The 54,828-nt window shown below is 64.7% G+C and carries 58 protein-coding genes and 1 tRNA gene (2 of these 59 running past the window's edge); 28 read left to right on the forward strand and 31 right to left on the reverse strand.

Going from position 1 to position 54,828, the window contains the following annotated elements; all coding sequences use genetic code 11:
• The 10 genes from WFP39_RS08920 to WFP39_RS08965 all read left to right on the forward strand — a co-directional run.
• Positions 1-406, forward strand: partial view of a CmcJ/NvfI family oxidoreductase gene (locus tag WFP39_RS08920; RefSeq protein ID WP_336919107.1) — the 3' portion only. Its footprint begins 404 nt before the window's first position; the window shows 406 of its 810 coding nt (coding positions 405-810); its start codon lies off the left edge, out of view; the stop codon is at positions 404-406.
• A gap of 86 nt (positions 407-492) precedes the next feature.
• Positions 493-1,722, forward strand: coding sequence for a serine hydrolase domain-containing protein (locus WFP39_RS08925; RefSeq protein ID WP_336919108.1), 1,230 nt, complete (start codon positions 493-495; stop codon positions 1,720-1,722).
• Between the two features lie 10 nt (positions 1,723-1,732).
• Positions 1,733-2,152, forward strand: a complete 420-nt coding sequence (locus WFP39_RS08930; protein WP_377923353.1) for a carboxymuconolactone decarboxylase family protein — start codon at positions 1,733-1,735, stop codon at positions 2,150-2,152.
• On the forward strand, positions 2,149-2,625 hold the full coding sequence (locus tag WFP39_RS08935) for a nuclear transport factor 2 family protein (protein ID WP_336919109.1): 477 nt from the start codon (positions 2,149-2,151) through the stop codon (positions 2,623-2,625). Before WFP39_RS08930 ends, WFP39_RS08935 begins: the two co-directional genes overlap by 4 nt.
• A gap of 23 nt (positions 2,626-2,648) precedes the next feature.
• Positions 2,649-3,074, forward strand: a complete 426-nt coding sequence (locus WFP39_RS08940) for a nuclear transport factor 2 family protein (RefSeq protein ID WP_336919111.1) — start codon at positions 2,649-2,651, stop codon at positions 3,072-3,074.
• Positions 3,074-3,829, forward strand: coding sequence for an SDR family NAD(P)-dependent oxidoreductase (locus WFP39_RS08945; RefSeq protein ID WP_336919112.1), 756 nt, complete (start codon positions 3,074-3,076; stop codon positions 3,827-3,829). Before WFP39_RS08940 ends, WFP39_RS08945 begins: the two co-directional genes overlap by 1 nt.
• An 18-nt stretch (positions 3,830-3,847) precedes the next feature.
• Positions 3,848-4,993, forward strand: a complete 1,146-nt coding sequence (locus WFP39_RS08950) for a serine hydrolase domain-containing protein (protein ID WP_336919114.1) — start codon at positions 3,848-3,850, stop codon at positions 4,991-4,993.
• 9 nt (positions 4,994-5,002) lie between these two features.
• On the forward strand, positions 5,003-6,589 hold the full coding sequence (locus WFP39_RS08955; RefSeq protein WP_336919116.1) for a phytoene desaturase family protein: 1,587 nt from the start codon (positions 5,003-5,005) through the stop codon (positions 6,587-6,589).
• An 11-nt stretch (positions 6,590-6,600) separates the two neighbouring features.
• The gene (locus tag WFP39_RS08960; RefSeq protein ID WP_336919118.1) at positions 6,601-6,813 is read left to right on the forward strand and encodes a hypothetical protein; all 213 of its coding nucleotides are present in this window, start codon (positions 6,601-6,603) and stop codon (positions 6,811-6,813) included.
• Between the two features lie 4 nt (positions 6,814-6,817).
• Entirely contained in the window at positions 6,818-7,603 is a 786-nt protein-coding gene (locus WFP39_RS08965; RefSeq protein ID WP_336919119.1) for an SDR family NAD(P)-dependent oxidoreductase, read from the forward strand.
• Positions 7,604-7,606: 3 nt separating this feature from the next.
• Here the strand turns inward: WFP39_RS08965 and WFP39_RS08970 are convergent, their stop codons facing one another.
• Positions 7,607-7,756: a hypothetical protein gene (locus WFP39_RS08970; protein WP_336919121.1), complete on the reverse strand. Its 150-nt coding sequence runs from the start codon at positions 7,754-7,756 to the stop codon at positions 7,607-7,609.
• 83 nt (positions 7,757-7,839) lie between these two features.
• A complete protein-coding gene (locus tag WFP39_RS08975) occupies positions 7,840-8,067 on the reverse strand; it encodes a hypothetical protein (RefSeq protein ID WP_336919122.1) in 228 nt (75 codons plus the stop codon).
• A 39-nt stretch (positions 8,068-8,106) separates the two neighbouring features.
• On the opposite strand from WFP39_RS08975, the gene WFP39_RS08980 reads away from it, so the two are divergent.
• The gene (locus WFP39_RS08980; RefSeq protein WP_336919123.1) at positions 8,107-9,048 is read left to right on the forward strand and encodes a Na/Pi cotransporter family protein; all 942 of its coding nucleotides are present in this window, start codon (positions 8,107-8,109) and stop codon (positions 9,046-9,048) included.
• Positions 9,049-9,118: 70 nt separating this feature from the next.
• Positions 9,119-9,370 (forward strand): hypothetical protein, encoded by a 252-nt coding sequence (locus tag WFP39_RS08985; RefSeq protein WP_336919125.1) that lies wholly within the window; start codon positions 9,119-9,121, stop codon positions 9,368-9,370.
• 6 nt (positions 9,371-9,376) lie between these two features.
• On the opposite strand, the gene WFP39_RS08990 is transcribed toward WFP39_RS08985, so the two are convergent.
• The 6 genes from WFP39_RS08990 to WFP39_RS09015 form a co-directional block, all read right to left on the reverse strand.
• A complete protein-coding gene (locus tag WFP39_RS08990) occupies positions 9,377-10,267 on the reverse strand; it encodes an NAD(P)-dependent oxidoreductase (protein ID WP_336919127.1) in 891 nt (296 codons plus the stop codon).
• Positions 10,264-11,073: an N-acyl homoserine lactonase family protein gene (locus tag WFP39_RS08995; RefSeq protein WP_336919128.1), complete on the reverse strand. Its 810-nt coding sequence runs from the start codon at positions 11,071-11,073 to the stop codon at positions 10,264-10,266. The genes WFP39_RS08990 and WFP39_RS08995 overlap by 4 nt, the downstream gene beginning before the upstream one ends.
• Positions 11,074-11,083: 10 nt before the next feature.
• The gene (locus WFP39_RS09000; protein WP_336919220.1) at positions 11,084-12,262 is read right to left on the reverse strand and encodes a cytochrome P450; all 1,179 of its coding nucleotides are present in this window, start codon (positions 12,260-12,262) and stop codon (positions 11,084-11,086) included.
• Positions 12,263-12,267: 5 nt separating this feature from the next.
• Positions 12,268-13,173 carry an MBL fold metallo-hydrolase gene (locus WFP39_RS09005; RefSeq protein WP_336919129.1) on the reverse strand — a complete coding sequence of 302 codons (906 nt, stop codon included), beginning with the start codon at positions 13,171-13,173 and terminating at the stop codon, positions 12,268-12,270.
• A gap of 17 nt (positions 13,174-13,190) precedes the next feature.
• Complete coding sequence (locus WFP39_RS09010) at positions 13,191-14,885, reverse strand: GMC family oxidoreductase (protein WP_336919131.1); 1,695 nt, start codon at positions 14,883-14,885, stop codon at positions 13,191-13,193.
• A gap of 403 nt (positions 14,886-15,288) precedes the next feature.
• On the reverse strand, positions 15,289-16,071 hold the full coding sequence (locus WFP39_RS09015) for a citryl-CoA lyase (protein ID WP_336919132.1): 783 nt from the start codon (positions 16,069-16,071) through the stop codon (positions 15,289-15,291).
• Between the two features lie 50 nt (positions 16,072-16,121).
• Between WFP39_RS09015 and WFP39_RS09020 the strand changes: the two genes are divergently transcribed.
• The 4 genes from WFP39_RS09020 (at position 16,122) to WFP39_RS09035 (ending at position 20,051) form a co-directional block, all read left to right on the forward strand.
• Complete coding sequence (locus tag WFP39_RS09020; protein ID WP_336919133.1) at positions 16,122-17,246, forward strand: CaiB/BaiF CoA transferase family protein; 1,125 nt, start codon at positions 16,122-16,124, stop codon at positions 17,244-17,246.
• A 106-nt stretch (positions 17,247-17,352) separates the two neighbouring features.
• Positions 17,353-17,886, forward strand: coding sequence for a VOC family protein (locus WFP39_RS09025; protein WP_336919135.1), 534 nt, complete (start codon positions 17,353-17,355; stop codon positions 17,884-17,886).
• 12 nt (positions 17,887-17,898) lie between these two features.
• Positions 17,899-18,936 carry a 5-methyltetrahydropteroyltriglutamate--homocysteine methyltransferase gene (locus tag WFP39_RS09030; protein WP_336919137.1) on the forward strand — a complete coding sequence of 346 codons (1,038 nt, stop codon included), beginning with the start codon at positions 17,899-17,901 and terminating at the stop codon, positions 18,934-18,936.
• Positions 18,933-20,051 (forward strand): cobalamin-independent methionine synthase II family protein, encoded by a 1,119-nt coding sequence (locus tag WFP39_RS09035; RefSeq protein WP_336919139.1) that lies wholly within the window; start codon positions 18,933-18,935, stop codon positions 20,049-20,051. Before WFP39_RS09030 ends, WFP39_RS09035 begins: the two co-directional genes overlap by 4 nt.
• 12 nt (positions 20,052-20,063) lie before the next feature.
• Here the strand turns inward: WFP39_RS09035 and WFP39_RS09040 are convergent.
• Positions 20,064-20,148: transfer RNA gene (locus WFP39_RS09040), tRNA-Leu, on the reverse strand.
• Positions 20,149-20,222: 74 nt separating this feature from the next.
• Entirely contained in the window at positions 20,223-21,566 is a 1,344-nt protein-coding gene (locus WFP39_RS09045) for an ABC1 kinase family protein (RefSeq protein WP_336919222.1), read from the reverse strand.
• A 217-nt stretch (positions 21,567-21,783) separates the two neighbouring features.
• Between WFP39_RS09045 and WFP39_RS09050 the strand changes: the two genes are divergently transcribed.
• From WFP39_RS09050 to WFP39_RS09065, 4 genes are all read left to right on the forward strand, one after another.
• Positions 21,784-22,428 carry a PilZ domain-containing protein gene (locus WFP39_RS09050; RefSeq protein ID WP_336919140.1) on the forward strand — a complete coding sequence of 215 codons (645 nt, stop codon included), beginning with the start codon at positions 21,784-21,786 and terminating at the stop codon, positions 22,426-22,428.
• Between the two features lie 96 nt (positions 22,429-22,524).
• Entirely contained in the window at positions 22,525-24,123 is a 1,599-nt protein-coding gene (locus WFP39_RS09055) for an NAD(P)/FAD-dependent oxidoreductase (protein ID WP_336919141.1), read from the forward strand.
• Positions 24,124-24,176: 53 nt separating this feature from the next.
• Positions 24,177-24,587 (forward strand): GtrA family protein, encoded by a 411-nt coding sequence (locus WFP39_RS09060; RefSeq protein ID WP_336919142.1) that lies wholly within the window; start codon positions 24,177-24,179, stop codon positions 24,585-24,587.
• Positions 24,584-26,377 carry a hypothetical protein gene (locus WFP39_RS09065; protein ID WP_336919144.1) on the forward strand — a complete coding sequence of 598 codons (1,794 nt, stop codon included), beginning with the start codon at positions 24,584-24,586 and terminating at the stop codon, positions 26,375-26,377. Before WFP39_RS09060 ends, WFP39_RS09065 begins: the two co-directional genes overlap by 4 nt.
• Here WFP39_RS09065 and msrB read toward each other — a convergent pair.
• From msrB to WFP39_RS09080, 3 genes are read right to left on the reverse strand one after another with little or no spacing between them, the layout of a single operon-like run.
• Positions 26,337-26,837, reverse strand: coding sequence for a peptide-methionine (R)-S-oxide reductase MsrB (gene msrB, locus WFP39_RS09070; protein WP_336919145.1), 501 nt, complete (start codon positions 26,835-26,837; stop codon positions 26,337-26,339). The two genes, WFP39_RS09065 and msrB, sit on opposite strands and share 41 nt — an antisense overlap.
• Positions 26,838-26,850: 13 nt before the next feature.
• Complete coding sequence (locus WFP39_RS09075) at positions 26,851-28,104, reverse strand: ABC transporter permease (protein WP_336919146.1); 1,254 nt, start codon at positions 28,102-28,104, stop codon at positions 26,851-26,853.
• A complete protein-coding gene (locus tag WFP39_RS09080; protein ID WP_336919148.1) occupies positions 28,104-29,063 on the reverse strand; it encodes an ABC transporter ATP-binding protein in 960 nt (319 codons plus the stop codon). The genes WFP39_RS09075 and WFP39_RS09080 overlap by 1 nt, the downstream gene beginning before the upstream one ends.
• A 44-nt stretch (positions 29,064-29,107) precedes the next feature.
• Between WFP39_RS09080 and queG the strand changes: the two genes are divergently transcribed.
• Entirely contained in the window at positions 29,108-30,181 is a 1,074-nt protein-coding gene (gene queG, locus WFP39_RS09085; protein WP_336919149.1) for a tRNA epoxyqueuosine(34) reductase QueG, read from the forward strand.
• Here queG and WFP39_RS09090 read toward each other — a convergent pair.
• The 5 genes from WFP39_RS09090 to WFP39_RS09110 all read right to left on the reverse strand — a co-directional run bounded on the left by WFP39_RS09090 (position 30,165) and on the right by WFP39_RS09110 (position 38,035).
• Complete coding sequence (locus WFP39_RS09090; RefSeq protein ID WP_336919150.1) at positions 30,165-31,403, reverse strand: NAD(P)/FAD-dependent oxidoreductase; 1,239 nt, start codon at positions 31,401-31,403, stop codon at positions 30,165-30,167. The two genes, queG and WFP39_RS09090, sit on opposite strands and share 17 nt — an antisense overlap.
• A 61-nt stretch (positions 31,404-31,464) precedes the next feature.
• Positions 31,465-36,180 (reverse strand): NAD-glutamate dehydrogenase, encoded by a 4,716-nt coding sequence (locus WFP39_RS09095; RefSeq protein WP_377923359.1) that lies wholly within the window; start codon positions 36,178-36,180, stop codon positions 31,465-31,467.
• 95 nt (positions 36,181-36,275) lie between these two features.
• The gene (locus WFP39_RS09100; protein WP_336919151.1) at positions 36,276-37,172 is read right to left on the reverse strand and encodes a sterol desaturase family protein; all 897 of its coding nucleotides are present in this window, start codon (positions 37,170-37,172) and stop codon (positions 36,276-36,278) included.
• A complete protein-coding gene (locus WFP39_RS09105) occupies positions 37,169-37,591 on the reverse strand; it encodes a hypothetical protein (protein WP_336919153.1) in 423 nt (140 codons plus the stop codon). Before WFP39_RS09105 ends, WFP39_RS09100 begins: the two co-directional genes overlap by 4 nt.
• 3 nt (positions 37,592-37,594) lie before the next feature.
• Positions 37,595-38,035 (reverse strand): protein tyrosine phosphatase family protein, encoded by a 441-nt coding sequence (locus WFP39_RS09110; RefSeq protein ID WP_336919155.1) that lies wholly within the window; start codon positions 38,033-38,035, stop codon positions 37,595-37,597.
• 272 nt (positions 38,036-38,307) lie between these two features.
• Between WFP39_RS09110 and WFP39_RS09115 the strand changes: the two genes are divergently transcribed.
• From WFP39_RS09115 to WFP39_RS09145, 7 genes are all read left to right on the forward strand, one after another.
• Positions 38,308-39,054 carry a cold-shock protein gene (locus WFP39_RS09115; protein WP_336919157.1) on the forward strand — a complete coding sequence of 249 codons (747 nt, stop codon included), beginning with the start codon at positions 38,308-38,310 and terminating at the stop codon, positions 39,052-39,054.
• Positions 39,055-39,187: 133 nt separating this feature from the next.
• Entirely contained in the window at positions 39,188-40,378 is a 1,191-nt protein-coding gene (locus tag WFP39_RS09120) for an aspartate aminotransferase family protein (protein WP_336919159.1), read from the forward strand.
• Positions 40,378-41,310, forward strand: coding sequence for an ornithine carbamoyltransferase (gene argF, locus WFP39_RS09125; RefSeq protein WP_336919161.1), 933 nt, complete (start codon positions 40,378-40,380; stop codon positions 41,308-41,310). The genes WFP39_RS09120 and argF overlap by 1 nt, the downstream gene beginning before the upstream one ends.
• Positions 41,311-41,351: 41 nt before the next feature.
• Positions 41,352-42,257 (forward strand): Hsp33 family molecular chaperone HslO, encoded by a 906-nt coding sequence (gene hslO, locus WFP39_RS09130; RefSeq protein ID WP_336919162.1) that lies wholly within the window; start codon positions 41,352-41,354, stop codon positions 42,255-42,257.
• A 200-nt stretch (positions 42,258-42,457) separates the two neighbouring features.
• Positions 42,458-42,766 carry a DUF3617 domain-containing protein gene (locus WFP39_RS09135; protein WP_336919225.1) on the forward strand — a complete coding sequence of 103 codons (309 nt, stop codon included), beginning with the start codon at positions 42,458-42,460 and terminating at the stop codon, positions 42,764-42,766.
• 55 nt (positions 42,767-42,821) lie between these two features.
• Positions 42,822-43,523 carry a 7-cyano-7-deazaguanine synthase QueC gene (gene queC, locus WFP39_RS09140; RefSeq protein ID WP_336919163.1) on the forward strand — a complete coding sequence of 234 codons (702 nt, stop codon included), beginning with the start codon at positions 42,822-42,824 and terminating at the stop codon, positions 43,521-43,523.
• Positions 43,520-45,055, forward strand: a complete 1,536-nt coding sequence (locus WFP39_RS09145) for a spinster family MFS transporter (RefSeq protein ID WP_336919164.1) — start codon at positions 43,520-43,522, stop codon at positions 45,053-45,055. The genes queC and WFP39_RS09145 overlap by 4 nt, the downstream gene beginning before the upstream one ends.
• Here the strand turns inward: WFP39_RS09145 and WFP39_RS09150 are convergent.
• The 13 genes from WFP39_RS09150 to WFP39_RS09210 form a co-directional block, all read right to left on the reverse strand.
• Positions 45,052-45,510: a DUF2793 domain-containing protein gene (locus WFP39_RS09150; protein WP_336919165.1), complete on the reverse strand. Its 459-nt coding sequence runs from the start codon at positions 45,508-45,510 to the stop codon at positions 45,052-45,054. The two genes, WFP39_RS09145 and WFP39_RS09150, sit on opposite strands and share 4 nt — an antisense overlap.
• Positions 45,511-45,529: 19 nt before the next feature.
• Positions 45,530-47,713 (reverse strand): phage tail protein, encoded by a 2,184-nt coding sequence (locus tag WFP39_RS09155; protein ID WP_336919166.1) that lies wholly within the window; start codon positions 47,711-47,713, stop codon positions 45,530-45,532.
• A 17-nt stretch (positions 47,714-47,730) separates the two neighbouring features.
• Complete coding sequence (locus WFP39_RS09160) at positions 47,731-48,141, reverse strand: peptidoglycan endopeptidase (protein WP_336919167.1); 411 nt, start codon at positions 48,139-48,141, stop codon at positions 47,731-47,733.
• Complete coding sequence (locus WFP39_RS09165) at positions 48,138-48,959, reverse strand: DUF2163 domain-containing protein (protein ID WP_336919168.1); 822 nt, start codon at positions 48,957-48,959, stop codon at positions 48,138-48,140. The genes WFP39_RS09160 and WFP39_RS09165 overlap by 4 nt, the downstream gene beginning before the upstream one ends.
• The gene (locus WFP39_RS09170; RefSeq protein WP_336919169.1) at positions 48,956-51,295 is read right to left on the reverse strand and encodes a DUF2460 domain-containing protein; all 2,340 of its coding nucleotides are present in this window, start codon (positions 51,293-51,295) and stop codon (positions 48,956-48,958) included. The genes WFP39_RS09165 and WFP39_RS09170 overlap by 4 nt, the downstream gene beginning before the upstream one ends.
• A 24-nt stretch (positions 51,296-51,319) precedes the next feature.
• Positions 51,320-51,910, reverse strand: coding sequence for a tail tape measure protein (locus tag WFP39_RS09175; RefSeq protein WP_336919170.1), 591 nt, complete (start codon positions 51,908-51,910; stop codon positions 51,320-51,322).
• On the reverse strand, positions 51,894-52,109 hold the full coding sequence (locus tag WFP39_RS09180; RefSeq protein ID WP_336919171.1) for a phage tail assembly chaperone: 216 nt from the start codon (positions 52,107-52,109) through the stop codon (positions 51,894-51,896). The genes WFP39_RS09175 and WFP39_RS09180 overlap by 17 nt, the downstream gene beginning before the upstream one ends.
• A 2-nt stretch (positions 52,110-52,111) precedes the next feature.
• Positions 52,112-52,417 carry a GTA-gp10 family protein gene (locus tag WFP39_RS09185; protein WP_336919172.1) on the reverse strand — a complete coding sequence of 102 codons (306 nt, stop codon included), beginning with the start codon at positions 52,415-52,417 and terminating at the stop codon, positions 52,112-52,114.
• Positions 52,414-52,821, reverse strand: a complete 408-nt coding sequence (locus WFP39_RS09190; RefSeq protein ID WP_336919173.1) for a phage major tail protein, TP901-1 family — start codon at positions 52,819-52,821, stop codon at positions 52,414-52,416. The genes WFP39_RS09185 and WFP39_RS09190 overlap by 4 nt, the downstream gene beginning before the upstream one ends.
• A 26-nt stretch (positions 52,822-52,847) precedes the next feature.
• Positions 52,848-53,240: a DUF3168 domain-containing protein gene (locus tag WFP39_RS09195; RefSeq protein WP_336919174.1), complete on the reverse strand. Its 393-nt coding sequence runs from the start codon at positions 53,238-53,240 to the stop codon at positions 52,848-52,850.
• 3 nt (positions 53,241-53,243) lie between these two features.
• Positions 53,244-53,423 carry a hypothetical protein gene (locus tag WFP39_RS09200; RefSeq protein WP_336919175.1) on the reverse strand — a complete coding sequence of 60 codons (180 nt, stop codon included), beginning with the start codon at positions 53,421-53,423 and terminating at the stop codon, positions 53,244-53,246.
• The gene (locus WFP39_RS09205) at positions 53,420-53,968 is read right to left on the reverse strand and encodes a head-tail connector protein (RefSeq protein ID WP_336919176.1); all 549 of its coding nucleotides are present in this window, start codon (positions 53,966-53,968) and stop codon (positions 53,420-53,422) included. Before WFP39_RS09205 ends, WFP39_RS09200 begins: the two co-directional genes overlap by 4 nt.
• A gap of 172 nt (positions 53,969-54,140) precedes the next feature.
• A protein-coding gene (locus tag WFP39_RS09210; protein WP_336919177.1) for a phage major capsid protein crosses the window boundary here: on the reverse strand, positions 54,141-54,828 show its 3' portion. It continues 452 nt past the right edge of the window; 688 of the gene's 1,140 nt are visible here — the last part of the coding sequence; its start codon lies beyond the right edge, outside the window — the gene reads right to left on this strand; it ends in the stop codon at positions 54,141-54,143.

The raw sequence follows: 54,828 nt of genomic DNA on the forward strand, positions 1-54,828 counted from the left end.
TTTCACCCGGCTTATTCTGGGCGAGGAGGAGGCCGCGCGCTGGCTTTCCCGCCGCCATACGCTCATCAATGTCTGGCGGCCCATCGCGCCTGTTGAAAGCACGCCGCTGGCGCTGTGCGATGCGCGCACGGTGCGGCGCGAGGATCTGTTCGACAGCGAGATTGTGGGCGGGCTGGGCGGGCTCGATTTCTCGCTTTGGGGCTTCAACCTTGCCTATCGCCCAGATCACCGCTGGTACTGGGTGCCCGCGATGCAGCCGGACGAGGCGATGGTGTTCAAGCTGTTCGACAGCAATGCGGATGCCGTGCAGTTCACCGCCCATTCGGCTTTTGCTGACCCGACCGCGCCGCCCGATGCGGCGCCTCGGCAAAGCGTGGAGCTGCGCACCATCGCCTTTCTGGATTAGCTCTTTCGCATCGGCCAATCCTTGCCTAGTCATAACAGGTGTTAGAGTCGCAAAGACCAAACGCACCGCCAATTGGGGAGAGAGCATTGGCACGCGCCGAATTTCACGAAACCATTTCCGCGCGCGGCGGGGACTTTCCGCTGCATGGCCGCTATGACGAGGCGTTTCGCCCGGTGGTGGACGCCTTCCTCGCCAATTTTGCGGAGGAGGACGAGCTTGGCGCGGGCTGTTCGGTCGTGGTCGATGGCGAGACGGTGGTCGATCTGTGGGGCGGCTGGGCGCGCGCGGATCGCAGCGCCGAATGGGACGAACATTCGACCGTCTGCATGATGAGCGTGGCGAAGGGCGTCACCGGCATTGCGTTCAACATGTGCGTGGCCGATGGCCTGATCGATATCGACAAGCCGGTGGCGCATTACTGGCCCGAATTCGCGCAGAACGGGAAAGAGGATATCCTGGTGCGCTGGTGCCTGGATCACCGCGCGGCGATCCCCGTCCTTACGACCGACACGATGTATCCGGGCGGCTTCTTCGATTACGACGCCTATATCCGCGCCTTGGAAGTGCAGGAACCGCTGTGGCAGCCGGGCACGCGCGCGGCCTACCATGTGCACAACCAGGGCTTCCTGCTGGGTGAGATCATGCGCCGGGTGACGGGCATGACGGTGGGCCCGTTCCTGCGCCAGTGCGTTACCGGGCCGCTCCATGCCGAATACTATATCGGCGGGATGGACGCCGAGGAGCAGAGCCACGTGGCCGAAGTTCTGCCCAATACCGGCGCACGCCTGTTCGCGGCCAAGGACACTGCCATGCCCGACAGGCCGACAACGCCCGAAGGCTGGCAGGACGGGGTGGTGCTGCGCAAGTTCGCCTTCCTGCAAAACCCGAACGAGCCGTGGCACACCACGATGAATTCGCCCATCTGGCGCACCTGCGAGATCGCCAGCGGATCGGGCCATGGCAATGCCCGCGGCGTCGCGCGGATCTATGGCGCGACTGTGGGCACGGTGGACGGCATTTCGCTGCTTTCCCGCGATGCGCTGGAAGCGATGATAACCGAACAGCACAACCAGACCGAGCTGTTGCAGGAGCGGCCCTATCATCAGGCGCTGGGCGTGCTGCTCAACACGCCCGAAGCGGTCTATATGGGGCCCAACATGCGCAGCTTCGGCCATCACGGCCTTGGCGGATCGATCGGCTTTGGCGATCCCGATGCGCGGATCGGCTTTTCCTATTGCTGCAACCAGATGCACGCCGTGGGCACCAACGGCCCGCGCGCGCGGCGGCTGATCGATGCCGTCTATTCCGTCCTGTGAGGATCATTCGATGACCGAGACAAAATCCGCCTCCGAAATGACCGGTGCCGAAATGTTCGACCGCGGCATGGCCATCCGCCGGCAGGTGCTGGGCGATGCCTATGTCGACAAGGCGCTGGCGAAAAGCGGGCCCTTTAACGAGCCGTTGCAGGAACTGGTCACCACCTATTGCTGGGGCTGGAACTGGGGGCGCGAGGGGCTGCCCCTGCGCGACCGCAGCCTGATCAACCTGGCGATGATCGCGATCCTCAACCGGCATAACGAGCTGAAGATCCACATTCGCGGCGCGCTCAACAACGGGCTGTCGCGCGACGAAATCCGCGAAGTGCTGCTGCAGGTGGGCATTTACGGCGGCATCCCGGCGGCGGTGGACAGTTTCCGGCTGGCGAACGAGGCCTTTGCCGAAATCGATGCGGAGAACGGCGAATGAAAGCCAAAAAGCGCGCCCGGATCGAGGCGGAGGTGGCCAAACTGCCGCTGCTGTTCGCGCATTATGCCGACAATGGCGATCACGCGGCGATGGCTGATCTGTTTACCGAAGATTGCCATTATGCGCGGCCCTTCCAGCCTGACCATCCGTTTCATGGGCGCGGGGCGGTGCAGGCCATATTCCGCGACCGCAAGCCGATCCTGGTGCGCCACATCGTCACCAATGTGCTGGTGGAAGTGCTGTCCGAGACCGAGGCGCGCGGCACCAATTACCTCACCATGCTCTCCAGCCATGAAGGGATCGATCCGCCCCAACCATCGGGCGCGATCTATGTCGGCGGGTTCGACGATCATTACGTGAAGGTGGAAGGCAAGTGGCGCTTCAGGAGCCGTTATGGCCGCGTCGCGCTGCATTCGGGCGGGCCGATGCCGACCTTGCCGCCACCAACCGACGAAGCGCGCGGACTGAAATAGCAGCCGCGAAAAGGGAGGGGATGATGACCGTCACAGCGGCCAATGCGGCAGAACAACTGGTGCTCGATTTCTTCGTGGTGCTGTCCAGCGGCGACCTCGAAACGCTTCGGGGATTCTATCACGACACCAGCGTGTGGGAGCCGAAGGTAAAGGACATTCCCGGCGCCGGACGCCATGTGGGCATGGCGATCATCGACGAATTCCTCGCGCCTGTGCGCGGCATGTTCAAGCCCGGCGATCCCAAGGTGCATGTGCAGGCGATGTTCAGCCAGACGAAGGACGGCGTGACCTGGGTGTGCGTGGAAAGCAATTCCACCGGCGAGAGCATGGACGGCAAGGTCTATGACAATGATTATTGCTGGGTGTTCGAAATATCGAACGGCAAGATCGACGCGATGCGCGAATATATGGATTCGCTCTACACCGCCAAATGGTTCGGGATCGTGTGATGGCGGGCCGCTTTGTGGGCCAGCCGATCCTGATTTCGGGTGCCGGGCGCGGGCTGGGCGAAGCGATTGCCCACCGTCTCGCGGCCGAGGGCGCAATTGTGGGCGTGGCCGATATCAACGGGGCAAGCGCGCTCAGCGTGGCGGAAAGCATTATCGCCGCGGGCGGGCGCGCCTTCAGCTATGGCGCGGATTGCGGCAGCCGCGATGCCTTCTTCCAGCTGGCGGAGGATTTCGCTGCCGATGCCGGCCCTTTGCGCGCGGTGATCAACAACGCCTCGGTGCTGGTCTACGAACCGATCGAGGAGGTGACCGAGGCCACGCTCGACCGGATGCTGTCGGCGGGTCTCAAAAGCGTGTTCTGGGGCGTGCAGGCGTTTCTGGCGCACAGGGACGAGAACGCGCCCGGCAATATCCTCAATTACTCCAGTCCCGTCGCCTATCGCGGGCGGCCCAATACCGGCGCCTATACCACGATCAAGGCCGGGATTGCCGGGCTGACCAAGGTGCTGGCAGGCGAACTTGGCCCGCGCGGTATTCGCGTCAACGCGATTGCGCCGGGCAGCGTGCCCACCCCTGCGACGGAAGGCTTCGTGAGCGCCGAGCAATACGAACAGCGCGCCAAGAACATCCCGCTGCGCCGCAACGGGACGCCGGAGGACGTGGCAAACGCAGTGGCTTTCCTGCTGAGCGACGAGGCAAGTTTCATCACCGGGGCGATGCTGGCGGTGGATGGCGGCATTGTCGCGGCAGGATGACGGACAGGATCAGGACAAATGACAGCAATCTGGCAGGAACGGCTGGACCACCTCAAAGCGGTGATCGAAGCCGACATCGCCAAGGGCGATTATTACGGCGCGGTGCTGAAAGTGGGGCGCGGCGGGATTCTGGTGTTCGACGAGGCGATTGGCCACGCCTATGCCGGGCAGCAGCGGGCGCTGAAGAAGGATGATGTCTTCAGCCTGTTTTCGGTGACCAAGGCCTTCACCAATGTGCTGATCCTGCGCGCCATCGAGGAAGGGCGCTTTGCCCTCACCACCAAGGTGCGCGATGTCCTGCCCGAATTCACCGGCAAGCCGCGCGAGGATGCGACCTTCTACCACCTCATCACGCATCAGGCCGGGATGCCCGGCGTGTGGAGCCCGAAACCGGGGATGTTCCTCGACCGGCTTCAGGAATTGTTCGAGGAAAGCATCGCTCATGTGCACGGCACTTCGCCGCCTGGTGAGAGGTGCGATTACTCCCCGCTGGTCAACCATGTGCTGATGGGCATGGCGCTGGTGCGCACCGATCCCAAGGGCCGCGATTACCGCACGTTGCTGCACGACGATTTGTTCGAACCGCTGAAAATGCATTCGACCAGCATGGGCCTGCGCGCCGATCTGGATGTGCGCCACGTGCGCCCCGACATGCGCGGCACGGTGCCGATCAAGCACCTGTCGCGCAATCGGCCGGGCGATCACGCGCTGTTCGAGGACCCGGAAGTGGAAGCCCCCCATGTCGGCTGCGCCAGCACCTGCGGTGATCTGTGGCGCTTTGCCGAAATGCTGCGGCGCGAAGGCGAGCTGGAAGGCCACCGCATCCTGTCGCCCCGCATGATCCGGCTCGCGCGCCGTATCCACACCGGCGACAAGCCGAACGAACTCTACAAGGGCGTGGCCCTTCGCGCCGGGTGGCAGGTGCCGCCCGCCAATCAGGGGCTGGGCTTTCAGGTGCGCGGAACCGGCGTTTACCAGCATTTGTTCGGCCAGCTCTCGTCCCCGGAAACCTTCGGCAATTACGGTGCGGGCAGCACGATGTTCTGGGTCGATCCGGAAGCGGATGTGACCTTTGCCTTCCTGTCCGCCGGCGTGATGACGCAGGCCGCGAATATCGAGCGCTGCGGCAAACTGTCCGACATTGCCCTTTCCGCCTGTCTTTGAAGGATTTTTATGGCCGACGCAGATATCCTCGTAATCGGATCGGGCCATAACGGCCTGGTCGCCGCCGCCTATCTTGCCTGTGCGGGCAAGCGGGTGCTGGTGCTGGAACGCAACGCATGGCACGGGGGCGGGGTGGTTTCCCGCGAGCTGACGCGGCCCGGCTTCATCCACGATCAGCATTCGATGAGCCACATCTTCATTCAGGGCAATCCGCTGCTCTTGAACGATGATCTGGGGCTGAAGGCGAAATACGGCCTGCGCTATGTCTTTCCCGATGTGCCGATGATGAGCGTGTGGGAGGATGGCTCCACCCTGCCGCTCCACCGCGACCCGGCGAAAAGCGCCGAGGCCATCGCCCGCTTCAGCCACAAGGACGCCGCGACCTTTCTGAAAATGAGCGAGCAGGCAGCGGCATGGCTGCCGATGATTCAGGCAGGGCTCTATTCCCCGCCCATGCCACTGGGCGCGCAGACCGCGATGATGGACCAGAGCGCCGAAGGGCGCGAGATCATGCGCACCATGGGTGTCTCCACCTTCGACCTGATGGAAGAGCTGTTCGAGCACGACAAGGTGAAGGCGCATTTCGGCCGCGTGGCGGGCGAAAACCTCGTCTCGCCCGACGAGAAGGCGACCGGCATCGGCGCCTATGTCTTCCTCGGCTTCCTTGAAAAGTTCGGCTTTGGCGTGCCGGTGGGCGGATCGGGTTCGCTTACCCGTGCCCTCATCGCCTGTATCGAGGATCACGGCGGCAGCGTGCAGGCGGGCAAGCCGGTGCGCGAAGTGCTGACCGATGGCGGCAAGGCGGCGGGCGTGGTGCTGGACGATGGCACGCGTTTGACTGCCAAAGACGGCGTGATCGGCGCGATCCACCCGCATATCCTGCCCGATATGGTGCCCGGCCTGCCCGCCAATGTGGCGCACAATGCCAAACGCACCCACATCACGCCCGCGGCATGTTTCACGGTGCACGCCGCGCTCGATGCGCCGCTGCAATTCAAGGCAAAACGCCACGACGGCGCGCCGCTCTCGGCCGTGATGTACGAGCTGATGCCGGCCGAATACGAGGATATGCGCCGCGCTTTTGACGAACTGCGTTACGGCAATTTCAGCCCCACCCCGCTGGTGGGCGTGGGCCAGTTGACGCAGCACGATCCATCCCGCGCGCCGGAGGGCAAGGCGATCTTCCACGCCTGGGACTATGTTCCCTATGCCCGCAAGGACGGGCGCAACTGGGATGAGGCGAAGGGCGAATTTGCCGAGAAGATGATCGCGCAGATGAGCAAATACATCGCCAATCTGCCCGATGCGGTGCTCGATTACCATTGCGACAGCCCGGTGGATATGGAGCGCACCAGCCCCAGCTTCCTGCGCGGCGATTTGCACGGCATTGCCACCACGCCCTACCAATCGGGCAGCCACCGGCCGACGCCGGAACTTGGCCAATACCGCGTGCCGGGGGTGGAGCGGCTCTATCTGGTCGGCCCGTTCCAGCATCCGGGCGGCGGCGTATTCGGTGCCGGCCGCGCCACCGCAATGGTGATGGCCGAAGACCTCGGCATCGATTTTGACGAAGTCCGGCCCAGAAATCGGCCCTGAAGGAGCCAGCGATGAAGATCCGCGCCGCCGACAAGTCCGAGCTGATGCAGGTCAGCAAGATCGAGCGCAAGGGCAATGACCTTGTGCTGAAAGGCAAGGTTTATGGCACCATGCCGATGACCGCCACGCTGACGCCGGAGGAAGCGAAGAACTTCCTGAAGTTGCTCACCCCCGGTCTTGCCTGGTTCATTCTTACTTTGCCGTTCCGCTCATCGAAAGGCTGACATCATGCGCCACAAGGGAAGCTCCATCATCGTGACCGGTGCCGCCGGCTCCATCGGCTTTGCCACCTGCGAGATATTGTGCCGCGAAGGGGCAGAAGTGCTGCTGGTCGATATCAACGCCGAGGGGGTGAAAGCCCGCGCCGATGAACTCACCGCCAAGGGTTATCGTGCGCTTGCCCATGTCGCCGACTGCGCGGACGAGGCGGCGGTCGAGGGCTATGCGCGCGCGGCGATGGACGCGTTCGGCAAGATCGACGGCTTTTTCAACAATGCCGGGATCGAAGGCGTGCTGGCCCCCACGCACGAATATCCGGTGGAGGAGTTTGACAAGATCATCCGGGTGAACCTGCGCTCGATGTTCCTGGGCCTGCGTTTCGTGCTCCCGCACATGGTGGCGGCCGGGCGCGGCGCGGTGGTCAACACCGCCAGCATCGGCTCGGAACGCGGCCTTGCCGGGGCCTGCGCCTATAACGCGGCCAAGCACGGCGCGGTCGGCCTCACCCGCACTGCGGCAAGCGAAGTGGCGCAAAAAGGCGTGCGGGTGAACTGCGTGATGCCCGGCGTGATCGAAACCCCGCTGCTGGTGGGGATGCTCGAACAGATGTTCGACGGCGATGTGCAGGCGGGCATGGACAAGCTGGGCCAGGTCGCAACGCTCAACCGCGTCGGAAACCCACGCGAAGTGGGCGATGTCGTGTCCTTCCTGCTCTCGGACGAGGCGAGCTATGTCAACGGCGCGAAGTGGGAGATCGACGGCGGCGCGCTGGCGACGATCCGCAACGATATCTGACCTCTAGATATCGGGCACAATGAAATTGACGATGTAGCTGCGCGGGCCTGCGACGGCAGTGCAGATAATGGCGGAGATTCCGTTCTGCCGGTATTCGATCCGGCACGAGCCGCGTGCGTCGTCTGACCGGTTGGGGCCAATGATACGGCCCACTTGCAATTCGCGGCCATTCCACCTGCCGGTAAAGCGCGTATTGGGCGCAAAGCCGCGCGTGGCAAAGGCGATGCCATCGGCCGTCAGGTGGCTTCGCCGCAGGTGACAAGGCGCGCAGCAGGGCCCGCGCGCCGCGCCAGCAATTCCGGATAGGTGCAGCGCCCCTCCACCCGCAGCTCTGCCATGTCCCCGGCAGGAAACTGGGCAAGGATCAGGGCGGGGATCAGGGCAGACTTGGCGGCAAGTTCCTGACGGTGAAGGGCATTGCCATCATCGGCGCATCCGGTGGCAAAGAAAAGCGAGTTTACCATGTCTTGCCTCCCAATCCCGCAAGGTGCAGCGTGGGGGGCATGGATGGATATGTGCTATTCGAAATCGGGGTGTCGATCGCCGCAGCGGTGATACTGTTCATCTATGCGCTGAAGGGGTTCAGCAACGATATCCGCAAGGCGGGCGGGGCGGCGCTGGACCGGTTGCTTACCCGGCTTACCGGCAATCCGGTGACGGGGTTCGGCCTCGGTGCGCTGCTCACCGCGCTGGTGCAATCCTCCAGCGCGATCAGCGGGATCACCGTGGCGCTGGTGCAGGCGGGCACGATCAGTTTTCGCGGCAGCCTGCCGGTGTTTCTGGGCGCGAATGTCGGCACCACTTCCACCGCCTGGCTGGTGGCGATCAACGCAACGATCCTTGGCCCCTTCCTGATCGTGCTGAGCGCGCTGATGCACTTCGCGCCGCAACGTATCCGCCTGTTCGGCCATGCGGTGCTGTATCTGGGCATCATCCTGCTCGCGCTGCAGCTCATCAGTTCCTATGTCGCGCCGCTGCGCCAGTCTGAGGAGGCGGCCGCCTGGCTGATCCATGCCAGCAATCCGTGGATCGGCCTGCTGATCGGCGTGGTGCTGACCGCGCTGCTGCAATCGAGCAGCGTGGTGGTGGGCCTTGCCGTGGTGGCGGTATCGCAAGGTCTGCTCGCCACGCCTGACGTGGTGCCTATCGTACTGGGGGCGAATATCGGCACCACTTCCACCGCGCTGTTTGCCGCGCTGTCTATGGGTGCGGTGGCAAAGCGCGCGGCTTTTGCCAATCTGGTATTCAACATGGCGGGCGTGCTGGCCTTCCTGCCCTTTCTGGGCGCGTTCAGTGCCTTTGTGGTCGGCATGACGGGGCCGGGCACGATGGCGGTGGCGACCGCGCATCTGCTGTTCAATCTGGGCGTGGCGGTGATCGGCTTTGCGCTGATCCCGCTGGTCACGCGCTTCTACGCCGCGCGTCCGCTGCGGCCGGGAGAGTAAGGCGCAAGCGCCTCAGGGAACCCGTCCCGCCCTTGGCGCATTGACAGGCCAGACAGCAAGGAGATTACCCATGTTTGGCAAGGTTATCGGCGCCGTTGCAGGCGCACAGGCGGCAAAGCACAGCGCAGCGATCGGCGGCACGGGCGGTGCCCTTCTGGGCGCGGTTGCGGTTCCGCTGGTTCGCCGCCTCAGCATCCCCGCGCTGCTGGTGGTGGGTGCGGGCGGCTATCTCGCCAAGCGCGCCTATGACAAGCGCCACGGTGCCCCCGCGGCCAAGACCGCGCGCCGCAGCAAGGCAGCCGAAGCGGCTTCGAAGGCCTGATCGCTCCTAACGATCGGGATCAAGCCCGGCTGCCTCTTCCACTACCTTGGCAATGGCGGTGAAATCGGCAGCCGGCCCTTCGCGTTGCAGCGTCTTTTCGAGATAGCCCTCCACAATCCGCCCCAGCGGCAGCGGCACGCCTGCTGCTTCGGCCTCGTCCAATAGCAGCCGCGTGTCCTTCAGGCTCAGCGCGGCGGCAAAGCCGAAATCGAAGGTGCGCGGCAACACACTGCGCGGCCATTTGTCGCGCGTCGCCGAATTAATGCCGGTGGACTGGTTGAGCACCTCGATCATGCGTGCCGGGTCGAGCCCTTGCTTGATGCCGAAGGCCATGCCTTCCGCCGTCACCCCGATGGCAACTGCGCCGAGCAGATTGTTGACCAGTTTCATCGTCTGCCCTGAACCCGGTGCCTCGCCCATGAAAAACGGCTTGCCGATCAGATCCAGCAAGGGGTGCAGCCGCGCCTCGTATTCGGCCGCGGGTCCGCCCACCATGATCGAGATGGTCGCCTCCACCGCGCCCTTGATCCCGCCCGATACCGGCGCATCGAAACAGGCGACGCCATGGGGCGCGAGCGCGGCGGCCAGTTCCTGCGCGAGTTGCGGGCCGCTGGTCGACAGGTCGCACAGGATCTGCGGGTAGCCGCGCGCGCATACGCCTTCCGGCCCCAGAACGGCTTCGCGCACAATGGCGGGGGTGGGCAGGCTGGTGAAAACGATATCGCACCGCTCACCCAGCGCGGCGGCCGATCCGGCGGCCTCTGCCCCATGTGCAACCAGCGCCGCGACGGCATCTGCCGAGACATCATGCACCAGCAGCCGATGGCCCGCTTTCAGCAGGTTCGCCGCCATGGGCGCGCCCATGCGCCCAAGGCCCAGAAAACCGATTTGCGTCATAGATACTCCGTGACCGGCCGGTAGGGCGACAAGTCCACACGGGCAATGTCGTTTTTGGAAGGAAAGGCGGTCAGCACCAGCGGATCGTGGCCGGGTATAACATGGTCAAGGCTGCCGCCCGCCAGTTCCATCACGCGCGTTTGGGCGGCGGCGTAAGCGTCCTCGTCCACGAAGATCGGAAAGGGGTTCGCCCGCGTGATATTGGCATACAGATGCGCGGCATCGCTCGCCAGCACCACGGGCCCGCGCGCCGTATCGCACACCACCGCCATCAGCCCGGCGGTATGGCCGGGGCACAGCGCCAGCCGGATACCGGGCGCAAACTCCGCATCGCCATCGTGAAACACGACATGGTCGGCATAGACCTTGCGCACCAATTGCGCGACCGGCTCCGCGTCAAACGGTGCGCGCACGCCGTGGTCGCACACCTGCCGCCCGGTGGCGAAAGCCATTTCGGCATCCTGCACATGGAAACGGGCATTGGGAAAGGTGCTCAAACCCCCTGCGTGGTCGTAATGCAGGTGCGTCAGGATCACATTCTCCACCAGCAGATGGTCGATCCCCGCCGCGCGCAGCCCGTCCACCACCGGGCGCGTGATGATACGCCCTCGCGCCATCGCCGCCGCCTCGCCAAAGCCGGTGTCGACGATGACCGGCGGCTCGCCCTGCCGATGGATCGCCCAGATGAAATAATCGAGCGGCATGGACACATCGTGGTCATCCACCAGCGCGGCAAAGTTCGCCTCGGCCATCCGGTCGTGCCGGGCATAGCGGATCGCGTCGATACGGGTAACGGGTGCGCTCATTTTCTTGGCATCAGGCGAAGGTGAGCCGCACCGGCTGGCTGATCGGTCCGTGCCCCACCGTGGTCATCCACGGCTGATATTCCCCGGCGATCTCGAACGCCGCCACTTCGCGCACCAGCGTGCCGAGCAGCGCCTGCGCCTCGGTCTGCGCCAGCACGCGGCCCACGCAGCCGTGCACGCCGTAACCCCAGCCCAGCGAATGCTTCGTGTCGCGTTCAATGTCGTATTTCTCAGGCTCCGACCAATAACGCGGATCGCGGTTGGCGGCGGCGAACATCAGCCCGCAGCGCGTGCCCGCAGGCACCACCAGATCGCCCACCTGCACATCACAGGTGGTGATGCGGCCTGCCATGCGGCTGGGTGAATCCCACCTCAGCGATTCATCGAAGGCGCCACGCAACAGGCGGGGATCGGCGCGCAGCTTTTCATATTGGTCGGGAAACAGCGCCCAGGCACGGATGGCATTGGCCATGGTGAGGTAAGTGGTATCCGCGCCCGCGCTCAGCACGGTTTGCAGCAGCAGCTTGGCCTCGTCCATCGTCACCTGCCCGCGATCGGCCGCGCGGAAGATTTCCGCGCCAATGCCATCGGGATCAAGCGCGTCCCGGTCGCATGCAGTGCCCAGCCATGCGATCACGGCGGAGAAATCTTGGCGCATCGCCTCGTCGAACAATTCGCCCGGCGGGCCCATCGTGGCCCAGACCATCTGGCTGAAACCGTGCATGTGCTCGCGGCCTTGCCTTGGCAGGCCCAGCACATCGGGCAGCACGCGGAAGATGAAGGCCTGCGTGATCTCGCCCACGGCATCCACCGCCTCACCCTCGCGGCTGCGCAATTCGGTCACGAACTCCTCGGCGGCCTGCTGAAACACCGCCTTGGTGCGTTCCAGAGCGCGCGGGCTGAGCGCGTCCTGAATCACCTTGCGCACCTGCGTGTGCCGGGGCGGGTCGTCGGTGAGGAGGATTTCGGGGCGCGGCGAATTGGGATCGTGCCACGGGCGCGAGCGGGAGGAAAAGCTCTTCCAGTCCAGCAGACCTGCGGTCACATCCTTGTGCCGCGCGATCATCACCGTCCCATCGGAGAGGCGCACGGCGGGCGCGAATTCGCGCACCTCGTCATCCACTTCGCGGGCATTGCGCACCGCATCGGGGGTGAAGATGTCATAGGGGAAAAGCGGGATGTCCTTCATCGCGCTCACAGCCCCAGCCCGTGGAACCAGGTTTCGCCATTGGGCGCGGTTTCGATGTGCCCGGCGGTGGGATCGAAGAAATGCGCGCCGATTACGACCACGCCGCTGTCGCGATATGTCTCGACAAAGCTGATCCGGCTGGCACGGCCCGCGTCCTTGTCCATGTCGAACGTGGCGGTGCGATGCGGCATCGCGCATTGCATCGGGTGGTGCATCAGATCGCCGGTGATCACCGCGCGCTGCCCCCTGCTTTCGATGCAGACATGGACATGGCCGGGCGTGTGGCCGTGGCTCGGCTCGGTAAAGATGCGCCAGTCCGGGCCGGAGGCGATTTCGTGATGGGCCTCGATAAAGTCGGCAAGGCCCAGCTCGACGATCGGATCGACACATTCGACAAGGTGCGTGTCGGTATGGTGCCCGTCATGCCGGATGACGTTCTGCCACGCATCGTATTCGGTGCGGCCGAACAGGTAACGGGCATTGGGGAAGGTGGGCTTGTAGGTGCCGGTTTCCGGGTCCTTGTAGGTGTTCCAGCCGACATGGTCGAAATGCAAATGGGTGCACAGCACCGTGTCTACCTGTTCGCGCGTCAGGCCGAGCGATTCAAGGTCTTCCAGAAAACCTTCGGGCAGGTTGCAGAACACATCGAAGTCGCGTTGCCTGCCTGCGCCGATGCAGCTGTCCACCACGATGTTGCGGCCACCGGCTTGCACCACGAAACCCTGGAAATTCATCCGTTGCTGCCCGTCGGGCGTGGCGTAATGCGGGTGCAGCCATTCGAGCGCGATCACCTCTTCGGGCGTCGCGTCGGACATGGTCATGTTGATGTGGTCGGTGAAGTTCCAGATTTCGACAATGCGGGTGACGGTTACATCGCCCACTTGCCAGCTCATCATCGTGTCGCGTGCCATGTCGGCCTCTCTCCCGTTCAGGCGGCTTTTACCGCTTGCTTTGTTTTCGGTGCTTTCGCGCCGGGTTTGTAACGCGCCACGCTTTCGGGCGGCAGCTCGGCGGCAGGCAGCGCTGGCTTGCCCAAAATGAAATCGGCGCAGCGTTCGCCAATCATCACGCAGGGCGCGTTTGTGTTGCCGCCGATGACGGTGGGCATGACAGAGGCATCGGCCACGCGCAGGCCTGCAATGCCCTTCACGCGCAATTGCGGATCGACCACGGTGGCGGCGTCCTTCGGATCGCCCATGCGCGCGGTGCCCACCGGGTGATGCACGGTATAGCCGGTTTCGCGGATATAGCGGTCCAGCCCCTCGTCGCTGGTCACATGCGGCCCCGGCGCGACCTCGACGCCGTTATACCTGGCGAAAGGCGCGCTGGCGAAGGCGGCGCGGCTGATCTTCAGCGCGCGGATCAGGGGGAGGATATCCTCCGGTTCAGCCAGCAATTGCGGATCGATCAAGGGGGCGGCGGCCGGATCGGTGCTGGCAAGGCGCACCGTGCCCCGGCTCTTGGGATAGAGCGCCACGGGGCTGATGGCGTAGCCATGGCCCAGCGGGAAAGGCACCTTGGGGTTGGTCAGCCGCTTGGCCGGCTGGAACACGAACTGCACATCGGGTTTGCTGAGCGACGGATCGGTGCGCAGGAAGGCGACGCTTTCAAACACATTTCCGGCCAAGGGACCTTTGCGCGTCGCGAGGTAGTAAAGGAACCAGAAGATGTCGCGCGGCAGGGCCTTCCAGCTGATGCCGTAGGATGTGCTGTCGCTCGTCTCCATGTGGATCGGGCTGGCGACGTGGTCCTGGTAATTGCCGCCCACTCCCGGCAGGTCGTGCAGCACATCGATGCCCATATCCTGGAGGTGCTGCGCGGGACCGATGCCGCTGAGCATCAGGATCTGCGGCGTCTGGATCGTGCCGGCGGACAGCACGATCTCATGGCGCGCGCGGATCACGCGGCCGTCAGTCAGTTCCACCGCCACGGCGCGCTTGCCTTCCAGCACGATGCGGGCGACCTGCGCGTGCATTTGCAGGTGGATATTGCCGCGCGCCATCGCGGGCTTGAGCATGTTCTTGGCGCTCGATTCGCGCAGCCCGTCGCGGATCAGGCCCTGCCGCCTGCCAAAGCCTTCGGGGTCCGGCCCGTTGAAATCGGGGCAGGGTTTGAACTGAAGCGAGGCGAGCGCATCCATGAAGGCGTAATTGAGCGGGTTGGGCCCCTCCACTATCTTGGCGTTGATGGGGCCGCTCTTCCCGTGGAACACGCTTTCGGGGTAATCCTCGTTATGCTCGGTGCGGGTGAAATAGGGGAGCACCTCGGCATAGGACCAGCCTTTGCAGCCTGCATCCGCCCAATCGTCGTAATCGGTGGGATGCCCGCGGAAATAGACCATGCCGTTGATCGCGCCGCTCCCGCCCAGCACGCGGCCACGCGGCACGCCGATGCGGCGACCCGCCATCCCTGCCTGCGGCACGGTTTCAAACCGCCAGTTGGTCTCCTTGCGGCCTATGGCGGCGGCGACAAAGCTGGGCACATGGATGAAGGGATGCGTATCCGGCCCGCCTGCTTCGAGGACGCAGACGGTCTTGGTCTCATCCTCCCCCAACCGCGCCGCCACGCAGGCCCCGGCACTGCCTGCGCCGATAACAACGTAATCGAATTCGCCTGCGATCATGTATCACTCTCTCCCGCCGCGCATCGTGCGCAGGGGAGCGAGGCTTGGCAAGGGGGATTGTATCGGGCGTTAGTATCCGCGTTCCAATTCTCGCAGGAAGTCCTCCACGGCCTCTTCGTATCCCTCTTGCACGACCACTTGAGCATAGCGCATATCGGCATTTGCGTTTGCCTCAAGGCAATTGAGATAACGGTCTGCTGAAGCCCGATAAGTCGCCCAGCCATCTCTGTTATTCGAGAAGGGACGTGTGGGTTTGTAACAATTACGGCTTGGATCGTATTCCAGCCTGTAAAACAGACTTGAGAATTCTCCCCTTGGTCCAAGCAGTGTCGATTGGGCAACCGCGCTTCCAGCGATCAGAGTTACGCCTATCGCAAGTGCTGAGAACCACCTCTTTCTCATATCACTCCCCATCATAGCTGATCGCCTGCGCCGCCGCCCCGCTCATCACGAAGCCGATGGGCCGCTCGGCTTCCTCGGTCAGATGCCCGATCAGGCCTGCGGTGCGGCACAGCAAGCCGATGCCTTTCAGCGCCGCCACCGGCCAGCCGAGGTCGAGCATGATGGCCGGGATCGGGCCGTTGACATTGACGGGCAGCTCTCGCCCGATGGTTTCGGGCAGGGCCGCTTGCAGCGCGCGCATCATCGCCACGTGTTCGCCCGAAACGCCGCGCTCATCCGCCAGTTTCAGCAGCAGGTTGGCGCGCGGGTCGCCTTCGGAATGTTGTGGGTGGCCGAAGCCGGGGATCGCCTTGGTCGTCTGCCGCAGCTCGGTGATCTGGCGCACCGCCACGCTGTGCAAATCATCGCCGCTCGCCCGCTGGTCGGCCACGCACTTGGCGTAGAACTTACCCGCAACCTCCGCGCTGCCCAGCACCACGCTGCCGCAGCCGAGCAACCCCGCCGCCACCGCGCCCTGCAACGCTTCGGGCGCAGCGGCCAGCGTCATTCGTGCGGCAACCACGCTGGGGACAAGGCCATGTTCGGCCAGCGCGCACAGCACAGCGTTCAAGAAAAAGCTCTGGTTCGCGTCCGGCTGCTGCCCCGTCACCAGGAACCAGAAGTATGACGAGAAATCGAACTTGCCGATAATGTCCTCGCACAGATCCTTGCCCCGCACGGTGATGCTGTCGGCATCCGATGTGCAGATGGCGGAAAACGGCTGGTCCTGCTTGCCGATGCGCATTGCTCTCTCCCCTTTGCGGCTTTAGCTACGCTTCGTTGAGGGAGAGAGAAATGGCAAGACCACTCGCGGGCATTCGCGTGCTCGACATGGGGACATTCATTACCGGCCCGGCCTGCGGGATGCTGCTGGCAGACCTTGGGGCAGAGGTGATCAAGGTGGAAATGCCCGAAACGGGCGACCCCTTCCGCGCCTTCAAGGGCGACCTCTATTCCCCGCATTTCCAGACCTATAACCGGGGCAAGAAATCGGTCACGCTGAACACGAAGTTGCCTGAGGATCTGGCCGCTTTTGACGAGCTGGTGAAAGGCGCGGACGTGTTCATCCAGAACTTCCGCCCCGGCGTGGCGGATCGCCTTGGCGTGGGGGCAGAGCGGTTGCAGGGCATCAATCCGCGGCTGATCTATGTCGACATTTCGGGTTTCGGCAATGACGGGCCGTGGAAGGATCGCCCCGCGTTCGACACCGTGTCGCAGGCGGCCACCGGCTTTCTGCGTCTGCTGGTCAACCCCGCCAAGCCGCGCGTCGTCGGCCCCGCCATTGGCGATGCGGTGACGGGCTTTTACGCCGCCTATGGCGTGCTTGCCGCGCTGTATGAACGGGAGAAAACCGGGAAAGGTCGCCGCGTCGAAACCAGCATGTTCGAGGCGATGAGCCATTTCAACCTCGACGATTTTACCCATTACCTGAGCGTCGATGAAGTGATGGGGCCGTGGAGCCGCCCGCATGTCTCGCAATCCTATGTTTTCCAATGCGCCGATGGGGGGTGGATCGCGCTGCACATGTCCTCTCCGCCCAAGTTCTGGGAAAATCTGGCCGAAGCGGTGGGCGAGCCGGACATGCTGAAGCGGCCCGAATTCGAAAGCCGTCCCGCGCGCATCGCGAATTACGAGAAGGTGGTCGATTTCCTCGCGCCCATCTTCGCCACGCAGCCCCGCGCCTATTGGGAGGAGCGGCTGGCCGCGCGCGAAGTGCCGCACAGCGCGGTTTACACCAGCAAGGAAGTGGTCGAGGGCGACCTTGCTGCGCATCACCGGCTGGTGGTCGAAGGCGAAGGGCCGCGCGGCCGCTTCCGCACCATCCGCAGCCCCATCCGTTTTGACGGTGAGGCGCAGGACAGCGTCACGCCGCCGCCTGAACTGGGCGCGGACAATAAGGAAATATTGGGCCGGGATTAACGCTGCACATTGTGCGCGATTGCCAAGGCGTTCGGATTTGATAGGCTGCGCTCCATAAAGGGCCGCGCAACAGCGGCCGCACACGGGGAATTGGGGAGAGGATGGAATGAAACTGCCACAGCGCCTGCACCACACCGCCTATGTCACCAAGGACATGGAGGCGACGCGCCATTTCTACGAGGATATCCTTGGCCTGCCGCTGGTCGCCACCTGGTGCGAAAGCGATATGCTGTTCGGCAAGGAGCGCACCTATTGCCACTGCTTCTTCGGCATTGGCGATGGCGGCGCGCTTGCCTTCTTCCAGTTTGCCAACAAGGAGGATGAGGAGCTGTTCGTCCCCGACATGCCGCAGACCCCCTTCGTGCATCTGGCGCTGGCCGTGGACGAGGAGTTTCAGGCCGAGGTCGAGAAGCGCATCAAGGACGCCGGGCTGGAGGCGACCTATGTGCTGGAACACGGCTATTGCCGCAGCGTCTATGTTGTTGATCCCAACGGCATGACGGTGGAGTTTACCTGCGACGATCCGCGTGCGGCGGCGGGCGATGCCGAGCGCCGCGCCAATGCCCATGCGGAATTGAAGCGCTGGCTGGCGGGCGACTGGACCAGCAACAACACCTTCCGCAGCCAAGAAGCCGCGTAAGGCCCGGCACGGATGGCCCTGCCCCTGCTGCCGACCGCGCTGGTCGGCTCCTACGCCCAGCCCGAATGGCTGATCGATCGCAAGAAGCTTGCCGGCTGCTTCCCCCCGCGCACCCGCCAGAAGGAGCTGTGGCGCATCCCGGAGGAGTTCCTGGAAGAAGCCTGGGATGACGCCACGATTTACGCCATTCACGAGCAGGAGCGCGCCGGGCTCGACATCATCACCGATGGCGAGATGCGGCGCGAAAGCTATTCCAACCGCTTCGCCACCGCGCTCAGCGGGGTGGACATGGACAATCACGGCACCGCGCTCGACCGGTCGGGTGAACCCGTGCCTGTGCCGCGCGTGGTGGGCGAAATCAGCCGCCGCCACGCGGTGCAGGTGCGCGATGTCGAGTTCCTGCGCACCCATGCCTCGCCCGGCAAGGCAATCAAGATCACCGTGCCCGGCCCCTTTACCATGAGCCAACAAGCACAGGACGATTATTACGGCGACCCGGAAGCGCTGGCGCTCGCCTATGCCGGCGCGGTCAATGCGGAAATCCGCGACCTGTTTGCCGCCGGCGCGGATGTGGTGCAGCTGGATGAACCCTATATGCAGGCGCGGCCCGACAAGGCGCGTGCCTATGGCCTCAAGGCGCTTGCACGGGCGCTGCAAGGGATCGAGGGGACGACCGCGCTGCACATCTGCTTTGGCTATGCGCATCTGATTCATGAACGGCCCGAAGGCTATTCCTTCCTGCCCGAACTGGCGGCGAGCGAGGTGCAGCAGATCAGCATCGAAACCGCGCAGAGCAAGCTGGATACCAGCGTGCTGGAAAAACTGCCGGGCAAGACGATCATTCTCGGCGTGCTCGACCTGTCGACGCACGAGGTGGAAAAGCCGGACGAGGTTGCCGCGCGCATTCGCCGCGCCTTGCCGCATGTGCCGGCGGAGCGGGTGATCGTGGCGCCCGATTGCGGCCTCAAATATCTCCCGCGCGATGTTGCTTTCGGCAAGATGCGGGCGATGGCGGAAGGTGCGGCGATCGTGCGGGCGGAGCTGGCATGAGCTTTGCCACCACGCATACCGGCAGCCTGCCGCGCCCGGACTATCTGCTTGACCTGATGCTGGCCCGCGAAGGGGGCGAGGCGGTGGACGAGGCCGCGCTTGCCGAAGCGATTGACCGGGCAACCGCCTATGTCATCGCGCGGCAACAGCAGGCGGGCATCACCGTTCTGGGCGATGGCGAGATGTCCAAGCCCAGCTACGCCACCTATATCAAGCACCGCCTGTCGGGCTTTGGCGGAGAGGCGGGGCAATACGAATTTGCCGATCTGGAGGATTTCCCCGGCGCCAAGGCGCAGGTTTTTGGCAACAAGGGCCGTGCCAAGCGCTCCGCCCCCGCCTGCACCGCCCCGATCGAGGTGATCGACATGGACGCCCCGCGCGAGGATGCCGCGCGCCTCAATCGGTTGGCCGAAGGGCAGCAAACCTTCATGTCCGCCGCCAGCCCCGGCGTGACCGCGCTGTTCTTCCCCAACCAGCATTACGCGACGGACGAGGAATATGTCTTTGCCCTCGCCGAAGGGCTGCGCCACGAATACGAAACCATTGCGGCGGCCGGGATCACCTTGCAGGTCGATTGCCCGGACCTTGCCATGGGCCGCCATGTGCAGTTCACGCATCTTGGCCTTGAGGATTTCCGCAAGCGCATCGGGATGAATGTCGCCGCGCTCAACCATGCGCTGCGCAATATCCCGGCAGAGCAGTGCCGGATGCATCTGTGCTGGGGCAATTACCCCGGCCCGCACCATTGCGACGTGCCGCTGGCCGATATTGCCGACATCGTCTGGTCCGCCAAACCGCAGGCGGTGCTGCTGGAAGGGGCCAATCCGCGCCACAACCACGAATTCGCCTTTTTCGAAGATCACCCTCTGCCCGATGGCAAGATGCTGTGCCCCGGCATGATCGAGCCGCAATCACCCTATATCGAACACCCGGATCTGATTGCGCAGCGCATTGCCCGCTATGCCAATCTGCTGGGGCGCGAGCGGGTGATGGCGGGGGTCGATTGCGGCTTTTCAGTGCATGCGGGCAGCAACACCATCGACCCGGAGGTGGTCTGGGCCAAACTCGCCGCGCTGGCGCAAGGGGCCGAGATCGCATCGCGGCGCTACTGGTAAACATGCGCAATCTGGTGCGGGCGGCGGGACTCGAACCCGCACGAGCAAGGCTCAGGGGATTTTAAGTCCCCGGCGTCTACCATTCCGCCACGCCCGCTATTCGCGCGCTCTTTCGCCTGTATCGCGCGCCACCGCAAGCGAGCGCGAAAAAACAATCGCGGCAAAAGGGGATCAAGCTGCGGGCACTGCGCCGCCACCTACCCAATGCTGCACCATTGTGCGCACATCGACCCGCGCTTTCAGCCGGGCGGCAAGCAGCGCGGTGCCGCTGATCTTGCGCTGCACGAACAGCAGATCAGCCGGCGGGACGTGCCAGGTGGCACGGTCGGCGGCGATGGCCATGCCTTCTTCGCGCAGGGTGGCGACAAAGCGCCGGTCCCCGAAATCGAACGCGCCGGGGCGGTTCATTTCGCATAGGATCACATCAATCATTCGGTTCACGCGCGGCAGATACCGATCCACCGCGCCCTTCCCCATGAAGCCCGCCGCCACCGCCGCATCGCGCACCGCGTCGCGATCCCCGCCAAGTCCGGCGGCCAAAAGGCGGCGATACCCTTCCGCTGTTGACGAGGCCACCGGGCGCGCCGCGCCAAAATCGAGCAGAACGATACGCCCGGTATCAGGCTGAAAACGGAAATTGGCGAAATTGGGATCGGTCTGCATCATCCCGAAATCGAACAATTCGCGCAGCACCAAGCCGATCATCCGCGCCATCACCGCATCGCGCGTTCCCTGCGGCGCGCGTTCCAGCGCCTCGATCGGCTGGCCTTCGACAAAGCTCATCGCCAGCACGCTGGGCGTGGTCAAATCTGCGGCAAGTTCGGGCACTATCACACCCGGATCATCGGCCAGCAGCGCGGCAAAACGCTGCATCTGCGCCGCTTCGCGCAGGTAATCGGCTTCCTCGGCCAATTGCCGCTTCGCCTCGGCCAGCAAGGGGGCGATGTCCACGCTGGCGGGCAGCAGGTTCGACAGGCGCAACAAAGTGGCGACATTGTCCACATCGGCATCGATGCTTTCCCGCACGCCGGGATATTGCACCTTGATCGCAAGCTCGCGTCCGTCCCGCGTGATCGCGCGGTGCACCTGCCCGATCGAGGCGGCGGCAATTGGCCTGGCGTCGAAAAGCTGGAAGCGGCTGCGCCAATCCGTGCCCCATTGCGCGTTCAGCGCCTTTTGCAACTGCGCGGGCGGCATGTGATGCGCATTGTCGCGCAGCCGCGCCATGATCTGCGCGAGTTCCGCGGGCAGCACATCGCCGGCATCCATCGACACCATCTGCCCCAGCTTCATCGCTGCCCCGCGCAGATGCGCGAGGCGTTCCACCACGGTGCTGACATTGCCGGGGGTGAGCAGTAGGTCGCGCAGATGCGGACGCTTTCCGCTTGCCAGCCGCCGCGCGCCCTCGGCCAGCACGCCGCCCGCCACGCCGCCCGCCAGCCGGCCGAACTGGCTGAGGCGCGAGAGGCGGCCATGCGGCACGCGGTATCCGCCAGAGCGGGGGCGGTCGGTCATGCCGGGCAGATAGGCGCGGCGCCCGGATGGCGCCAGATGCCCCGAAGGCTGCATGGCCCAGACGCCTCTGGACACGGCACATCTCGACACGCCGCGAGGCTTCGTAGTTGTGACCGGTGTTCGTTAGAGGTTCAGCAACCAGTCGGGGTTAGGGTCCAGACTGCAATGGTTGCGGCGCCCTGTTGGGGCAGGCGGCGCATAAAGGATCGGATACGCCATGCACGATGCCTTGCCTTTGAGCCCCGCCGAGGCGCACGCCCTGCCCTCGGATGCGTCTGCCGCCGAACAGCGCGCCGCGCCGCGTTTCACTATTCTGATCCGGGCAGCCAAGCTGCGCTGCGGCGAGGCGGAGTTTCTCTGCATCGTGCGCGATGTGTCGGAAACAGGGATCAGCGTGCGCCTGTTTCATCCGCTGCCCGAAGGCCAGGAACTGGCACTGGAATTGCAGAACGGCGACGCCTATCCGCTGGAGCTTGTGTGGCAGAGCGAGGACCGGGCGGGCCTGAAGTTCCGCCAGCCGGTCGATATTTCGCGCATCATCGAATGTCCCAGCCGCTTTGCCAAGCGCCCCGTGCGCGCGGCCTTCTGTGCGCCAGTTAGCCTTGTCTCCGGCGCGGTGGCAGCCGAGGCGACGCTGTATGACATATCGCAGCAGGGCGCCAAGATTGTCTCGCCCACCCGCTTCGCCATCGACCAGCGCGTGCGTCTGTGCGCGCCGCATCTGGGCGAAGTGAACGCCAAGGTCCGCTGGCGGGACGGGGTCACCTATGGCCTGGTGTTCGAGGACACCTTCCAGTTTGGCGACATGGCGCGCATCGTTGCCGCGATGCAGGGATATTCCGGTCTGCATTTCCCGACCTGAATGCCGGCTTGCGGCGGCAAAACCTTGCCGCCTGTTAACCACCCCCTAACCATTTTCCTTCACTTCCGGCCAAGACACAGGAAACCGGGGGTTCTCATGGAAATGAAGGCGGGCGTTGCGGCAGGAGACATCACGGCGGATGTGGCAATTATCGGCGCGGGGCCTGCGGGGCTTACCGCGGGCTACCTCCTCGCCAAGGCAGGCAAGACGGTCGTCATCATCGAAAAGGACGCGCGCTATGTCGGCGGCATCAGCCGTACGGTGGAACACGAAGGCTACCGCTTCGACATTGGCGGCCACCGCTTCTTTTCCAAGAGCCAGGCGGTGGTCGACCTGTGGAACGAAATCCTGCCTGACGACTTCATCCAGCGCCCGCGGATGAGCCGCATCTATTACGAGGGCAAGTTCTACTCCTACCCGCTGCGCGCCTTCGAGGCGCTGCGCAATCTCGGCCTTTGGCGCAGCGCGCTGTGCATGGCGAGCTACCTGCAATACAAGCTCTTCCCCATCCGCGAGGTGAAAAGCTTCGAGGACTGGACGACAAACCAGTTCGGCAAGACGCTCTATTCGATCTTCTTCAAGACCTATACCGAGAAGGTATGGGGCATGCCCTGCAACGAGATGAGCGCCGACTGGGCCGCGCAGCGGATCAAGGGGCTGAGCCTGTGGGGTGCGGTGGTTGATGGCGTGAAGCGCAGCCTTGGCCTCAACAAGCGCCCGAATGACGGGCAGGCGGTGAAGACGCTGCTTGAAACCTTCCGCTACCCGCGCCTTGGCCCCGGCATGATGTGGGACGCCGCGCGCGACAAGATCGTGGACATGGGCGGGCAGGTGATCATGGGCCACGCCCTCAAGCAGCTTGCGGATGATGGGCAAGGTGGCTGGCGCATGACCGCGACCGGGCCGGATGGCGATATCGTGATCCGGGCCGCCCACGCGATCAGCAGCGCGCCGATGCGCGAACTGGCCGCGCGACTGCACCCGCTGCCTGCCACCACGCTGGAAGCCAGCCAGCTGAAATACCGCGATTTCCTGACCGTGGCGCTGATGATCCGCAGCGAGGACCTTTTCCCCGACAACTGGATCTATATCCACGATTCCCAAGTGCAGGTGGGCCGGGTGCAGAACTTCCGGTCGTGGTCGCCCGAAATGGTGCCCGATCAGAGTATTGCTTGCGTGGGGCTGGAATATTTCTGCTTCGAAGGCGACGGGCTGTGGTCCTCCACCGACGAAGCCTTAATCGAACAGGCAACGCGCGAAATGGCGATCCTTGGCCTGTGCAATCCCGCTGACGTGGTGGGCGGCGCGGTGGTGCGGCAGGAAAAGGCCTATCCCGTCTATGACGAGGATTACGCCGCCAATGTCGCCGCCATGCGCGCCGAGCTGGAGGAGCGTTTCCCCAGCCTGCATCTGGTCGGCCGCAACGGGATGCACCGCTACAACAACCAGGATCACGCAATGATGACCGCGATGCTGACCGTGGAGAACATCCTTGCCGGCCGCCGCATCTACGACACCTGGTGCGTGAACGAGGACGCCGAATATCACGAGGCGGGCGACGAGGGCGAACAGGCCAGACTGCCCGTGCGCGAAGCCGCGATAACGCCTGATCAGGCGGCGGCCCTGGCCTCTGTCCGCGATGTGCCCATGCGTGTGGCGGATGGCGAAAAGGGCAGGGCACGCAAAGCAGCCTGAACGGCACCTAACGGCGCAAAGGGCAACAGAGCCATGGGTAACAGGGGGCCACGGTGATCGACCTGATCCAGCATCTGCGGCGGGTGAAACTGATCCGCTATTTCGGGGCCAGCGTGATTGCGCTTGCCGCCGATATGGGCAGCTTCCTCGCACTGCTGGCAATGGGCGCGATGGCCGCCCCCGCCTCTGCTGCAAGCTACAGCCTCGGCATTCTAGTTCACTGGCTGATATCGAGCCGCAAGGTCTTTGCCGACAGCGTGGCGACAAGCGGACTTGCGCGCACGCGGCAGAAGGCGCTGTTCGTGATTTCCGCTTTGGCAGGTCTGGGGCTCACTTTCGGCATTGTCTGGGCAGGTGACACGCTGGGCCTTGACCCGCGCCTCGCCAAACTGGTGGCGGTGGGCTTCAGCTTCAGCGTCACCTGGCTGATGCGCACACATTTCGTCTTCCGTGTGCACGCATGAACAGCCCCGCATCTGCGCGCTTTCCGCTGGCGCTGGGCCTTGCCCTGTGGGCAGCGGCGTGGGCGCTGCAACTGTGGATGAACCGCGATATCATCGCAGGCTGGCAATTATCCGATCCCGATGACTTCCTGCGTCTGGTGCAGGTGCGCGATTTGCTCGCCGGGCAAGGCTGGTTCGATCTGACCCAGCACCGCATCAACCCGCCGGGCGGCACGCTGATGCATTGGTCGCGGCTGGTCGATCTGCCGCTGGCAGGGGTGATCGTGCTGCTCACCCCGCTGATCGGGGCACAGGCGGCGGAACAGGCCGCGATGCTGATCGTGCCCGCGCTGACCTTGTTCGCGCTGGTGCTTATCGTGGGGCGGCTGACCGCGCTGCTGGCGGGGCGCACGGCCGCGATTCTTGCCTGCGTGGGGATCGTGTTCCAGCCCATGCTGGGGGTGCAATTGCGCCCGCTGCGGATCGATCATCACGGCTGGCAGATCGTGTGCGTGATGCTGGCCCTGTACCTGCTGCTGCGCCACCGCGGCGCGAAGGGTGCCGCTCTGGCGGGGGCCGCGCTGGCGGTGGGCCTGGCGGTATCGCTGGAAGTGCTCGCGCTGGCAGCCGGGTTTGGACTGGTTTGCTTGTGGCGCTGGCTGATGGAGAAAGACCGCCGCGCACTGCCCGCCTTTCTGGCGAGCCTTGCCGCGACGAGCGCGGCTCTGCTGCTGGCGACGCGTGGGCTGGGCGATCTGGCGGCGCATTGCGACCAGATATCGCCGCCCTACCTTATCGCCATGGGTCTTGCCGCGCTGGGCGCCCTTGCCGTGTCTGGCACGAGGCGGGCCACCCGGCTGCTGCAATTTGTCCTGCTTGCCGCAGCGGGGTCGGCCGGGCTGGCAGCTTTCCTGATCAGCGCGCCGCATTGCACCTCAGGACCGTTTGCCATGCTCGATCCGCTGGTGCGCGATTACTGGTATGTGAATGTCGTGGAAGGCCAGCCGATCTGGCGCGGCTCGTTCGGGCTGGTCGCGCCGGTGCTGCTGGCGGCGCTGGTCGGGTTGGGCGTAATGACCTGCCAGATGCGCGCCGCCAGAAACACAGAGCAGCGGGCGGTGTGGCGCGAATATCTGATCGTCTTTACAGTTACCATGGCCACGGGCCTGCTGGTGCTGCGCACCAATGCGGTGGTGGGTGCGATGGCGCTGCCGCCGATAGGCCTGCTGGCCGCAGGGCTGCTGAGGCGCGCGGTGGAAAGCGTGCGTCCCCTGGCCAAGTTTGGCTATGCCATGCTTATCGCTGCGTTGCTCGCCCCGGTCATTCCGGCCGCGATGGTTGTGGCGGCATTGCCGCAACTGGGCGGATCAGCCAAAAAGGCGCCCGCCGTGTCGCAATCGCAATGCGCGCTGGCGCAAAGCGCGGCGAAACTGGACCTATTGCCGCCGGGGCTGATTTTCGCACCGCTCGATGTGGGGCCACAGATCCTGTCTGGCAGCCGCCACGCCGTGGTTGCCACTGCGCATCACCGCGCGGCGGCCGCCATGCATGATGTGATCGCCGCCTTCATCGCCGCGCCGCCGGAGGCCGAAGCCATCGTGCGCGGCCACGGTGCCGATTATCTGCTGATCTGCCACGAACTGGCCGAGCCGAGGCTCTATGCCCGCCGCGCGCCCGATGGCCTTGCCGCCAGACTGGCGGCGGGCGACGTGCCCGCGTGGCTCAACTCGGTGTATATCGGTCTGCCGCCGGGCCTCTCGCTCTACCGCGTCACGCCTCGGCCGGACGGAACACCAGCGCCACGCCGTTGATGCAGTGCCGCTTGCCCGTGGGGGGCGGGCCATCGTCGAACACATGGCCCAGATGCCCGCCGCAGGTGCCGCAATGCACTTCGCGCCGCGGATAGCCGAGGTGGTAATCGGTGGAATAGCCCACCGAATTGGGCACTTCGCGATAGAAGCTGGGCCAGCCGGTGCGGCTGTTATACTTCGTGCGCGAGGAATAGACGGCCGTGTCGCACCCTGCGCAGTGATAGGTGCCTTGGCGCCGTTCGTCATTCAGCGGCGAGGTATAGGGCCGCTCTGTCCCCGCTTGCCGCAGCACGCGAAACTGTTCGGGCGTCAGGCGGCGGCGCCATTCGTCCTCGGAATAGCGGATGCGGAAATTCTGCTGCGCGCTGGCGGGCGATCCGCAAGCGGCCAAAACGGGTACGGCAATGCCGGCACACAGCCAACCCAGCGCGGCGCGGCGATTGAGGCGATCAACGGGCATGAAGACTCTCCTGTCAGCCCTTCCCCGAACCCTTGCTGAATAACCCGGAAAACAGCGTTTTCATAGAGCGCGGCTTGCCACCTCCGCCAGCGCCCGATTTCATCACTTTGCGCCGGAACAGGCTGGCACCGGCGCGCACGAAGATTGCCACCCACATCGCCTGCCATGCCAGCGCCAGCAGATGCGGCCAGACCGCCTCGTCCACCGCGCCACGCGCCAGCATGGCGAAGGGGGAGGACAGCGGAAAGGCAATTGCGGCATATTCCAGCGCGGTGCCGGTCTGCGTCACCGCCAGGCTGGCGACGAAGAAGATCAGCACCTGCGCCATGGTAACGGGCATCGACAGCGTCTGCACTTCGCGCACCGTGGCAGCCATCGATCCCACCGCCAGGAATACCGATCCCAGCAGCAGGTAACCCATCGCGAAATAGGCCGCGCCGAGCGCGAAGAACAGCGGCCAGCCCACGCCCGGATTGGCAAATTCGGACAGCGAAAGGCCCGCCAACGAGAGGCCCGCCGCGCCTACTGTGCCCCACACGGTGATGCCGACAATGGAAATGCCCAGCATGGCGAACAGCTTGCCGAGGAACAGCGCGTCCATCGGTATAGCGGCGGCGAGGATCTCGATGATCTTGTTGCCTTTTTCCTCCACCAGATTGGACAAGACCATGCTGGCCAGCAGCATGATGAGCAGGAACAGCAGCAATTGCCCCGCCTGCGCAGTCTGGATGCGGCCGCGTGTTTCGCTCGCGCCGCTGGTGGCAACGGGGCTGGCAGTGACCGGCGGCAATGTGGCGGGCGGCCCGGCTGCAGCATTGGCAGCGATCAGGCCTACTGCGCCTCGCCAGCGTTCCAGATTGCCCGGCGGCGCGTAAAGCTGCGGATTGGCCAGCGTGCCGGTGACCACGGCAGCCAGCCGCTCCTCGCGGTTTGCCAGAAGGGCGGCAGGATCGAGATCGGGCGCCGGTTCTATCGCGACAAAGGGCGGCACGGCGGCGCCCACCTGGCTGGCCAGCGCATCGCGTGCAGCGATCATCGCGGCGGTGTCATCGGGCTGCATGGCTATGCCCACCTGCGCGGCCATCGCCTCGCTCTGCACCTGCGCACCCACGCCGCCCGCCAGTGCGCCAACCACAATGGGGAAAAGCGGGCCGAGCAGGAAGAAGATGAACGCCCGGCTCATCAGGATGGCGAGGAAATCGCGCCGCGCCACGACATAGGCGGCGCGCCACAGCGGCAGGCGGGAGGATTGCGGAAGCGACGCCATCACGCGTCCTCGCCCGCATCAGAAGTGACGAGACGCGCGGCGGCGGCCTCCCCCGCAATCGCGACAAAGGCATCGTGCAGCCCGGCGCGCTCGATGCTCAGCGACCTGATGCCCGCCTCCGCGTCGATCAGGGCGCGCAGCAGCGGCTCGACCCCGGTTTCGGGCAAGGGGAAGAACCAGAATCGGCCCTCATGCCGCGCATCATCAGGCAAGGCGGTGCGCCAGGGGCCGTCATTCGCGCTGGTTTCCAGCCGCACCTGCGCGGGAATGCGGTCGCGCGCCTCGTCCACGCGCCCCGCAAAGGGCACGCGTCCCCCGGCGATGATGGCGATGCTTTCGCATAGGCGTTCGGCATGGGCGATGACATGGGTGGAGAAGATTACCGTCACGCCCTTGTCAGCAAGGCTGCGGATCAGCACTTCCAGCTTGCCCTGATTGATCGCGTCAAGGCCCGAAAACGGTTCGTCAAAAACCACCAGCTGCGGGTCGTGCACCAAAGTGCCGAGAAGCTGGACGATTTGCGCCATGCCTTTGGACAGATGACGGATCTGCTTGTCTGCCGCATGGCCAAGGCCGTGGTTTTCCAGCAGCGCACGCCCGCGTTTGCGCCCTTCGCCCAAAGGCAGGCCGCGCAGCGCGCCCATGAAGGCGATGGCCTCCACCGCCTTCATCGCAGGGTAAAGCCCGCGTTCCTCCGGCAGATAGCCGATCAGCCGGGCGACATCGCGCGGGTTTTCGTGCCCCAGCACGCGGCGGATGCCCTCGTCGGGATCGATGATGCCCAGCAGCATCCGCAGCGTCGTGGTCTTGCCCGCACCATTGGGGCCAAGGATGCCGGTGATCGACCCCCGCCGCACGGTGAGGTCCACCCCGTCCACCGCCAGCGTTTCGTCGAACCGCTTGACGAGGCCGCGCGCCTCTATTGCCAGCATGTCATCGGGGGGTGTCGCAATTGCCATGCTGCCGGGTTACAGGCCAAGGATGAACAGGGGCAAGTGCGATCATGGTTAACGCCGCAGCTGTTGCGCAGCTTCAGCGGGGCTTGCGCGCCAAGGCGGCGGAGCTCGGCTTTGCCGATCTCGGCTTTGCCCCCGCGGCGGACGACCCGCTGCGCGCCGCGCGGCTGCACGAATGGCTGGCGCTGGGTTATCACGGCACGATGGGCTGGATGGCGGACCGCGCCGATGTGCGGCAGGGCCCGCAAAGCATGTGGCCCGATGCCGCCAGCGTGATTGCGCTCGCCATGTCCTATGCGCCGACAAGCGATCCGCTGGCGCTGGAAGGGGATGCGGAAAAGGCGCGCATTTCGGTCTATGCGCAGGGGCGCGATTATCACGATGTGCTGAAAAAGGCGGCGAAGGCGCTCGCCCGCTGGCTGGTGGCCGAGGCGGAAGGGATGGGCCTCGACATGGCGCTGAAAGTGTTTGTCGACACCGCCCCGGTGATGGAAAAGCCGCTGGGCGAGGCGGCGGGGCTGGGCTGGCAGGGCAAGCATACCAATATGGTCAGCCGCGCGCATGGCAGCTGGCTGTTCCTTGGCGCAATCTACTGCACCTTGCCCTTCGCGCCCGATGCGCCTGGCAAGGATCGCTGCGGATCATGCACCGCGTGCCAGACCGCCTGCCCGACGCAAGCTTTCCCCGCGCCCTATCGCCTCGATGCGCGGCGCTGCATTTCCTACCTCACGATCGAGCACAAGGGGCCGATCCCGGAGGAGTTCCGCACCGCGATGGGCAACCGCATCTATGGCTGCGACGATTGTCTGGCGGTGTGCCCGTGGAACAAGTTCGCCGATACCGCCGCGCGTCATGCTGCCTTCGTTCCGCGCGAGGAGCTGGTCGCGCCCGATCTTTCGGAACTGCTGCGGCTGGACGATGCGGCATTCCGGGCAAAGTTTTCGGGCAGCCCGATCAAGCGCATCGGGCGGGACCGCTTTGTGCGCAATTGCCTGATCGCGGCGGGGAACAGCGGCAATGCGGCATTGTTGGCGCAGGTGAGCGCGCTGCGCAGCGATGCCGACCCGGTGGTGGCAGAGGCGGCCGACTGGGCCTTTGCGCAGCTTACAGCAGATCCTTGAGCGCCACGCTTTCGTCAGCTAGCGCCGCCGCATCCGCTTCCGCGCGCGCCTTCACCAGCTTCTGCCCCTGCACGTAATCCTTGGTGCGGTTCACCGCATCGACGGCGATCACGCGCCCGTCTTTGAGGTAGATGACCGAGAAACTGCGCGTGGCAGGATCGCCGCGCAGCACCGCTGTATCGTGACCCAGCGACAGGCCAGCGGTTTGCAGGCGCAGATCGTACTGGTTCGACCAGAACCACGGCAGCGCGTCATAGGGGACCGGCTGGCGGCAGATCGCGCGCGCCACCACGCCCGCCATATCGTGCGCGTTCTGCACGCTTTCGAGGCGGATCACCGCGCCATCGGCATAGGGGTTGGCGTGCGCCGCGCAGTCCCCGATCGCGTGGATATGCGGCAGGCTGGTGTGGCAATATTCGTCCACATCCACGCCGTTCGCTCCGGCTGCGCCGGCCGCGATCAGCGGGGCGACCGCAGGCACGATGCCGATGCCCACCACCACCATGTCGCAGGCGATGTCCTCGCCAGTTGCAAGGCGAACTCCAGTAACCGTGTCCTCCCCCAGCACCGCTTCCAGTGTCGATTCGAGGCGCACATCGACGCCGTGCGCGCGGTGCTCGGCGGCGAAGAAAGCGGACAATTGCTCTCCCGCCACGCGGGACAGCAGGCGCGGGGCGCTTTCCAGCAGCGTCACATGACAACCCAGCTTGGTCAGCACCGCAGCCGCTTCCAGCCCGATATAGCCGCCGCCGACCACCACCACGCGGCGCTTGCCAGCCGCAAGATCGGCCACCAGTGCATCGACATCGCGCTTGTCGCGCACGGCGTGCACGCCCGGCAGATCGCCGCCGGGGCAGGATAGCCGCCGCGCATCGCCGCCTGCGGCCCAGATCAGTTCGCCATATGCCACCGTTCCCCCGCGCGAGAGGGTGAGCTTTTGCGCCGCCGGATCGACGCGCGTGACGCTGGTGCCCAAGAGCAGCCCAATGTCCTTTTCCGCCCAGAAACTTTCAGGCCGGATCAGCAGCCGGTCGAATGGCTTGTCGCCGGCCAGATATTCCTTCGACAAAGGCGGGCGTTCATACGGGGGCACCCGGTCGCGGCCGATCATCAGGATCGACCCGGCATATCCGTTCAGGCGCAGCGAAATGGCAGCCTGCGCGCCGCCATGGCCGGTGCCCACGATCACCACATCGGCGAATTGCGCATTGCTGTCTGTCATGCGGACAAGCGTTTGCCAGCTTTGCCGCCCCCGTCAAGAAAGCTGCGCCGACGAAAGCGTTTCAGACCATCAGCACGCCCCGTGCCTGCCCCGCGATCTGCGCCAGCATGGCCGGGGTGGGCGTACCGCTGGCGCGTGCGCGGGCGATGGAGGAGGAAAGGCGCGCAATTGCCGCTTCGTGGCTGACGCACCATTGCGCCACACTGTCATCCAGCGATGCCCCCTGATCGGCCCCCAACCTGCGCAGGAAATCGAACCGCATCTGCTGGAAATCGCGCGCCAGCCCCGCCACCAGCAACCGTTCCCACGGATCCGCCGGGCTCATCAAAGCGGCGCAGCCTTGCGCCCAGTCGATCCCCAGCGCGCTGCCCAGCGAAATGAAAGCGGCGGCAAGCTCCACCGGCGGCCGGCCGCTGTCCTGCGCCAGCGCGGCCAGGCCGATTGCGCCGTCCAGCGCGTAAAGCTGTCCCACGCTTTGCGCCAGCCGGGGCGGTGCGCCAAGGTCGGCAAGCTGCGCGCGGATCGAATCGGCTTGCGCGCGCGCTTCGCTGCCCAGCAGGCGTTCGGCCTTGGCCGCCAGTTCCGCCACCAGCGGGGCCAGCGCGGCGACCGACCCGGCGCAGGCGCGCGCGCGCAGCAGATCGGCCATGTGCCCGCGCAAGGCCTGTGCGGCACGGGTAAGCAGCGCCACGCGCGCGGCTTCTGGCATGGCGGCATTTTCCGCCTCGCGCCACAGCCTATCCATGTCCAGCAGGGCGCAGGCGGCCACGAAGGCAGAGCCCACTTCGGCCAGCGATGCGCCTTCCTCCTCGGCCAGTTCAAAGGGGTGCACGATGCCCATGCGGTTGATGGCGCGGTTGGCGATGGAGGTTGCCAATATCTCTTTGCGCAGGCGGTGGTTGAGCAGTTGCGCGCGGAACCGTTCCTGCATCTGCGGCGGGAAATCGGCCAGAACCAGCGCATCGCCTGCTTCGTCCAGCGCCGGCGGTTCGCGCTCCAGCGCATCCTGCATCGCCAGCTTGGCGCTGGACAGGAGCACGGCAAGTTCAGGGCGGGTCAGGCCGCGCCCTTCGGCGGCGCGGCGCGCCAGCGCATCGTCCGGGGCGAGCCCCTCGGTCTTGCGGTCGAGATGCCCGCTGGCCTCCAGCGCGGCAATGACGCGCGAAACCGGCGCGGTGGCCTGCGCGCCGCCCGCCTCGGCGATTGACAACGCCAGCGCCTGCAGCCGGTTGTCTTCCAGCACCAGCGCGGCGACATCGCCGGTCATTTCGGCCAGAAGGGCGTTGCGTGCGTCCAGTGGCAATTCGGGCGCGGCGGCGAGAGCGATCTTGATGTTCACCTCGTTGTCGGAACAATCGACCCCGGCTGAATTGTCGATGAAATCGGTGTTGATGCGCCCGCCCGCGCCATCCGCGCCGCGCAGCGCAAATTCGATGCGGCCGGCCTGCGTCACGCCCAGATTCGCCCCTTCGCCAATCACCTTCGCACGCACATCGGCGCCGTTGACCCGCAAGGCATCGTTGGCGGGATCGCCCACATCGGCGTGGCTTTGCCCTTCGGCCTTCACATAGGTGCCGATGCCGCCAAACCAGAGGAGGTCGACCGGACTTTTCAGGATCGCGGATATCAGGCTTTCAGGGTCGAGCGCGGCATCGGAAATGCCCAGCGCCGCGCGAACCTCCTTCGACAGCGGAATCTGTTTCAGGCTGCGCGGGAACACGCCGCCGCCCTTGGAAATCAGCGCGGGCTTGTAATCGGCCCAGCTCGACCGGGGCAAGCCGAACAGGCGCTTGCGTTCCTTCCAGCTGGCCGCCGGATCGGGATCGGGGTCGAGGAAAATGTGGCGGTGATCGAACGCGGCGACCAGCTTGATTGCCTTGCTCAGCAACATGCCGTTGCCGAAGACATCGCCCGACATGTCGCCGCATCCGGCCACGCGCACCGGCTGTTTCTGCACATCCACGCCCATTTCGGCAAAGTGGCGCTGCACCGAAATCCATGCGCCGCGCGCGGTGATGCCCATCGCCTTGTGATCGTAGCCGTTCGATCCGCCGCTGGCGAAGGCATCGCCGAGCCAGAAGCCATGTTCGGCCGCAATGGCATTGGCGGTGTCGGAGAAGGTGGCGGTGCCCTTGTCCGCCGCGACCACGAAATAGGGATCGGGCCCGTCATGCACCACCACGCCGTGCGGATGCACCACGCGGCCATCGACGATGTTGTCGGTAACCGACAGGAGCGTTCGGATGAAAACTTGGTAGCTGGCCTTGCCTTCCGCCGCCCATCCTTCGCGGTCGGTTGCGGGATCGGGCAATTGCTTGGGGTAGAAACCCCCCTTCGCGCCGGTAGGAACAATCACCGCGTTCTTCACGCGCTGTGCCTTCATCAGGCCAAGGACTTCGGTGCGGAAATCGTCGCGCCGGTCGGACCAGCGCAGTCCCCCGCGAGCCACGGGGCCCGCGCGCAGGTGAATGCCTTCGACGCGCGGCGAATAGACGAAGATCTCGCGCCACGGCACCGGGCGCGGAAGGCCGGGCACGCGCGCGGAATCGAACTTGAATGCCAGCGCTTCCTGCTCTGCCGCGGCAAAGGCGTTGGTGCGCAAAATGGCGGCCATGCTGTTCCAGTAGAGGCGCAGGATGCGGTCATCGTTGATCGCGGCCACATTGGCGAGGCCAGCCTTGATCGCCTCGTCCGCCTTGGCGATGGCGGCGACCCGGTCGCCGGCAAAGTCGGGATCATGCGCGGAGCAGAAGCGGCGGATCAGCGCGGCGGTGACGGAAGGCGCCGCTACCAGCGCATCGACCACCGAATAGATGGTGAAGGCAATGCCTGTTTGCCTGAGATAACGGTAGAAGGCGCGAAGCCAGTCTGCCCCAACCGCATCCAGCGCGTTGGAAATGACCAGCCGGTTGAATACATCATCCTGCGCCCGCCCGTTGAGCACCGCGGTTATCGCGGTTTCGATCACGTCCGTGCGCGGCAGCACGTCGTCCGTGGTACGGGCGGTTGGCAAGCCCAGCACGAAATCATGGATAGCCGCACTGCCTTCTCCGGCAAGCTGGGTCGGGTATTCTGACAGCACGCGGAAGCCGAAATTTTCGAGTGCGGGCACCGCGTCGGACAGCGCCAGTGGCCCGCCCGCCTGATAGATCTTCAGCCGCAAACGGTCATCGGGATCGCTCGGCAAACGGTAAAGTCGTGCGTCGCGGCCCAGCGGTTGCGCGTGCCGGTCGGCGCCAAGGTGACGCAGCCGGATGATGTCGCGCGCGGCCTCCTGCGCACCGTAAGCTGTGCGGTAGCTCGGCGGGAATGCGTCTGCATGGCGCAGCGCCAATGCGGCGGCGCGTCCCTTTTCGCCCGCTGTTCCTTCGGGCACTGCGGCAAGCGCCGCTTCCACCGCGTCGCGCCAGCCGCGCAGCATATCCTGCAGCCGGGCATCGAGCGCTGCCACATCGGGCTTCCGGGCCGAGCCGCGCGCGTCGAGAACATAGCGCAGCATGGCCAGATTCTCGCCTTCCACCGCCAGGGCCCAATCGAGCGTGGAGGTGCCAGTGCCTTCCTCCAGCAGAGCCTGGATCTGCAGGCGCGTGGCGGTAGAAAGCGAGTCGCGCGGCAGCCAGACAAAGGCGAACAGATGCCTCTCCAGCGGAGCGACGACCACGGCAAGGCGCGGGCGCGGGCGGTCGATCAGCGCCATCATCGCCGTGGCAATGCGCATCGTGTCGGCCTGCGCAAATCCGATCACCAGATCGTGCGGGAGAACCGACAGCGCGTGGACCAGTGCCTTGTGATCGTGGCTGCCGGGGACAAAGCCCAGTTCACGCGAAATGGCGGCGAGTTGCTGGCGCAGCACCGGCACCTCCTGTGGCGGCGTGCCGAGCGCGGCGCTGGTCCAGATGCCGGCATGGACCGATAGTCCCGCCAGTTCGCCTTGCTCGATAATGGGCACGATGATGAGATCGAGCGGAACCCGGCGGTGCACCAGGCTGATGCGGTTCGCTTTCACGATCAGTGCGTGGCGGCGTCGCGTCTTGGGCTTGAACCAGGCAAAGGCGCGGTCCCAACTTGCCTCTGCCAGCACTGCCCCGTCCGCCGCGCTGCTGCGGCAGATGCCCAGTGCCGATGTGGCCCGTCCGTCGGCCCGGCGCATCATATGACCCAGCTGCGTCAACATTCCGCCTGCCAGCCAGCGCAGCAAGGCGCCCGATTCGCCATCGGCCAGCAGCGCCGCATCGCTTTCCATCGCTGCACGCATGGCCGGCCAATCGGCAACCGCGGCGCGCACATCGGCCAGCGCCTCGGCAATCGCGCCTTCGAGCGCGCGCCGCTGCCGCGCATCCACGCGGTCGGTTTCGATATAGATGAAGCTTTCGCGGATGCTGCCGGGCGCGTCCGCATCGGGCAAATCGACAAGCTGGCGCGCCGTGTCCCGCACCACCGGCACGATCGGGTGCAGCAGCAGATCGACCGCCAATCCGGCATCGGCCAGCGTGCGGCTGACCGAATCGACAAGGAAGGGTACGTCGCGGTTGATGACCGCGATGCGTGTGGCGCGTCGCGATCCGCCCAGGCCTTCGGCAACGCTGCGGATCAGGATCGCCGGCTTGCCTTCCGCCCGATGCCGGGCGGCTTCCAGCAGAAAGGCAGCGGCATCCTCCAGCGCTTGCGGCGGGGGTGTCTCCTCACCCGGCAGGATTGAGGCAGCCATGCTGCGCGCAAGTATCGCTGCCCATGGGCGCGCGGTGACGGTCATGCTTTCAGGCCCTCTGCCGGTCATTCGGCTGAGCCATCCTAATGCGCGGATATCTACAAACCAGCCGAAAAAGTTAGGTTTGAAACCGGATGCGGCTGGTTTCCTTGCGAAACAGGTATCTAGCTCTTGCGGCTTTCACCTGCATCGGCGCTGCGCGCGCGGATCATCGCGGATGTTTCACGGCTGCTGTCATGGCTCCAGCCCGGTTCGCGCCAGATATAGCCGAGCTTGTGCCGCCAGGGCGCCGCCCTTAGGTCGGCGGCAATGGCTTTCCATTCGTGAAAGGCGGCGGTCAGGATGTTGAAACTGCCCAATTGCTGCACCAGGCCATAGCGGATCGGCTGGCCCTCCAGCTCGCGCTGGAAAGTGCCGAACAGCTTGTCCCATACGATCAGCGTTCCGGCGTAATTGCGGTCGAGATAGAGGCCGTTTACCGCGTGATGCACACGGTGATGCGAAGGCGTGTTGAACACCGCCTCGAACCAGCGCGGCAACCGTCCGATCGCCTCGGTATGGATCCAGAACTGGTAGATCAGATTCAGCCCGGCGCAGGTCAGGATCATCCCCGGTTCGAACCCGGCGGCGGCGAGCGGCAGGCGAAAGACGAAGGACAGCGCGAAAAAGCCCGTCCAGGTCTGACGCAGCGCGGTGCTGAGGTTGTAATGCTGGCTGGAGTGGTGGTTGACGTGGGATGCCCAGAACCAGCGCACCCGGTGACCGGCACGGTGCAGCCAGTAATACGCAAGATCGTCGAGCACGAAGCACAGCGGCCAGGCCCACCACACCCACCCGACGGAAAGCGGGGAGATCGTGTGCACCCAGACCAGCATCGCCGCCACTGCGCCCGCGCTCAGCGCTCCGGCGATTACACTGCCCAGCCCCAGTCCCAGCGAGACTGCCGTGTCGCGCACTTCATAGGCCCGCAGGCGCCCATTTCGCCTCGCCCACGCCATTTCGAGCGCTATCAGCAGCACGAAAACCGGGATGGCATAGGGAAGGGGATCAAACGCGGTCATGCGCGGCCTTGCACATGGTGGGGCCGCGCCTTGCCTGGCTGGGCTCGCTCAAGGAGCTTCAGCCAACTATCGGCCGCTTTGCCTGCGTCGATTTGGACAGTTCGGTCGTGCAGGTGCAGCGCCAATTGCGTGCCCTGCGACTCGGCCGCCGCGCCGTCGCAGCGGCGCGCAGTGAAGTGCGCGCCGTGCGGAAGGATGAGCACGAGACGGCCCTGCGCGTCCGCGATCAGCGCGTGGCGCCTGTCGGCGGACAGCAGCACATCCTTGCCCGCAAAGCCGCCGGGCAGGCTGGCGGCCAGATCCAGCGCCTCGGCCTCGCTCTCAAGCTGCGCATCGCCGCGAAACCCCGCAGCCCATGCCAGTGCGACAAGCCCGCTCACGGCCAGCGCGGCCAGCAGCAGGGGCACAGGCCCGCCCACGGCTCACCCTTTTGCCGTGGCAGCGAGTTGCTGAAGCATGCCTGAAAGCGGAGAGACATCATACCCTGCCTGCGCGGCGGCATTGGCGATGGCAGCGGGATCCTGCCCGGCCTTTGCCTGTGCCAGCGCCCACAGGAAGGTCGATCGTGTTCCCGATCGGCAATAGGCGAGCGCCGGCCCTTTTGCGGCGGCAAGAGCCTTGCCCAGTTCCTCCACCTGTTCGAGCGAGAACCCGGCATGTGTCACGGGAATGGCGCAATAGGCCATGCCGTGCGCGCGGGCGGCCGCGGCAATTGCCTCGCCCGGCACCTGATCGGGGCTTTCGCCCTCTGGCCGGTTGTTGATGATCAACGCGAAGCCCAGCCGTGCGGCCTCAGCCACATCGTCGAGGCCGATTTGCGGGCTAGCCCAGACCGAATCGGACAATTGCCTGAAATCACTCATCTTCCTGCCTCTCTATGCCAGCGCTCTGCGGGGCGCGGGGAGCGCGTTTCCCGCTCCGTCTCTGCCGAGGTTTGGCGCACCTTGTCGTGCCTCTTTGCGCTGTCTCAGGCAACTTGTGCAAGAGAGCGGCGCAATATTGTTCGCCACCTGCAAATTTCTGCGATATAGCTAGGGGGGTGAAGTGGTGGACAGAACCTTCGCTTCCACTCGGCCGGAGATCGTCCGGGCCGCCGGGTGCACGACAAGGGCGGGATTGAAGGTTGTTGGAGTACATGGGTTACGACAGAGGTCGTCGCGGCCGGGGGCGCGACAAGCGGGATGGTTTCGGGGAAGAAGGTTTCGATCCTTTCGGTGGCCCCTCGCCATCTTTTGGCGAGAATGACTGGCGTGGCGGCGGCGACCGTTTCGGCGGCGGTGACCGTTTCGGCGGTGGTGACCGGTTCGGCGGCGGTGATGATCGCGGCGGTCCGCGCGGCGGCTTTGGCGCACGGGGACCGGGTGCGGGCGGCGGCGGTCCGCGCGGCGGCGGGATGCCGGCGCAGGTTGTGGGCACCGGTCAGGGCAAGGTAAAGTTCTTCAACGCGCAGAAGGGTTTCGGCTTCATCCAGCGGGATGAGGGCGGCGAAGATGTGTTCGTGCATATCAGCCAAGTGGAGCGTGCCGGACTGACTTCGCTTGCCGAAGGGCAGGAACTGCAGTTCAATCTTGTGGATCGCGGCGGCAAGGTGTCCGCGGCTGATCTGCAGGTTGTCGGCGAGGTGATCGCGGCAGCGCCGCGCGCCCCGCAGCGCGAACTTACCGGAGAGAAGGCCGTCGGCACCGTCAAGTTCTTCAACGCAATGAAGGGCTTCGGTTTCATCACGCGCGACGATGGCAAGGAAGATGCCTTCGTGCATATCAGCGCGGTTGAACGGTCCGGCCTTCCGGGCATTCAGGAAGGCGACCGGTTCGAATTCGATCTGGAAGTTGACCGACGAGGCAAGCACTCGGCTGTCAACCTGGCGCCGGTTCGCGACTGATTCGCGAATCGCTGCTGGTCTGGCGGCCGGGTTTGACCGGCCGCCGCACTAGTCCTAGATGATGGAACATGGTGCAGGCGGCCGATCGGTCGCCATTTTGCGTTAAACAGACATTGTTCCAAAGGATTTCCAGATGTCCATCACTCCGCTGATGCCGGTCTATCCCCGGTGCTCGGTCCGGCCGGTTGCGGGCGAGCATTGCCACCTGATCACCGAAGACGGGACGCGGTATCTCGATTTCGCATCGGGTATTGCGGTCAACCTGCTGGGCCATTCGCATGAGGGCCTGATTTCTGCGATCCAGCGTCAGGCGGCAACGCTGATGCACGTGTCCAACCTCTATGGCAGCCCACAGGGCGAGGCGTTGGCCCAGCGACTGGTGGACATTACTTTTGCCGACACGGTTTTCTTCACCAATTCGGGTGCCGAAGCGGTCGAGGCGGCGATCAAGACCGCGCGCGCCTATCACCAGGCCGGCGGCGATACGACGCGGTACGAGCTGATTACCTTCAACAACGCCTTCCACGGACGCACGATGGCCACGATCAGCGCATCCAGCCAGGAAAAGATGCACAAGGGCTTCGCCCCGCTCCTGTCGGGCTTCCGTTATGTCGAATTCAACGATCTGGAAGGGGCCAGGGCGGCGATCGGGCCGCAGACTGCCGGTTTCCTGGTCGAGCCGATCCAGGGCGAAGGCGGCATTCGCGTGGGCACGCCCGAATTTATTCGCGGCCTGCGGGAACTGGCGGACGAGCATGATCTGATGCTCGCCTTTGACGAGGTGCAGTGCGGCGTTGCTCGCACTGGCACCTTCTACGCCTATGAACAATACGGAGTGGAGCCGGATATTCTCGCCACGGCAAAAGGCATTGGCGGCGGTTTTCCGCTCGGCGCGTGTCTTGCCACGGAAAAGGCGGCGCGCGGCATGACCTTTGGCTCGCATGGATCGACGTATGGCGGCAATCCGCTGGCAATGGCAGCGGGCATGGCGGTGATGGATGCGGTGGCCAACCCGCAATTCCTTGCCGACGTGCGCGAAAAGGGCGAGCGGCTGCGCACCCGGCTGGAGCAGTTCATTGGCAATTATCCCGAACTGTTCGAAGGCGTGCGGGGGATGGGCCTGATGCTGGGGCTGAAATTGCGGAGCGAGCCGCGCCCCTTCATGGTGCACCTGCGCGACAATCACCAGTTGTTGACGGTTGCCGCGGCGGACGACACGCTGCGGATCCTGCCGCCGCTGGTCATCGGTGATGCCGAGATCGACGAGTTCATGGAAAAGCTTTCTTCCGCCGCTGCGAGCTATGCGGTGCCGGAGGCCGCGTAATGGCGCTGCGGCATTTCCTCGACCTGTCCGATGCGGGCGGTGATGCCATCGCGGCGATGCTGAGCGATGCGCTCCACCGCAAGTCGGCGCGCACGGGGTGGCCCAAGGCTCAGCCCGATGCCGATGCTCCGCTGGCGGGCAGGGTTCTGGCGATGGTGTTCGAGAAGAACTCGACCCGCACGCGTGTCAGCTTTGATATCGCCATTCGCCAGTTGGGCGGCGTTCCGCTGATCCTGGATGCGGGGACCAGCCAGCTGGGTCGGGGCGAAAGCATTGCCGATACGGCACGGGTGCTGGGCCGGATGGCGGATGCGATCATGGTGCGTACCGATGATCACGCCAAGGTGGAGGAAATGGCCCGTCATGCGGGGGTGCCGGTTATCAACGGCCTGACCGACCGTTCGCATCCCTGCCAGATCGTCGCCGACCTGCTCACCATCGTCGAACACGGCAAGGCCCTGCCCGGCCTGCAAATGGCGTGGCTGGGCGATTGCAATAATGTGATGAATTCGCTGGTGGAAGCGGCCGGCCTGATGAAATTCGCCATTCGTATCGGCACACCAGCAGGTTATGTGCCCGATGCCGCTTATGTCGAGACGGCAAGGGCACGTGGCGGTACGGTGACGGTTACGCATCAGGCATCGGAAGCAGCGGCGGATGCCGATATCGTTGTGACCGACACCTGGATCTCCATGGGGCAGGCACATGCACAGGATAAGCTGGCGGAGCTTGCGCCCTATCAGGTGAATGCCGCGCTTATGGCTAAGGCCAAAAGGAATGCCCTTTTCCTGCATTGCCTGCCTGCGCATGTCGGAGATGAGGTGACCGCGGACGTTTTCGAAGGCCCGCAATCGGTTGTCTTTTGCGAGGCGGAAAACCGCATTCACGCGCAGAAGTCTATCCTGCTGTGGTGTTTCGGCCTGCTGGGGTGATGGCGGGTTAACTTCCGCCCTGCGTCACCTATATGGCCGGAATGACCGATACGCCCACGCCCATGCCCGAAACGGGATCCGACCAGCTGCTTGGCTTCACCATTGCTGCGCGCAATTGCCGCGGGCGCATAGTGCGGCTGGACAATGTGCTGGACGAGATTCTCGCGGCGCATGATTATCCCCCCGCCATCAAGCTGGTGCTGGCCGAGGCGCTGGTGCTGACAACGCTGATGGGCGGATTGCTTAAAGAGCAGGATGACCAGCTTACTCTCCAGGCGCAGGCGAAAGGCGGAGTGATTTCCTTGCTGGTGTGCGATTACCGCAATGGCGAATTGCGCGGCTATATTGAGCATGACCCGGCCGAGTTCGACACATTGGGCGCCAATCCCGGGCTGACCGAACTGTTCGGGGAAGGCTATCTCGCAATCACGTTCGATATGGCAGGCCCTGCGCAGCGGTATCAGGGTATCGTCCCACTCGAGGGTGCGAACCTGACCGGCGCCGTTGAGGCCTATTTCGCGCAAAGCGAACAGGTGCCCACGCTGATCCGCACAGCCGTGCGGTCGGGCGCCGCCGGCAATGTGGCGGCAGGCATGCTTGTGCAGCATCTGCCCGACGGGGAGGAAGGGCGTGAGCGGTTGCATGTGCGCTTCGATGAACCGGAATGGGAACATGTCAGCGTGCTGGCCGCCTCAGTCAGCCCGGCTGAGCTTCTTGAACAGGATTTGTCATTGGAATCGATCCTTTGGCGGCTGTACCATGAAGAGGAAGCAATCTTGGTGTCCCCCGGCGCTCGCCTGGTTCGCGGTTGCCGCTGCACCTTGGTGCATTTCGAGGAGGTGCTCGCCCGCTTTGCCAAGGAGGATCGGCGCGAAATGGCAAATGAAGACGGTGTGATCCTTGTAGATTGCGCGTTTTGTTCACGCCAATTCCGTGTGCAGGATTGACCGATTTGAACGAGGCGAATTTGCGATCGCCGCAATATCTCGTTCATCCGTACGCCTGCAAAAGCCTGGCCTGACGGGATCCTTACCGCGTTCAGGAGTGTGCGATGGTTCAACCAAGGAAAGTGCGAAAGGAGCTGGCTGCAGCCGTGATCTTGTGCACTGCTGCATTTCCTGTTGCTGCCCAAGCGCCCGAACTGGCGATGCTTGCTGGGTTGGCAAAGGGCAGTTGGGAATTCCGGGTACGCCACGGAGACGCGCCGGCAGCAGTCTGTGTGCGCAGCGGTAGGGAACTCGTCCAGATCAGGCATCGTCAAGCGGGCTGTTCGCAATATGTGGTGGATGATCAGCCCAATTCCGTGACCGTGCAATATACCTGCCGCGGCGATGGGTATGGCCGAACGACGATCCGGCGGGAGGACAGCCGGCTTGTTCAGATCCGAAGCCAGGGAATGCAGGGAGGAATGCCTTTCACCATTGAGGGTGAGGCCCGACAGACAGGTAGCTGCTGACCGCCGAGGAATTTGCCGCTTGCCCAAGACGGGCCATGTGGCTTAGCCCCGGATCATGCAAACTTCCCTGCAAAGCGCCGTGATCCTCTTGTCGGGCGGTCTCGATTCCATGGTCGCGGCCGGCATTGCGCGGGAACAGGGATTTGCAATCAACGCGCTGACGATCGATTACAACCAGCGCCACCGGCGGGAAATCGAGAGTGCGAGGCACATCGCCGCGATGCTGGGAGCGCAGCGGCATGTCGTGCTCCCGCTCGATCTGCGGCAATTTGGCGGTTCAGCACTGACGGATGATATTGCAGTTCCAAAAGGCGGGCTGGAGGAAGGCATACCGGTCACTTACGTGCCCGCTCGCAATCTCGTATTCCTTTCTCTTACGCTGGCTTGGGCCGAAGCAATCGGGGCGCACGATATCTTTATTGGCGTGAACGCGCTCGATTATTCGGGCTATCCCGATTGCCGCCCCGATTTCATTGCAAGTTTCCAGGAGACAGCGCGCCTTGCCACGCGTGACGGCGTGACAGGCAAGCCCTTCACCATTCACGCGCCGCTGCAATTCTGGGGCAAGGCGCGCATTGCGAGCGAGGCTGTGCGGTTGGGGCTCGATCCGGCGATGAGCTGGTCATGCTATGACCCCGATCCCGGTGGTGCGGCATGCGGCCTTTGCGACAGTTGCCGCCTGCGCCGCAAGGGCTTTGCTGATGCCGGACTTTTCGACCCGACGCCCTACGCGGCAAATCCGGAACCGGAGGAATGACGCCCGCCACAGGTGAGACGGAGGAATGCCCTGAAGCCGTTCCACCTTACAGCTGGTATGCTCTGGGCGTTCTTTTCCTCGTTTACCTCGTCAATTTCGTTGATCGCCAGATTCTGTCGATTCTGGCCAACGATATCAAGGCCGACCTTGGGATCGGCGATGCGCAGCTCGGCTTTCTCTATGGCACAGCCTTTGCCATCTTCTATGCCTTGTTCGGGATCCCCTTGGGGCGCCTGGCTGACGGGTGGCATCGCCTGCGCTTGCTGAGCATGGGACTTGCGCTGTGGTCTGCCATGACCATGCTATCAGGGTTTGCGCGCAATTTCGCCATGTTGACCGCCGCGCGCATTGGCGTGGGCGTGGGCGAGGCGACTGCGAATCCCTGCGCCTATTCCCTGATCGCCGACTGGTTTCCAAGGCGATTGCGCGCGACCGCCTTGTCCATTTACGCATCAGGTCTGTTCGTGGGCAGCGGACTATCGCTCGTCCTCGGCGGGGCGATTGTCGAGAGCTGGAACAACACCTGGCCCGGCGGCGGCCCCTTGGGCCTTGCGGGATGGCAGGCCGCCTTTGTAATCGTAGGATTTCCCGGCCTTGTTCTTGCCCTGTGGGTACTGAGCTTGAAGGAGCCGCTGCGGGGCATTCTTGAAGGCGAGGCGGGTGTGAACCGGCCAAATGCTTGGCGCATTTTCCTCACGGAAGTTGCGCTGATACTGCCCCCTTTCACCCTGTTCGGCGCCGCGCAAAGGGGCGCGCGCGCCTTTGCAGTGAATGTGGCCGCCGCCTGTCTTTTCACCATTTCGGCGGCTGTCGCTATCCGCACAATGGGCAACCCGGCGCAGTTCATTCTCATCGGGATTGGCTTTTATGCGACCTTCACCTGGGCAACCGCGCTAAGGGCACGCGATCCGGAAACCTTTCAGTTTACCTGGGGGTCTGCCGCATTCATGGGAGTGGTGCTGGTCTATGCCTGCGTCAGCTATGTAGGCTATACAGTCACATATTGGGCCGCTCCCTATGCTGAGCGGACATTTGCCTTCAGCAAGACTGACCTTGGCTGGGTGATCGGCGCACCCAATGCCTTGGGTGGCTTTCTTGGCGTTCTGCTTGGAGGTTGGCTGGCAGACAGATTGGCCCGCCGATTTGTAGCCGGGCGCATTTTGGTTGCCTTGATCGCGCTGGGCGGATCGGTGCCCCTTGTGGCGATCGGCTACGGATCGGCGTCCAGCACGACATTCCTGCTGTGCAATTTCCTTATGCAGGCATGCACGGCTTCAGCGCTGGGCGCTTGCGGTGCAGCCAGCCTGGCGCTGGTGCGGCCGCAGATGAGGGGAACGGCAACGGCGATTTTCCTGCTGGGAGCAACGCTGATTGGTCTGGGATTTGGCCCATTTGTCGCCGGATTTGTTTCGGAACAGACGGGCGAGTTGGCAAACGGAGCAAAGGCCTCGTTGGTGGCAGTTGTCCCTGGGCTGGTGGCGCTTGCGGTTGTTGTGTGCTGCTACTCCCGTTCGCTTGCCCGATTGGGTTAGGTATTCGGGAGCAGTCCGGCCGCCAACAGTGCTGCGATGAGGGCATCTAGCGTCGCGCGCGCTTCGACGTCGATCACGGTTCCGCCTTGCGGGCCAGGCACGGCAGCGGCCATGTGCCAGCCGTTGGCGAAGCGCATTATCTGTCCGGCGGATTCATTGAACACGGTCATGCCCGAACGCGGCGCAATGAACAGCCAATTGCCCGCCTGAAATCCGGCAAGATGGCCATTTCTTCCCGTCCACCCCGCTGTGGGAGCGTTGCCCACCAGCCAGCAATCGCCGGGTTGCGGAGACGCTGGCGGCGAGTTGGTGATGCCCTTGATCGCCGGATGCAGAAGCAAGTCGGTGCGCGCGGCGACCTCATTCAGGAAGATCTCCTTCTGCGCCTGACCGGTAAAGAGGAAGGGCAGAGCATAGCGCGCTGTAGCGGAATTGAAGGTGACGGGATCGCTCATCAGAAGAGCCTTTCGCTTGTCAGGACAGGATGTGGAGCAGGAGCGGGTCGGATTGGGCCTGACTTCCCACCTGCCTTACCCAGATCGGCTGGCCGGGAAATTGGGCCTGCAGCACGGAGTATTGCGCGGCTGGCAGCAGATGTTGAGGGGCTGTTACCTCCCAAACCAGCGAAGGTGCGGCCGGATCGCCAACCCCCACGCGGTACCGCTCTGCCTCTTCGACCAGTGGGACCTCCACTGCCTCCGGCCAGGCCCAAGCGCCTCGCGCGCGCCGTGTCCAACCAAGCCAGAGGTCTCCGGAGGTGTGCTGCACGATCCGCGGATGCACCGGGGCCAGCGGTCTCTGCCCGACACCCGCCGGGGCGATCTGGGCATAGACTGGTTCGGAATCGGCGAGGCCGCTGGCAGCTATATGCGTCGCCGTGCTGGCCATGGTGGGATCGATCCGAACCACCGCATCGTTCAGCAAGACAAAATGCGTGCCTGGGGGATGGACCTGCCCGGCGAAGCGCTCGGTGCCGCCGACGCCGCGCAGCAATCCGCTCAATGCCCAGCGCCGTCCTTCGACATGGTGGGCCTGTGCGAACTGAATCAGCTCTTCGCCCAGCAAGGCCCGGTTGGCGCCGTTTGCCAGAGCATCGAGGCTGGCGGAAGTCAGCACGAGATCCGGGGCAAGGAGCTCGACTTCCAGACGGGCTTGCCGATCGATCAGCGCAGGATCACCGGCTGGCAGCGGCGCGGACAGACTTCCCATGACGCAGCGTTGCCTGCCAGTGCTTCCCGCAGGTTTCAGGACGGGTCCGTCCTGCACGAACAGGGCAGCGCCCTTCCAGCCTGCGGATTCTGAAGATGCAGCCGCATGGATGGCGCGGTTGGAGGCTGCTCCGTTGCCATCCCAAGGGAGCTCGAAAGCAAACAGATGGGTTGGGGTCGCCTGCAGGTCGCGCGGCGCGCGTGCTTCGCCTGCGTCGGCCGCCTGTGTGCGCATTGGCCCGTGCGGAAGGCGCAGCAGATCAAGTTCCACCCCCGTCTCGCGCCATTCCCATGCCTCAATGCGCCAGATGCCGCGCCGCCCTGGAACACGCACCAGGGTTCCGGGTTCGAGGCCGGGATCGAGTTCCGCCATTCGCCAGGACAGGCGTTCATGGCCCCAGGCTGCGCGCTCTGCCGCCTGATTGGCGAGGCGGCGGGCATCCTGCGCGGCAAGCGCGCCAGGAAATTCGATGATGCGGTTGCGGCCGGGAATGGAGCGGCCATCGGCGCGTTGCAGTCCCGGCTGGAAGTCACGCGCGAGATCGTAATAGCGCACGCCTTCGGGCACGTCGCGCAGATCAGCCTGACGGCTGCGGCTATGGCCGGATGATGCGCCGAAGCTGTCGCCTGACGGATCGACCGCGGGTGGAGGGAGGAGCACGGCATTGCCCGTGACGTCATCGGTGGAACTGATCGAGACCGTCTGGCCGCTTGCATTGCAGGAAAAGGGATAAAGTTCGCTGATCGTTTCAAGACTGCGGATCAACGGTCCGCCTTCTTCGGTAAATCCGGCAAGCTTGGGCAAGTCATGTGCCACGCTGACAGCCTGATCCTGCGCCGCGATCATCTCACCCAGCGAAACGTCGCCTTCATCAGCGATAATCTCGAAAGTTAGCGCTGGAATACGGTTGCCGAACTCGGCAAGCTCCAGCCCTTCGAATACGCAATAAGCCGTGCCCCGGAATGCCGGGCATTGCGGGCCGCATGCCGATGCCAGCAGCGGGTCGGGTCGTTGATCGCCAAAGCCCCTGTAGAGCCGGAACTGCCCGCCCACCTTGAGGTCACCTGCTGCCCCACGCAGCAGGTTGCCATCCGCCCAGATGCGGCCAATGTCGGTTATCCGGCGGCTGGACAACGCAACGGCGAAGGAAACCGAATAGGAATAGCTGGTGACCGCCGGCTTGCCCTTCCCGCCACCGGTCTTTTCGCGGCTTTCGGTCAGATCGGTGGCCCAGATGATGCTTCCGGGCGCCCGCACCTTGCCGAAATGCCGCGGAACAGGCGAACCGTAGCTGGATGTGGTGAGGCGCAGTTCCTGCAAACGCGAGCCGTCGCGCCGGCCAGATCCGCCAATCGCCTTGTCGATCCGGCTGCCGACAAGCGCGCCGATCGCACTGCCAATCGGGCCGCCGACGGCCATGCCCACGGTGGAGAGCACAAGAGTTGCCATTGCTTTGGCCTTTCAGATCAGAGGTCTTGCAGACGCCAGCGCTGCCATTCGTCCCAGGCAAGCGGAGCGGGCGTTTCCACCACTTTGCCAAGCCCCGCATGCGCGTGAACGAAACTGTTCTGCGGCATGGCCACGAGAAGATGAGCCTGCGCAGGGCCGGGCCGCACCATGATCAGATCGCCTACGCAGGGTGGATCGGCGCAGAGCTCAAATCCAGCCTTCTGGAAGTGATGCAGGAAGGGGCCGAAGTCCCGGTTACGCAGGCCGTAATCCGCAGGGACATGCGCCGGTCGACCAATCAGGCGCAAGGCTTCGAGGACAACGCCCACGCAATCAAGCCCGGTGGTGCGGCTGCGCCCGTGAAGCAGGAAGGGTGTCCCGACCAGGCTGCGCGCGGCAGCCGCAAAGGCAAGCGCGGTGGTGATCATTGCGATCCATTGCCGTAGCGGCCCAGCAGATCATTGCCCGGAACGAAAGGTTCGCCGCGAAAATTGGCCGTGTTTCCGAACCGCGAATGGCATGTCGAAAGCCGGTGATCGCATCCTTCGCGCAGCAGCGCCCTGACGCCTGCCACCAAGCCGTAGTCAAGCGGCTGGTCGAGAACTTGACCAGCCGGCCCGGACTGGAGAATTTGCATGGTAATGCCTGCGTGCGGCCCATCAATCCAGCGCACCCAGCCATCCGCCAGCAGTTCTGCGGCCGGCGCATCGGCAAAACGCACCAGCCCGGCATCGTGCCCGGCAAAGGCTAAACTGCATTCGTGCGAATAGCGGACGGAAGAAAGATTGCATCCCGGCCCGCAGAATGCGGCGCGACAGGTGGGGCTGGTCCGTGGCACCAGGTCTATCGCCAGCGCCGCCTTGGCCGATTGCAGTTCGGCGCTGAAGCCGCCGCTATCCTCTGCAATTTCACCGGCCTGGCCGTGGAAGAGCACGGCATGCTCCAGCGTTTCCCAGTCGACGACCCCGATTGCAAAACGCGCGCCATCGAACCGGCCCGCAGCAAGATCGGCCGCGCGGATCGCATCATGTGCCAAAGCGCCTTCGACTTCTGCGCTGTCATTTGACAGACCCGCGCTGCGGCGGATGGCGGAAGGCACCATGCCTGGCGCTGCGCGGTGCAGCACCCCGTCAAACCACAGATTGCGGTCATGGCTGGTAAAGCCCAGCGTCACCCCGTCGCGCCGTTCAATCCGCCAGAAGGTGGCGACCGCTTCCAGTTCGCTGGCAAAGAAGACCTTGCTCATATCTCCTCCCGCACCTCTACCAGTGGCACCGATGGCGCTTCTCCGGCAGCAAAGGCAGCGCCGGTGATGTCGAGCCGGTCTTCGGCAAAGCGTACCGGCACATCGAACAGGAAGCCAGCCCGGATGATGGCGCCTTGCGGCGGAGCGATCTGGAACAGGATTTTGCCGCCGGGTTGGAGCGACCATGCCGTGGTTGCCGTCCCGTTTACGCTGACCAGCACTGTGCCGGCGCGCGGCCGGGTGATGGGCCTAATCTGCGGCTCCGCCCCGTCGCCGTATCTTTTGATGAGCTGGAAGCTGGCTGTCAGCCCGTCGCCAACGCCGATCTGTTGATCCAGCATGGTCGGCGTCGCCGTCATGTCGCGGGAACTGAAGTCAAACGGATCGGTCAGGCGGAAACCGCGCGCCGCCCCGTGCCTGGCGCGGAAAAACCGGATCAGCGTTCCCAGTTCGCTCTCAGAGCGGATGCCGGGCCCTACATCAAACCGCAGGCGGGCATTGCTCCATTGGCTGGACCGACGTTCATGCCCTGAGGCGGTGAGAACGACCGAGGTCGAGAACTCCGGACTGACACCAGCATCGCGGCCCAATGCCAGCGGATAAAGCACATCGTCAAAAGCTTGCATGGTGTCGTAATCCTCGGGCGGGGTGTCGGGCAGGCGGGTGTAACCGTCGCGGCAAACCTGCGGCAGCGCCCAGACGAACAGGCGCGGAATGCCGCGTGCCTTCGCCTCGTCGAGCCCTGCGTCGATCAACGGCCAGAATGCGTCGGCATCCTCCGGCTTCAGCACAAAGCCTGCCATGTAGTCCTGATTGGCAAGCGGATATTCGAGCAACTGGTTCATCGTGGCATATCCCGCCCGGCGCAGCGCTTCGGCGCCGCCGGTCAGCCAGTCGTAATCCTCAAGCTGCAGGCGGTTGAAGTTCGGATGCTTCCAGGTATTGGCAATGTTGAGCAGGGGCAGATCAGGCGCGGCGGGATCGAGGATTTGCGGAGTGAAGGCGAGCAGATAAACCTGTGCATTGGGGCCATGCGCCGTGCGGATAGCGTCCCTGATCCCGCGTGTTGACGTGCCAAGCCGCGCGCCACCAGCGGCAAGCACCGCGCGTTGCGCCTCTGTCAGCGGCTGGCGCAGATCCACGATATCGGGTGCGGCTCCAGAGAACTTTGTGCGCGCATCCGCATCGTAAATGCAGGGAGCATAGTCCTTGGTGACCCACCACCAGGGTTCGCCCAGCTGAATGGCCACCGGCAATTGGGCGGCGACCTGCATTTCGGCCAGTTTCAGCGCAATATTGCGCAAATAGGTCTGCACTGGCCCGCTGGTGAAGGCGAGCAGGGTGGAGGGAGGTTCCCACCCGGTCAGCGCGGGCGAACCGTCATGCGCGCGCTGCATCCAGCCATTGGGGCAGTGCTGCGCCAGAATTTCGTAGGACATCGAGGCGATGACCGAATAGCCCTGAGACTGGGCGAGATTGAAAAAGGCGCTATGCCAGGCGCGGGCAGGGGTGCAGAATTCGGCGGGTGTTTCCACCTGGACACTGCCGCCCGTGCCGGGTTTGAGCCGGTAATAATGGCTCATGCCGATATAGTGCAGGATCTCCTCGCGGTATCCCAAGCCACGAATATTCCGCAGCAGGCGAGCAGGCGTCTGGTTGTAGCTGTCGTCGTAGGCCGTCGCCATGCGCACGCCGTGGGGCGGCACCATGACATCGCCGATGGTGAGCTGCGGCCGGTCCCCATCGCAGGCAATCTGGGTCAGTTCCACCCAGCCATTGGCCCGCGCAGGCAGGAGCGCCGCACTCGCCGGGTCGTAGAGCGGCGGAACCAGCGAGATGAACATCCGGTCTATAGCCGCCGGATGAACCTGGTCGGACGAGGTTGCGATATTCCAGCCGCCCGCTAGCGCAGAGAATGGCAATTCGATCTGCGCATCGGTGGGTGTGCCAACCGCGTAATTCCACAGCCGGACAAACCAGCTGCGCGGCTGACCTGCGGCATCGCGCCCCTCGATTGTCAGCGTGGGGCCATGCACGGCATCGAGCGGCAGGATCCCTGCCGAGCGCCAGCGGAAGCGCAAGGTCGTGCGCGAATAATCGCGGTCGGTCGCATAGGCGAGCAGCGGGTGATCGAGCGTGTCTTCGCTGGCCCAGATCAGCCCCGCCAAGGCATTGCGGTGGTGGAATTCCAGCTCCACCCGCAAGGCATCGGGCGCGATCGACCAGACCGCCGCCATCATCGGACGCGGAAAGTCCACTGTCCAGAAGCGCGGATCGAAGCGCTGGATGTAATCGGTCTGTTGTCCGTTGCGTTGCCGTGCGAGCCAGAAGGCCATGATCGTATCCCTTCCGTGTTGGCGTCAGTATTGGTCGAGAGCGCGGCGAACCTGCGCGGCGACCTGGCGCGATGAACGGCGCAGCGTCCCCGGCACATCCGATCCGCGCGGCGCGGCAAGGCTGATCGAAACGCGCACATCGCGGGCAGGCGCGCTTGCCGAACCGCCCGCTTCCACCCGGCCGGCGCTGGTGGGCACGAACATTTCCGGCCCCCGCTCGCCCACGAGGTAGGCGCGGCCGGGAGAAACCGGCCCGCCGGTGGCCCGGCCCGGCAGCCCCATGGCCGAGCCGACCAACTGCGCCACGATTGAACCGAGCCCGAAGCCCGTTCCGCCTCCGCCGGCCGGGCGACCCAGCAGGCTGGCAATGCCCGAACTTACGGCCTGCGAGGCGATTTCATTGAGCGCGCTGAGCGCCACGCGCTTCAGATCGTCAAAGCCCGTGCGCCCGTTGCGTATGGCAGACAGCAGGCCGCGCTCCAGCACTTGACCGGCGCGTTCAAAACCGTCGACCAGCCCGCGATCCATCGTGGTGCGCATGGCGTCGACATCGGCACGAAAGCCCTGCGTGTTGGCGCGGACATCAACCATGAGTGTTTCAATCGAGTCTTCCATGCGCTTCGCGCTCCATCATCTGTGCAAGTTCGTGGCGGCCCAGCGGCGCGAATGCCGACGCGTCTTCGGCGTTCAGGCTGGCGGCCAGTTCGGCAGGTGTGGCGTTCCAGAACGTATCCGGCGTCCATCCCAGCACGCGTGCGGCAAAGACGGCCAGCCGGCTCGCTGCCGCTCCAAATCTCTGCTCCGCCTCGGCCATGGTCAGCGTCCTTGCAGGATTTGGCCCAGAAGCTGGCGCAGGGGCGCAGTTGCAGCGGCAAGACCCATTCCCAGCACGGCCTCGCCCATTTCCTCGCGCGTGACTGCACCATGCGGCACCGCGCAGTGCCAGAAGAGCGTAGCGGTTTCGGCAAGTCCCAGCCGCCCTTCCGCAGCACGTTCGACCAGCGCGAAAAGCGGGCCAAGTTCGGTCTCTGCCGCGACCAGCGCCGTGAAGCTGGGTCGCAGAACGACTGCCCGCCCGGCCACCGCCAGCGACGCTTCGCCGCGTTCGGGGTTGGCGATCACGCGGGCACCACCGGGCCGCTGCTCTCCAGCTGCAGGGTGTAATTGCGCTCGCCGTTGAAATCTCCGGCATAGTCGAGCCGCTGGACAAGGAACTTGCCGCGCATCCGTGCGCCGTCTTCGAACGACAGCTCGTAATCAGCGATCGTGCCTGACAAGGCATTGGCGCGAATGGCGTTTTCGGCCGCGCTGCCCAGAAAGATTCCCGCCGCGCTGACCGAGACCGAGCGGCTGCCAGCGCCCGAAAGAAGATCGCGCCAGCCGCCCGATTGCTTGTGCGTCACTACAACAGCATCGCCGTTGATCGACATCTGCGTGGTGCGCAGCCCAGCGACAGTCTGATAGGCAGGCGGGGTGGCGCCATCGCTGATCTTAAGGAGGAAGGCAGAGCCTTTCTGAGCGGTCATGTGCAAATCTCCGGATTGTTGGAAGTTCAGGCTTCAAGCAGGCGGAAGCGGTATTCGATCAGGATCGCGCGCTGATTGGCGGCGCGTTGTTCGGCGCGGGCGCGCAGGAATTGGGTGCTGACCACCTCGAAGCCGGTTTGCGTGCGGGGCAGGCCCGCAATGCGCGATTCCACCGCAGCGGTGAGTGCGGCACCGGCCAGCGGATCATCGCCGCGCAGATGCAGCTCCAAAGCCGTGCGCACCTCGCGGCCCGTACGGTCCTTCATGCTCCAGTCTGCGCTGGCACTGGCCACCAGGCCCAGCCATGGCACGGCCGTGCGCGATGGCGCTTCCTCCGCCACCGCATTGAGCGAGGAGGCCAGAAAGGGATCGGCGCGCAACCATTCGATCAGCGCGGCGCGCAGGCGTGTTTCCAGCATGGATCAGTTTCCTTCGGGACGGGAGGTGAACAGCGGCCAGAGCAGGTGTGCCCGGCGCCATCGCCGCGCGTCGCCGCGCTCGGCGCGAAACGCGCTTTCGGCAGCCGCGGCGGCGATCTGTGCGGCGCGAGCGGCCAGCCTTGCGGCAAAGCCATTTGCCGTGGTGCTGCGTGCGGCGATCATATCAGCCGGATCCGGCGCCACGGGCTCCACAAGGCGGCGATGGCCGCAGGCGGCGAAGGATTGGCTTCGGCATTGTCGCGCTGGCGGTAATAATGCGCGGCCAGACGGATGATGCCGTGGCGCAGGCCATCGGGCAGCGCTTCCCAGCTGGCCGCGACACCGGCGGTGATGCGCACGGCCAGCCTGCCGGTGACTGCGGGCGATAGCAGCCGCAAGCGCGCGGTGCCGTCGGCTTCCAGTTCGATGGCATAGGCGCCCGTTGCAAGCGGCGTGCGCGAGCCATCGGGGCGCAGTTCGTCCACCTGCGTGATGGCGTGCACCGGCAGGGAGGAGAGGCATTGCCACGCCCGGTTGGCGCTGAGGATTTCCTCCGCCTCCACCATCAGCGGGATTGTCCGGGTAAAGGCTTCGCAGGTATCCAGCGCGCTTCCCAGAAGGGCCAGCAGCGTGAGGTCGTCCTGCGCGGTGGAAATGGCGAGCCAGTTCTTGAGTTCGGCAAGAGCGCCCGGCGCAAGCACGGGCGGCACGAGGATTGCCCGCTTCATGGCGGTCTCCTGAAAAAGTGTGGCAAAAGGGGTGCCCTGCGCCGCGCAGACGCAGCGGGGAGGGAGCGCAGGCGGACCCGCGCGGCGCAAGGGCTGTTTGCTAAACTGCGGAGCGGTGTGCAGGTTGCCATCTGGCCGCACGGCATGCACCGGTTCCGCAGGCGCAAACGAACTAGGCTTCGATCTTCAGCAGCTTGATCGCGGCGCTATCCAGCACCTGCCCGCCTACGCGCTTGGTCGCGTAGAAGTGGACGAAGGGCTTGTTGGTATAGGGATCGCGCAGGATCTGCGTGGCGTGGCGTTCCGCAATCAGGTAGCCGGCGCGGAAATTGCCGAAAGCGATGGGGAAAGTGCCCGCCGCGACATCGGGCATATCCTCGGCCTCGACCACCGGATATCCCAGCAGGCGATCGGGCTGGCCTTCCACCAGGCCCGGCTGCCACAGGAAGGCGCCGTCAGCGGTTTTCAGCTTGCGCACCAACGCAAGGGTGGACGAATTCATCACCCACGACGCACCCTGGCGATGGCCCGACTTCATCGTATGGACCAGATCGATCAGGCGGCTTTCCGGATTGGCGTCAAAACCCGCCGCATCGCCCGAACCGATATATTGCAGCGTGCCGAACGGGCGCACCGCATCGCCTGCAAGCGAGGTGGGCGAAGAGAGAAAGCCGAGCGGCTGGTTGACACCGGTTCCGTTGACGAATGCCGCGCCTTCGGCCTGCGCGAATTCCAAGGCAATTTCCTGCGCCAGCCAGCCTTCCAGATCGAATGCGGCATCGTCCAGCATTGCCTGGCTTGCGGCGGGATTGGCGTAAAGCTCGCCGCTGGGCGGGGCGATTTCGGCAAAGTCGGGGGCG

Source organism: Alteraurantiacibacter lauratis (genome assembly GCF_037154155.1).
Classification (GTDB): domain Bacteria; phylum Pseudomonadota; class Alphaproteobacteria; order Sphingomonadales; family Sphingomonadaceae; genus Alteraurantiacibacter; species Alteraurantiacibacter lauratis.

Excerpts from the sequence above, each read along its gene's own strand:
- WFP39_RS09025 (WP_336919135.1), top strand. The coding sequence starts at position 17,353 with ATGAAACTGCCACAGCGCCTGCACCACACCGCCTATGTCACCAAGGAC.
- WFP39_RS09030 (WP_336919137.1), top strand. The coding sequence starts at position 17,899 with ATGGCCCTGCCCCTGCTGCCGACCGCGCTGGTCGGCTCCTACGCCCAG.
- WFP39_RS09155 (WP_336919166.1), bottom strand. The coding sequence starts at position 47,713 with ATGGCAACTCTTGTGCTCTCCACCGTGGGCATGGCCGTCGGCGGCCCG.
- WFP39_RS08975 (WP_336919122.1), bottom strand. The coding sequence starts at position 8,067 with ATGGTAAACTCGCTTTTCTTTGCCACCGGATGCGCCGATGATGGCAAT.
- WFP39_RS09015 (WP_336919132.1), bottom strand. The coding sequence starts at position 16,071 with ATGCGCATCGGCAAGCAGGACCAGCCGTTTTCCGCCATCTGCACATCG.
- WFP39_RS09050 (WP_336919140.1), top strand. The coding sequence starts at position 21,784 with ATGCACGATGCCTTGCCTTTGAGCCCCGCCGAGGCGCACGCCCTGCCC.
- WFP39_RS08990 (WP_336919127.1), bottom strand. The coding sequence starts at position 10,267 with ATGACGCAAATCGGTTTTCTGGGCCTTGGGCGCATGGGCGCGCCCATG.
- WFP39_RS08965 (WP_336919119.1), top strand. The coding sequence starts at position 6,818 with ATGCGCCACAAGGGAAGCTCCATCATCGTGACCGGTGCCGCCGGCTCC.
- WFP39_RS09010 (WP_336919131.1), bottom strand. The coding sequence starts at position 14,885 with ATGATCGCAGGCGAATTCGATTACGTTGTTATCGGCGCAGGCAGTGCC.
- WFP39_RS08930 (WP_377923353.1), top strand. The coding sequence starts at position 1,733 with ATGACCGAGACAAAATCCGCCTCCGAAATGACCGGTGCCGAAATGTTC.
- WFP39_RS09095 (WP_377923359.1), bottom strand. The coding sequence starts at position 36,180 with ATGACCGGCAGAGGGCCTGAAAGCATGACCGTCACCGCGCGCCCATGG.
- WFP39_RS09205 (WP_336919176.1), bottom strand. The coding sequence starts at position 53,968 with ATGAAGCGGGCAATCCTCGTGCCGCCCGTGCTTGCGCCGGGCGCTCTT.
- argF (WP_336919161.1), top strand. The coding sequence starts at position 40,378 with ATGGCGCTGCGGCATTTCCTCGACCTGTCCGATGCGGGCGGTGATGCC.
- WFP39_RS09200 (WP_336919175.1), bottom strand. The coding sequence starts at position 53,423 with ATGATCGCCGCACGCAGCACCACGGCAAATGGCTTTGCCGCAAGGCTG.
- WFP39_RS08950 (WP_336919114.1), top strand. The coding sequence starts at position 3,848 with ATGACAGCAATCTGGCAGGAACGGCTGGACCACCTCAAAGCGGTGATC.
- WFP39_RS09005 (WP_336919129.1), bottom strand. The coding sequence starts at position 13,173 with ATGGCACGCGACACGATGATGAGCTGGCAAGTGGGCGATGTAACCGTC.
- WFP39_RS09110 (WP_336919155.1), bottom strand. The coding sequence starts at position 38,035 with ATGAGTGATTTCAGGCAATTGTCCGATTCGGTCTGGGCTAGCCCGCAA.
- WFP39_RS09100 (WP_336919151.1), bottom strand. The coding sequence starts at position 37,172 with ATGACCGCGTTTGATCCCCTTCCCTATGCCATCCCGGTTTTCGTGCTG.
- WFP39_RS08935 (WP_336919109.1), top strand. The coding sequence starts at position 2,149 with ATGAAAGCCAAAAAGCGCGCCCGGATCGAGGCGGAGGTGGCCAAACTG.
- WFP39_RS09000 (WP_336919220.1), bottom strand. The coding sequence starts at position 12,262 with ATGAAGGACATCCCGCTTTTCCCCTATGACATCTTCACCCCCGATGCG.
- WFP39_RS09065 (WP_336919144.1), top strand. The coding sequence starts at position 24,584 with ATGAACAGCCCCGCATCTGCGCGCTTTCCGCTGGCGCTGGGCCTTGCC.
- WFP39_RS09180 (WP_336919171.1), bottom strand. The coding sequence starts at position 52,109 with ATGGCCGAGGCGGAGCAGAGATTTGGAGCGGCAGCGAGCCGGCTGGCC.
- WFP39_RS09170 (WP_336919169.1), bottom strand. The coding sequence starts at position 51,295 with ATGGCCTTCTGGCTCGCACGGCAACGCAACGGACAACAGACCGATTAC.
- WFP39_RS09145 (WP_336919164.1), top strand. The coding sequence starts at position 43,520 with ATGACGCCCGCCACAGGTGAGACGGAGGAATGCCCTGAAGCCGTTCCA.
- hslO (WP_336919162.1), top strand. The coding sequence starts at position 41,352 with ATGACCGATACGCCCACGCCCATGCCCGAAACGGGATCCGACCAGCTG.
- msrB (WP_336919145.1), bottom strand. The coding sequence starts at position 26,837 with ATGCCCGTTGATCGCCTCAATCGCCGCGCCGCGCTGGGTTGGCTGTGT.
- WFP39_RS09135 (WP_336919225.1), top strand. The coding sequence starts at position 42,458 with ATGCTTGCTGGGTTGGCAAAGGGCAGTTGGGAATTCCGGGTACGCCAC.
- WFP39_RS09080 (WP_336919148.1), bottom strand. The coding sequence starts at position 29,063 with ATGGCAATTGCGACACCCCCCGATGACATGCTGGCAATAGAGGCGCGC.
- WFP39_RS09020 (WP_336919133.1), top strand. The coding sequence starts at position 16,122 with ATGGCAAGACCACTCGCGGGCATTCGCGTGCTCGACATGGGGACATTC.
- WFP39_RS08960 (WP_336919118.1), top strand. The coding sequence starts at position 6,601 with ATGAAGATCCGCGCCGCCGACAAGTCCGAGCTGATGCAGGTCAGCAAG.
- WFP39_RS08995 (WP_336919128.1), bottom strand. The coding sequence starts at position 11,073 with ATGAGCGCACCCGTTACCCGTATCGACGCGATCCGCTATGCCCGGCAC.
- WFP39_RS09175 (WP_336919170.1), bottom strand. The coding sequence starts at position 51,910 with ATGGAAGACTCGATTGAAACACTCATGGTTGATGTCCGCGCCAACACG.
- WFP39_RS09150 (WP_336919165.1), bottom strand. The coding sequence starts at position 45,510 with ATGAGCGATCCCGTCACCTTCAATTCCGCTACAGCGCGCTATGCTCTG.
- WFP39_RS09195 (WP_336919174.1), bottom strand. The coding sequence starts at position 53,240 with ATGCTGGAAACACGCCTGCGCGCCGCGCTGATCGAATGGTTGCGCGCC.
- WFP39_RS08980 (WP_336919123.1), top strand. The coding sequence starts at position 8,107 with ATGGATGGATATGTGCTATTCGAAATCGGGGTGTCGATCGCCGCAGCG.
- WFP39_RS09055 (WP_336919141.1), top strand. The coding sequence starts at position 22,525 with ATGGAAATGAAGGCGGGCGTTGCGGCAGGAGACATCACGGCGGATGTG.
- WFP39_RS09190 (WP_336919173.1), bottom strand. The coding sequence starts at position 52,821 with ATGACCGCTCAGAAAGGCTCTGCCTTCCTCCTTAAGATCAGCGATGGC.
- queC (WP_336919163.1), top strand. The coding sequence starts at position 42,822 with ATGCAAACTTCCCTGCAAAGCGCCGTGATCCTCTTGTCGGGCGGTCTC.
- WFP39_RS09090 (WP_336919150.1), bottom strand. The coding sequence starts at position 31,403 with ATGACAGACAGCAATGCGCAATTCGCCGATGTGGTGATCGTGGGCACC.
- WFP39_RS09165 (WP_336919168.1), bottom strand. The coding sequence starts at position 48,959 with ATGAGCAAGGTCTTCTTTGCCAGCGAACTGGAAGCGGTCGCCACCTTC.
- WFP39_RS09045 (WP_336919222.1), bottom strand. The coding sequence starts at position 21,566 with ATGACCGACCGCCCCCGCTCTGGCGGATACCGCGTGCCGCATGGCCGC.
- WFP39_RS08940 (WP_336919111.1), top strand. The coding sequence starts at position 2,649 with ATGACCGTCACAGCGGCCAATGCGGCAGAACAACTGGTGCTCGATTTC.
- WFP39_RS09035 (WP_336919139.1), top strand. The coding sequence starts at position 18,933 with ATGAGCTTTGCCACCACGCATACCGGCAGCCTGCCGCGCCCGGACTAT.
- WFP39_RS08955 (WP_336919116.1), top strand. The coding sequence starts at position 5,003 with ATGGCCGACGCAGATATCCTCGTAATCGGATCGGGCCATAACGGCCTG.
- WFP39_RS09160 (WP_336919167.1), bottom strand. The coding sequence starts at position 48,141 with ATGATCACCACCGCGCTTGCCTTTGCGGCTGCCGCGCGCAGCCTGGTC.
- WFP39_RS09115 (WP_336919157.1), top strand. The coding sequence starts at position 38,308 with ATGGGTTACGACAGAGGTCGTCGCGGCCGGGGGCGCGACAAGCGGGAT.
- WFP39_RS09075 (WP_336919146.1), bottom strand. The coding sequence starts at position 28,104 with ATGGCGTCGCTTCCGCAATCCTCCCGCCTGCCGCTGTGGCGCGCCGCC.
- WFP39_RS09120 (WP_336919159.1), top strand. The coding sequence starts at position 39,188 with ATGTCCATCACTCCGCTGATGCCGGTCTATCCCCGGTGCTCGGTCCGG.
- WFP39_RS08985 (WP_336919125.1), top strand. The coding sequence starts at position 9,119 with ATGTTTGGCAAGGTTATCGGCGCCGTTGCAGGCGCACAGGCGGCAAAG.
- queG (WP_336919149.1), top strand. The coding sequence starts at position 29,108 with ATGGTTAACGCCGCAGCTGTTGCGCAGCTTCAGCGGGGCTTGCGCGCC.
- WFP39_RS08945 (WP_336919112.1), top strand. The coding sequence starts at position 3,074 with ATGGCGGGCCGCTTTGTGGGCCAGCCGATCCTGATTTCGGGTGCCGGG.